General features: G+C 59.2%; 51 protein-coding genes, 1 other RNA gene and 1 pseudogene (2 of these 53 running past the window's edge). 25 read left to right on the forward strand and 28 right to left on the reverse strand.

Annotated elements, in window-relative coordinates; all coding sequences use genetic code 11:
* The 5 genes from AAIA72_RS03870 to ffs form a co-directional block, all read right to left on the reverse strand.
* A protein-coding gene (locus AAIA72_RS03870; protein ID WP_369602120.1) for a ribonuclease D crosses the window boundary here: on the reverse strand, nt 1–155 show its start. Its footprint begins 961 nt before the window's first position; 155 of the gene's 1116 nt are visible here — the first part of the coding sequence; it begins with the start codon at nt 153–155; its stop codon lies off the left edge, out of view.
* Entirely contained in the window at nt 152–760 is a 609-nt protein-coding gene (gene recR, locus AAIA72_RS03875) for a recombination mediator RecR (RefSeq protein ID WP_369602121.1), read from the reverse strand. The genes AAIA72_RS03870 and recR overlap by 4 nt, the downstream gene beginning before the upstream one ends.
* A 3-nt stretch (nt 761–763) precedes the next feature.
* Nucleotides 764–1087 (reverse strand): YbaB/EbfC family nucleoid-associated protein, encoded by a 324-nt coding sequence (locus AAIA72_RS03880; protein ID WP_369602122.1) that lies wholly within the window; start codon nt 1085–1087, stop codon nt 764–766.
* A complete protein-coding gene (gene dnaX / locus AAIA72_RS03885; RefSeq protein WP_369602123.1) occupies nt 1080–3134 on the reverse strand; it encodes a DNA polymerase III subunit gamma/tau in 2055 nt (684 codons plus the stop codon). The genes AAIA72_RS03880 and dnaX overlap by 8 nt, the downstream gene beginning before the upstream one ends.
* Before the next feature lie 94 nt (nt 3135–3228).
* Nucleotides 3229–3324: signal recognition particle sRNA small type (ffs, locus tag AAIA72_RS03890), an RNA gene on the reverse strand.
* 124 nt (nt 3325–3448) lie between these two features.
* Here ffs and AAIA72_RS03895 point away from each other — a divergent pair.
* Complete coding sequence (locus AAIA72_RS03895; RefSeq protein WP_369602124.1) at nt 3449–4207, forward strand: TlyA family RNA methyltransferase; 759 nt, start codon at nt 3449–3451, stop codon at nt 4205–4207.
* Nucleotides 4208–4211: 4 nt separating this feature from the next.
* Here AAIA72_RS03895 and AAIA72_RS03900 read toward each other — a convergent pair whose 3' ends face one another.
* A complete protein-coding gene (locus AAIA72_RS03900; protein ID WP_369602125.1) occupies nt 4212–4691 on the reverse strand; it encodes a YbjN domain-containing protein in 480 nt (159 codons plus the stop codon).
* Between the two features lie 179 nt (nt 4692–4870).
* Between AAIA72_RS03900 and AAIA72_RS03905 the strand changes: the two genes are divergently transcribed.
* Complete coding sequence (locus tag AAIA72_RS03905; RefSeq protein WP_369602126.1) at nt 4871–5188, forward strand: Mpo1-like protein; 318 nt, start codon at nt 4871–4873, stop codon at nt 5186–5188.
* A gap of 1 nt (nt 5189) precedes the next feature.
* On the forward strand, nt 5190–6605 hold the full coding sequence (locus AAIA72_RS03910) for an adenylate/guanylate cyclase domain-containing protein (RefSeq protein WP_369602127.1): 1416 nt from the start codon (nt 5190–5192) through the stop codon (nt 6603–6605).
* A 59-nt stretch (nt 6606–6664) separates the two neighbouring features.
* Here AAIA72_RS03910 and queF read toward each other — a convergent pair whose 3' ends face one another.
* Genes queF through AAIA72_RS03925 form a run of 3 tightly spaced genes read right to left on the reverse strand, consistent with a single transcriptional unit; the run spans nt 6665 to nt 9203 of the window.
* The gene (gene queF / locus AAIA72_RS03915; RefSeq protein ID WP_369602128.1) at nt 6665–7504 is read right to left on the reverse strand and encodes an NADPH-dependent 7-cyano-7-deazaguanine reductase QueF; all 840 of its coding nucleotides are present in this window, start codon (nt 7502–7504) and stop codon (nt 6665–6667) included.
* Nucleotides 7504–8277, reverse strand: a complete 774-nt coding sequence (locus AAIA72_RS03920) for an ABC transporter permease (protein WP_369602129.1) — start codon at nt 8275–8277, stop codon at nt 7504–7506. Before AAIA72_RS03920 ends, queF begins: the two co-directional genes overlap by 1 nt.
* Nucleotides 8274–9203 carry an ABC transporter ATP-binding protein gene (locus AAIA72_RS03925; protein WP_369602130.1) on the reverse strand — a complete coding sequence of 310 codons (930 nt, stop codon included), beginning with the start codon at nt 9201–9203 and terminating at the stop codon, nt 8274–8276. The genes AAIA72_RS03920 and AAIA72_RS03925 overlap by 4 nt, the downstream gene beginning before the upstream one ends.
* Before the next feature lie 170 nt (nt 9204–9373).
* On the opposite strand from AAIA72_RS03925, the gene AAIA72_RS03930 reads away from it, so the two are divergent.
* A complete protein-coding gene (locus AAIA72_RS03930) occupies nt 9374–10357 on the forward strand; it encodes a hypothetical protein (RefSeq protein ID WP_369602131.1) in 984 nt (327 codons plus the stop codon).
* Nucleotides 10358–10375: 18 nt separating this feature from the next.
* On the opposite strand, the gene AAIA72_RS03935 is transcribed toward AAIA72_RS03930, so the two are convergent.
* Both AAIA72_RS03935 and AAIA72_RS03940 read right to left on the reverse strand, forming a co-directional pair.
* Nucleotides 10376–11692, reverse strand: coding sequence for an HD-GYP domain-containing protein (locus AAIA72_RS03935; RefSeq protein ID WP_369602132.1), 1317 nt, complete (start codon nt 11690–11692; stop codon nt 10376–10378).
* 173 nt (nt 11693–11865) lie between these two features.
* Nucleotides 11866–12453 carry a hypothetical protein gene (locus AAIA72_RS03940; RefSeq protein WP_369602133.1) on the reverse strand — a complete coding sequence of 196 codons (588 nt, stop codon included), beginning with the start codon at nt 12451–12453 and terminating at the stop codon, nt 11866–11868.
* A gap of 158 nt (nt 12454–12611) precedes the next feature.
* Between AAIA72_RS03940 and AAIA72_RS03945 the strand changes: the two genes are divergently transcribed.
* Nucleotides 12612–13631, forward strand: a complete 1020-nt coding sequence (locus tag AAIA72_RS03945) for a Fe(3+) ABC transporter substrate-binding protein (protein ID WP_369602134.1) — start codon at nt 12612–12614, stop codon at nt 13629–13631.
* A gap of 18 nt (nt 13632–13649) precedes the next feature.
* Complete coding sequence (locus tag AAIA72_RS03950; protein WP_369602135.1) at nt 13650–15299, forward strand: ABC transporter permease; 1650 nt, start codon at nt 13650–13652, stop codon at nt 15297–15299.
* A 42-nt stretch (nt 15300–15341) separates the two neighbouring features.
* Here the strand turns inward: AAIA72_RS03950 and AAIA72_RS03955 are convergent, their stop codons facing one another.
* A complete protein-coding gene (locus tag AAIA72_RS03955) occupies nt 15342–17027 on the reverse strand; it encodes an AMP-binding protein (protein ID WP_369602136.1) in 1686 nt (561 codons plus the stop codon).
* Between the two features lie 182 nt (nt 17028–17209).
* Between AAIA72_RS03955 and AAIA72_RS03960 the strand changes: the two genes are divergently transcribed.
* The 4 genes from AAIA72_RS03960 (at nt 17210) to AAIA72_RS03975 (ending at nt 20321) form a co-directional block, all read left to right on the forward strand.
* A complete protein-coding gene (locus AAIA72_RS03960; protein ID WP_369602137.1) occupies nt 17210–17593 on the forward strand; it encodes a hypothetical protein in 384 nt (127 codons plus the stop codon).
* Nucleotides 17594–17667: 74 nt separating this feature from the next.
* Nucleotides 17668–18627, forward strand: a complete 960-nt coding sequence (locus AAIA72_RS03965; RefSeq protein WP_369602138.1) for an ABC transporter substrate-binding protein — start codon at nt 17668–17670, stop codon at nt 18625–18627.
* A gap of 3 nt (nt 18628–18630) precedes the next feature.
* The gene (locus tag AAIA72_RS03970; RefSeq protein ID WP_369602139.1) at nt 18631–19530 is read left to right on the forward strand and encodes an ABC transporter permease; all 900 of its coding nucleotides are present in this window, start codon (nt 18631–18633) and stop codon (nt 19528–19530) included.
* A complete protein-coding gene (locus tag AAIA72_RS03975; RefSeq protein WP_369602140.1) occupies nt 19527–20321 on the forward strand; it encodes an ABC transporter ATP-binding protein in 795 nt (264 codons plus the stop codon). The genes AAIA72_RS03970 and AAIA72_RS03975 overlap by 4 nt, the downstream gene beginning before the upstream one ends.
* A 5-nt stretch (nt 20322–20326) precedes the next feature.
* On the opposite strand, the gene AAIA72_RS03980 is transcribed toward AAIA72_RS03975, so the two are convergent.
* Nucleotides 20327–21019, reverse strand: coding sequence for a hypothetical protein (locus tag AAIA72_RS03980; RefSeq protein ID WP_369602141.1), 693 nt, complete (start codon nt 21017–21019; stop codon nt 20327–20329).
* 125 nt (nt 21020–21144) lie between these two features.
* On the opposite strand from AAIA72_RS03980, the gene AAIA72_RS03985 reads away from it, so the two are divergent.
* Both AAIA72_RS03985 and AAIA72_RS03990 read left to right on the forward strand, forming a co-directional pair.
* Nucleotides 21145–22287: an FIST signal transduction protein gene (locus tag AAIA72_RS03985; RefSeq protein WP_369602142.1), complete on the forward strand. Its 1143-nt coding sequence runs from the start codon at nt 21145–21147 to the stop codon at nt 22285–22287.
* Nucleotides 22284–24218, forward strand: a complete 1935-nt coding sequence (locus AAIA72_RS03990; RefSeq protein ID WP_369602143.1) for a putative bifunctional diguanylate cyclase/phosphodiesterase — start codon at nt 22284–22286, stop codon at nt 24216–24218. Before AAIA72_RS03985 ends, AAIA72_RS03990 begins: the two co-directional genes overlap by 4 nt.
* 7 nt (nt 24219–24225) lie before the next feature.
* On the opposite strand, the gene AAIA72_RS03995 is transcribed toward AAIA72_RS03990, so the two are convergent.
* Nucleotides 24226–25212 carry a PLP-dependent lyase/thiolase gene (locus AAIA72_RS03995; protein ID WP_369602144.1) on the reverse strand — a complete coding sequence of 329 codons (987 nt, stop codon included), beginning with the start codon at nt 25210–25212 and terminating at the stop codon, nt 24226–24228.
* A gap of 191 nt (nt 25213–25403) precedes the next feature.
* Here AAIA72_RS03995 and AAIA72_RS04000 point away from each other — a divergent pair, with 191 nt between their 5' ends.
* The 3 genes from AAIA72_RS04000 to AAIA72_RS04010 all read left to right on the forward strand — a co-directional run bounded on the left by AAIA72_RS04000 (nt 25404) and on the right by AAIA72_RS04010 (nt 27247).
* Nucleotides 25404–25916 (forward strand): DUF2505 domain-containing protein, encoded by a 513-nt coding sequence (locus AAIA72_RS04000; RefSeq protein WP_369602145.1) that lies wholly within the window; start codon nt 25404–25406, stop codon nt 25914–25916.
* A 77-nt stretch (nt 25917–25993) separates the two neighbouring features.
* The gene (locus AAIA72_RS04005) at nt 25994–26959 is read left to right on the forward strand and encodes an RsmB/NOP family class I SAM-dependent RNA methyltransferase (protein ID WP_369602146.1); all 966 of its coding nucleotides are present in this window, start codon (nt 25994–25996) and stop codon (nt 26957–26959) included.
* Between the two features lie 117 nt (nt 26960–27076).
* On the forward strand, nt 27077–27247 hold the full coding sequence (locus tag AAIA72_RS04010; RefSeq protein WP_369602147.1) for a hypothetical protein: 171 nt from the start codon (nt 27077–27079) through the stop codon (nt 27245–27247).
* 34 nt (nt 27248–27281) lie between these two features.
* Here the strand turns inward: AAIA72_RS04010 and AAIA72_RS04015 are convergent, their stop codons facing one another.
* The 5 genes from AAIA72_RS04015 to AAIA72_RS04035 form a co-directional block, all read right to left on the reverse strand.
* Entirely contained in the window at nt 27282–28163 is an 882-nt protein-coding gene (locus AAIA72_RS04015; protein ID WP_369602148.1) for a zinc metalloprotease HtpX, read from the reverse strand.
* 28 nt (nt 28164–28191) lie between these two features.
* The gene (locus AAIA72_RS04020; RefSeq protein ID WP_369602149.1) at nt 28192–28383 is read right to left on the reverse strand and encodes a zinc-ribbon domain-containing protein; all 192 of its coding nucleotides are present in this window, start codon (nt 28381–28383) and stop codon (nt 28192–28194) included.
* Nucleotides 28380–28814, reverse strand: coding sequence for a hypothetical protein (locus tag AAIA72_RS04025; protein ID WP_369602150.1), 435 nt, complete (start codon nt 28812–28814; stop codon nt 28380–28382). Before AAIA72_RS04025 ends, AAIA72_RS04020 begins: the two co-directional genes overlap by 4 nt.
* Nucleotides 28815–28875: 61 nt before the next feature.
* Nucleotides 28876–29445 carry a hypothetical protein gene (locus tag AAIA72_RS04030; protein ID WP_369602151.1) on the reverse strand — a complete coding sequence of 190 codons (570 nt, stop codon included), beginning with the start codon at nt 29443–29445 and terminating at the stop codon, nt 28876–28878.
* Nucleotides 29446–30019: 574 nt separating this feature from the next.
* Nucleotides 30020–31180, reverse strand: coding sequence for a hypothetical protein (locus AAIA72_RS04035; RefSeq protein WP_369600498.1), 1161 nt, complete (start codon nt 31178–31180; stop codon nt 30020–30022).
* A 301-nt stretch (nt 31181–31481) separates the two neighbouring features.
* Here AAIA72_RS04035 and AAIA72_RS04040 point away from each other — a divergent pair, with 301 nt between their 5' ends.
* The 5 genes and pseudogenes from AAIA72_RS04040 to AAIA72_RS04060 all read left to right on the forward strand — a co-directional run bounded on the left by AAIA72_RS04040 (nt 31482) and on the right by AAIA72_RS04060 (nt 37802).
* On the forward strand, nt 31482–32642 hold the full coding sequence (locus AAIA72_RS04040; protein ID WP_369601481.1) for a hypothetical protein: 1161 nt from the start codon (nt 31482–31484) through the stop codon (nt 32640–32642).
* A 62-nt stretch (nt 32643–32704) separates the two neighbouring features.
* Entirely contained in the window at nt 32705–33328 is a 624-nt protein-coding gene (gene imuA / locus AAIA72_RS04045) for a translesion DNA synthesis-associated protein ImuA (RefSeq protein WP_369602152.1), read from the forward strand.
* Entirely contained in the window at nt 33315–34730 is a 1416-nt protein-coding gene (locus tag AAIA72_RS04050) for a DNA polymerase Y family protein (protein WP_369602153.1), read from the forward strand. The genes imuA and AAIA72_RS04050 overlap by 14 nt, the downstream gene beginning before the upstream one ends.
* Nucleotides 34714–36755: pseudogene (locus AAIA72_RS04055) on the forward strand (error-prone DNA polymerase); the annotation flags it as partial. The gene AAIA72_RS04050 and the pseudogene AAIA72_RS04055, both read left to right, overlap by 17 nt.
* A gap of 228 nt (nt 36756–36983) precedes the next feature.
* On the forward strand, nt 36984–37802 hold the full coding sequence (locus AAIA72_RS04060) for an OB-fold nucleic acid binding domain-containing protein (protein WP_369602964.1): 819 nt from the start codon (nt 36984–36986) through the stop codon (nt 37800–37802).
* On the opposite strand, the gene yaaA is transcribed toward AAIA72_RS04060, so the two are convergent.
* The 3 genes from yaaA to acs all read right to left on the reverse strand — a co-directional run bounded on the left by yaaA (nt 37796) and on the right by acs (nt 40902).
* The gene (gene yaaA / locus AAIA72_RS04065) at nt 37796–38575 is read right to left on the reverse strand and encodes a peroxide stress protein YaaA (RefSeq protein ID WP_369602154.1); all 780 of its coding nucleotides are present in this window, start codon (nt 38573–38575) and stop codon (nt 37796–37798) included. The two genes, AAIA72_RS04060 and yaaA, sit on opposite strands and share 7 nt — an antisense overlap.
* Nucleotides 38572–38868 (reverse strand): glutaredoxin family protein, encoded by a 297-nt coding sequence (locus tag AAIA72_RS04070; RefSeq protein ID WP_369602155.1) that lies wholly within the window; start codon nt 38866–38868, stop codon nt 38572–38574. Before AAIA72_RS04070 ends, yaaA begins: the two co-directional genes overlap by 4 nt.
* Before the next feature lie 81 nt (nt 38869–38949).
* Entirely contained in the window at nt 38950–40902 is a 1953-nt protein-coding gene (gene acs, locus AAIA72_RS04075) for an acetate--CoA ligase (protein ID WP_369602156.1), read from the reverse strand.
* 193 nt (nt 40903–41095) lie between these two features.
* Here acs and AAIA72_RS04080 point away from each other — a divergent pair, with 193 nt between their 5' ends.
* Nucleotides 41096–42010: a recombination-associated protein RdgC gene (locus AAIA72_RS04080; protein ID WP_369602157.1), complete on the forward strand. Its 915-nt coding sequence runs from the start codon at nt 41096–41098 to the stop codon at nt 42008–42010.
* Here the strand turns inward: AAIA72_RS04080 and AAIA72_RS04085 are convergent.
* Nucleotides 42000–44747: a bifunctional acetate--CoA ligase family protein/GNAT family N-acetyltransferase gene (locus AAIA72_RS04085; protein ID WP_369602158.1), complete on the reverse strand. Its 2748-nt coding sequence runs from the start codon at nt 44745–44747 to the stop codon at nt 42000–42002. The two genes, AAIA72_RS04080 and AAIA72_RS04085, sit on opposite strands and share 11 nt — an antisense overlap.
* A gap of 127 nt (nt 44748–44874) precedes the next feature.
* Here AAIA72_RS04085 and AAIA72_RS04090 point away from each other — a divergent pair, with 127 nt between their 5' ends.
* Nucleotides 44875–45798 carry a histone deacetylase family protein gene (locus AAIA72_RS04090; protein WP_369602159.1) on the forward strand — a complete coding sequence of 308 codons (924 nt, stop codon included), beginning with the start codon at nt 44875–44877 and terminating at the stop codon, nt 45796–45798.
* 15 nt (nt 45799–45813) lie between these two features.
* Here the strand turns inward: AAIA72_RS04090 and fliS are convergent, their stop codons facing one another.
* The 4 genes from fliS to AAIA72_RS04110 form a co-directional block, all read right to left on the reverse strand.
* The gene (gene fliS / locus AAIA72_RS04095) at nt 45814–46212 is read right to left on the reverse strand and encodes a flagellar export chaperone FliS (protein ID WP_369602160.1); all 399 of its coding nucleotides are present in this window, start codon (nt 46210–46212) and stop codon (nt 45814–45816) included.
* A gap of 16 nt (nt 46213–46228) precedes the next feature.
* Nucleotides 46229–48202 (reverse strand): flagellar filament capping protein FliD, encoded by a 1974-nt coding sequence (gene fliD, locus AAIA72_RS04100; RefSeq protein WP_369602161.1) that lies wholly within the window; start codon nt 48200–48202, stop codon nt 46229–46231.
* Nucleotides 48203–48311: 109 nt separating this feature from the next.
* Nucleotides 48312–48746, reverse strand: a complete 435-nt coding sequence (locus tag AAIA72_RS04105; protein WP_369602162.1) for a flagellar protein FlaG — start codon at nt 48744–48746, stop codon at nt 48312–48314.
* An 83-nt stretch (nt 48747–48829) separates the two neighbouring features.
* Nucleotides 48830–50932, reverse strand: coding sequence for a flagellin (locus AAIA72_RS04110; protein ID WP_369602163.1), 2103 nt, complete (start codon nt 50930–50932; stop codon nt 48830–48832).
* Nucleotides 50933–51279: 347 nt separating this feature from the next.
* On the opposite strand from AAIA72_RS04110, the gene AAIA72_RS04115 reads away from it, so the two are divergent.
* From AAIA72_RS04115 to AAIA72_RS04125, 3 genes are read left to right on the forward strand one after another with little or no spacing between them, the layout of a single operon-like run.
* Complete coding sequence (locus AAIA72_RS04115; RefSeq protein WP_369602164.1) at nt 51280–53376, forward strand: flagellin; 2097 nt, start codon at nt 51280–51282, stop codon at nt 53374–53376.
* An 18-nt stretch (nt 53377–53394) separates the two neighbouring features.
* A complete protein-coding gene (locus tag AAIA72_RS04120; RefSeq protein WP_369602165.1) occupies nt 53395–55365 on the forward strand; it encodes a tetratricopeptide repeat protein in 1971 nt (656 codons plus the stop codon).
* A gap of 8 nt (nt 55366–55373) precedes the next feature.
* Entirely contained in the window at nt 55374–56972 is a 1599-nt protein-coding gene (locus tag AAIA72_RS04125; RefSeq protein WP_369602166.1) for a methyltransferase regulatory domain-containing protein, read from the forward strand.
* Here AAIA72_RS04125 and AAIA72_RS04130 read toward each other — a convergent pair.
* Nucleotides 56969–57091, reverse strand: partial view of a TIGR04282 family arsenosugar biosynthesis glycosyltransferase gene (locus AAIA72_RS04130; protein WP_369602167.1) — the end only. Its footprint extends 528 nt past the window's final position; only the last 123 of its 651 coding nucleotides appear in the window; the start codon falls outside the window, past its right edge; its stop codon occupies nt 56969–56971. The genes AAIA72_RS04125 and AAIA72_RS04130 overlap by 4 nt on opposite strands.

Genomic DNA, 57091 nt, shown 5'->3' on the forward strand with positions numbered 1-57091 from the left:
ATCTGAACCAGGGCCGGAATCGGATGATAGGTGTTCGTCCGCATGAACTCCGTATCGAGAGCCACAACAGGCTCCTGCTCCAGACGCATGGCAAGTGTCTCGAGTTCATCCGGACGAGTGACCCAGGTGATTGGCCAGGTCGTTTTCAATGTCATGAATCGGTATACCTTTTTCTGTCTCTGAGCGCATAGCCCAGTGTTCCCGGATCCGTGTACCCCAGCTCCCCACCCATGGGCACACCCTGGGCGATACGCGTCACCGGAATATTCCGGGCGGCCGCACACTCGGCTATGTAATGTGCCGTGGCCTCCCCTTCCACAGTGGGGTTCGTGGCCAGAATCACTTCTTGCGGCCTGAGGGCGTCCATGCGCGCTTCCAGACGTTCGATGCCGATATCCTCCGGTCCGATACCATCCAGCGGCGACAAATGTCCGCCCAGCACAAAGTAGCGTCCCCGGTAGGCACCGCTCTGCTCTATCGCCACCACGTCCAGGGGAGATTCCACCACACAGATGACTCCGTCATCCCTGAGGCTGTCCCGGCACAGGGCACAGACCGGCTCGTCAGAGTAGTTGTTGCACTGCTCACAGTGACCGATGCGCTCCAGCGCAGCCGTGATGGCCGAGGCAATATGCGCCCCCGCATCCCGGCCCCGGTCCACAATGAAGAATGCCAGGCGCTGGGCCGTCTTGGGGCCCACGCCGGGCAATTGCGCCAGCGCTTCGGCCAGCATCATCAGGGAGGGCGGCAATACACTCATGGATCAGAACGGCATCTTGAATCCGGGCGGAAAACCGATGCCTTGTGTCAGCTCTGCCATCTTTTCCTTCTGCGTTTTCTCGACACGACGCACCGCGTCATTGACCGCGGCCGCAATCAGATCTTCGAGGATTTCGCGCTCCTCGCTCATCAATGAAGGATCAATGCTAACTTTCTTCACGTCGTGACGTCCGTCCATGGTCACCCTGACCAGCCCTGCACCGGCTTCACCGGTGACTTCAAGGCTGGCAATCTTTTCCTGCGCTTCCTTCATCTGTTCCTGAATTTTCTGGGCCTGTTTCATCAGTTCGCCCATATTCTCAAACATGCGAAGTCTCTCCTGTAGCGGTATCGGGTCGGATGCTACCCGGAATCAGGGTACCATCAAAGGTTTCAATGAGGGTGCGGACACAGGGATCCTGGAGAATGATACGCTCCGCCTCGGCCTGGCGTTCGGCGGCCCGGATATCCTCATGCGCTTGAGGTGTCATCAGGTTGTGGGTTTCAACGGCCACGTCCACCTGGCAGGACGATCCGGTCACCTCCGACAGCGCGCCAGCCAGACGCTCACGATGCAAGGCGGTAAAAAAGTCACCATGCTCGGGGTCAATGAGGAAGTACCAGGTATCCCCCTCCTTCCGCACCAGCGCCAGTCGTTTGCACAGACTTGCCAGCATGCCTTTGAGAGGCAGCCTGCCGTAAAGGTCCAGCCAGAACCGCGTCAGGTCATCCATCTCCTGAGCGGCAGGCATAGTAGCCGCCGGCTGGCAGACAGTATCAGATTGCACCGCCCCCCCGGAGGGCGTGGACGTGGCCGCGGACATGGACATGGCCGCGACAGTCGGTTCAGAAGGCTCGACAACGGTTTCTGCCGTGGTTCCATCATCCTGACTGACTTCATTGCGCCAGGCATCAGGGTCAGCCGGGTCCGCAACAGCAGGCGCGGGCTCCGGAATCGCAGGGGCGCTCATGTCCAATGAAGCATCCGGCGAAGCAGCCGTATCCTCAGCGGCATCTTCCACCGCTTCCGGGACCGTGTCACGCTGTGGTGAAGCGGCCTGAGAGGATACCGGGGATTCGTCGTTTGTCCGTTCAGCCGTCGCGGGTGCGCGGCTTGTGTCGGGAGTTCCGGCATCCGGACTGAATTCTTCCCGGGATACCGAGGCCATCTGTGAGACGGCTTCCGTGTCACCGGGTGCGGCCGGCTGACCGGAAACCGCCGGCTCACTGCCTGTGCCGGAGTCATTGGAAGCCGCTTCTGAACCCTCGCCACCGATAATCCCGGTCGGACACAAGGGCGTAAACGCGAGCATGCGAATCAGTGACATTTCAAAACCGATCCGCGGCGTGGGTGCGTAGGGCATGTCCCGCAGACCGGCCAGCGCAATCTGGTAAATCAGCTGGATGTGTTCGGGTGAAGCATTGCGGGCCATTTCCCGGACAAAGTCCTGATCCCCCAAGGCATCATCGACAATACCGCTCACCGTCTGCTCCATGGCAATACGGTGCGCCAGCTCGGCCATGCCCTCCAGCAGGTGGGACCAGTCCGGTGACCGTTGTGCGATCTCATGACACAGTTTCAGGGCGTCTTCACGACGCCTCCCGATAACGGACGCCAGCAGCTTGCGGCCCACCTGCCGGTCAACCGTGCCCAGCATGTCAATCACGTCGGCAGTGCGCACCTCGCCCTGGCCGAAGGCAATGGCCTGATCCGTGAGACTCAGCGCATCGCGCATGCTGCCATCCGCACTCCGGGCAATTTCCCAAAGTGCCTCCGTTTCATGAGGAATGCCTTCTGCGTCCAGCACGTGGGCCAGATGACTCACAATGCGCTTTTCCGGCAGATTCTTGAGATTGAACTGAAGGCACCGGGACAGAACGGTGATCGGCAGCTTCTGGGGATCCGTCGTGGCCAGCAGAAACTTGATGTGCGGAGGCGGCTCCTCCAGAGTCTTGAGCAACGCATTGAACGACGAGTTGGACAGCATGTGTACCTCGTCGATCAGATAAATCTTGAAGCGCCCGCGTGTGGGTGCGTATTGCACATTGTCAAGAATCTCGCGGATCTCGGAGACGCCAGTATGGGACGCTGCGTCTATTTCGATCAGATCCACAAAGCGTCCGGAGGCAATCTCCTCACAGGTCTGGCAGGTGCCGCAGGGGGTTGCCGAAATGCCCGTTTCGCAGTTGACGCACTTGGCAAAAATACGGGCGAGCGTGGTCTTGCCCACTCCCCGGGTGCCGGTAAACAGGTATGCGTGGTGAAGCCTGTTCTGGTCCAGTGCATTGGCCAGCGCACGCAACACGTGCTCCTGCCCCACCATTTCTTCGAATTTTCCGGGACGCCACTTTCTGGCAAGAACCTGATAGCTCATTTCAACCTGACTGTGTGTACTGTAGGATCGTTGCCTACCTTACCAGAGTGGCAGGCGGGGTGCCATGCGTTCGAGGGGGAGGAAATGGAGGCGGACCCGCCAGCCACACCCCGGCGCACACTCCACCGCTATGGCTGCTCCCTTCCGGGCCTGACCAGGTTTACGGTTTCATGTCGCGAGGGGACCGACAGGCCCACCATCAAGCGCTCCGAAAAGCGGACGCAATACTAACAAAGGCCGGGCATGGCATCAAGCAGATTATCCCACTGAGTCAAATGCGCTATCATACGCAGCCGACCATATGTGAGACGACCATGCAGCGTATCGACAAATTGCTCGTTCAGAAGGGCCTGATTGCTTCCCGCTCCCTTGCTCAGCAACTCATTCGCGCCCATGCCGTGGAAGTCCGCACCGGCACGGGCTGGCAGACTGTGACACGGCCCGCTGCTGCCTTTCCCGAAGACACCCCCCTCAGGATACTGGATCACGATCTGCTGCGATATGTCAGCCGGGGCGGCATCAAGCTGGAAGGCGCACTGCGCCACACCGGACTGGATGTGCACGACACGCTGTGCCTGGACGTGGGCCAATCCACCGGCGGCTTTACAGATTGCCTGCTGCAGCACGGTGCGGCAAAGGTGGTCGGCGTGGAGGTCGGGCACGATCAGCTTCATGACTCTCTGAAAGCGGATCCGCGCATTGTGACTCTGGAAGGCATCAACGCCCGGGACATGATTGACACCGTTCGCCCATATCTCGGTGATCAGGGTGCCGATCTGGCCGTCATGGATGTCAGTTTCATTTCGCAGAGGCTGGTGGTGCCCGAAGTCGTAGAATGCCTGAGACCCGCAGGGCACTTTCTGGCCTTGGTCAAGCCACAGTTCGAACTGGGCCCGGAAGCCCTGAACGACAAGGGAATCGTCCGCGATCCGTCTCGCTATGCCGAACTCGAGACAACCACGAAGACCTTGTATGCGGAAGCCGGAATGACTGTTCTGGACTGGTTCGACAGCCCGATTGCAGGCGGCGATGGCAACCGGGAATTCTTCATCCTGGCACGCCGCCCGGAATGATCAGTCAGTGCAGGCGGGCGTCCGGGATACCGGCCACACCCTCGGGTGCCTCACCCTCGATCATGAGATAGCCGATTTCAGTCAGATCCTGTACCAGTTTTCTGGCCAGATCCTGACAGGTGCCCATGAACACACCAAACTGTTCATAGGTCAGGCCTGCGCCGGTCAGCAGGGAGGCGCAGGCAATCAGTCGCGGATACTGGTCATCCGTCACATCAGGGAACACCTTGATATGCGGATACATGGCATTGATCCTGACCACATCCGAAACCAATGGAATCAGTGCCGAGGGTTTGATTTCAAGCTCCGTGGTAAACAGGATGCTGTCCTCTTCCACAAACAGACGGCTCTCGACCACGCCCGGGACACCCTGCAACTCCGACAGGTGAATACCCTGACACTGGCCGCACAGATAAACCTTGATTCCGGCTCGCTCAAGCCAACGATGGAGCACATCACCATCAATGAGTGACACGAAGGACATGCATTACACCCGGTTTGTTTTTTCGAAGGTCGGCCATTATACGCAAACCCGTCGTGAAGTGATACGCCCGCCCGTCCAAATTGCAGATTGTGAGGTCACGAAATTGCTGATACTCTTTGATGAAACACGTTTCACGATAATAAAAGCAGACTTTCAGCGTTAAGACACGAGGATATGGCATGGGCACCGGTGTTCGCACCCAGTTCAGATCGTTTGCGGAGTTCTATCCGTATTACCTCTCGGAACACCAGCATCCCGTGTGCCGGCGCCTGCATTTTGCGGGCTCGCTGATCGTGCTGGCGCTGCTGATCGCATCGTTTGTTCTCGCCAGGCCAATGCTGATCCTGTGGACTCCCGTTGCCGGTTACGGTCTGGCGTGGATCGGCCACTTTGCCTTCGAACACAACCGTCCGGCAACCTTCCGCCATCCGTTGTACAGTTTCATGGGAGACTGGGTAATGTTCAGGGACATGCTGCTTGGAAAGATACCGCTCTGACATGACTGCCGCACCCAAACCACCTCTGCCGGAAAAGACGCGCGCGCGCTCAGCATCACAGAACAAACCGGTGGCGATTCCGCCCATGCCGGATTACAACGCGCGCGTTCTAGGCTATCTGAGCAGTGCCGCCACCCTGGTTGCCGGCATCCTTGAGGGCCACTTTGACGAGAACCTGATCTGGCTGGTACCTGCTGCCATGATCTGGCCGCATCTGATCTACTTCATTCTGCGTGCCTTCAACAAGCAGAAGAACCCCGGTGTCCGGCAGAAACTGCTTCTGGTGGACGCCGTGCTGTGCGGCATGATTCTTGTCCTCATCGGATTCTCCCTCGGCCCCACCCTGTTCTGGTTGCTGATGCTCAATTTCAGCTTCATCAATGTGGGGGGCATGCAGAGCTGGGCCCAGGGCAATATCGCCCTGCTGGCGGGCATGACGATTGCGTCGCTCACCTACAACTTCAACATCAACCTGGACACACCCGTTTCGGTCAATGTGGTCGCCGGTCTCGGCACCATGTTCTATGTCTGCGTCACGGCCTTCTACACACACCAGCAGGCACGTGCACTGGTGCTGGCCAAAACCCAGATCCAGCAGCAGCGGGAGCAATCCATTGCCCTGTCCCACAAGCTGGCCAAATATCTGTCACCACAGGTCTGGCAGTCCATCTTTACCGGCGAAAGGGATGTCCGGCTGGAAACCCAGCGCAAGAAACTTGCGGTGTTCTTCTCCGACATCAAGGGCTTTACCGATCTGAGCGAGGAAATCGAACCGGAAAGCCTCACCGAACTGCTGAACCATTACTTCAACGAAATGAGCCAGATCGCGCTCAAGTATGGTGGCACCATCGACAAGTTTGTCGGTGACAGCATCATGATCTTCTTTGGCGACCCCACCAGCCGCGGCGCCAAGGAAGACACGCTGGCGTGCGTGGCCATGGCCATCGAAATGCGCAAGCACATGAAGATCCTGCGCCAGAAATGGCGGAGCCAGGGTGTCAGAACACCACTGGAAATCCGCATGGGCATCAACACGGGTTATGTGACGGTGGGCAACTTCGGCGCGGAAAACCGGATGGATTACACCATCATCGGCAAGGAAGTGAACCTGGCCAGCCGCCTGGAATCCATGGCCGAGCCGGGTGAAATCCTGGTCAGTTATGAAACCTTCGCCCTGATCAAGGACACCATCATGTGCCGGGACAAAGGTCAGATCACGGTCAAGGGCTTCTCCAAGCCGATTCCGATCTACTCGGTGATCGACTTCCGCCGGGATATCGGCGACAACAAGAGCTTCATCGAACACGAAACGGAAGGTTTCGCCATGTATCTGGATACTGGCAAGATTTCGGACACCGCACGGGAGCGCATTCTGAAGGCCCTGGAAAGCGCGGCGGAGAAACTTCGCAACGGCTGAGCAGTCTTTCCATGATCAGCCCGCCACCGATCGGACGGGCTCATGCCTTCCGCCGTCGGCTACTGGCGGTTCAGCCTGCCCCACCGCGCCGCCAGCTCCAGCAGATCCGGGCTGCTGGCCCGCACAGGATTGATATCCAGCCCGCCCCGCCGCGTATACCGGGCCATGACGAGCAACGCCTCCGGCTCATACACCTCAAGCAGATCCACGTACATGGATTCAATGCAATGCTCGTGAAACCCCTGGTGCGTGCGATAGGAGACAATGTATCTGAGCAGGCTTTCCGGATCCGGGCTGGCACCCTCCATGTGGATCAGTACCGAACCCCAGTCCGGCTGACCGGTGACCGGGCAGTTGGATCGCAGCAGGTGGGATACCCAGGTTCCGCGCTGTACTGCCCCGTCGGAGGCTTTCTCAAGCAGCGACCGGTCAGGCGTGTAGCAATCGATGGCAATATCCAGCTCATCCAGCAAATGGATATCCGGGAGCGGACCGGCTTCATCCCCGGCCGCCAGAGGTGCAACCGGAAACATCTCAATTTCAACCGGCGCACCGCTGGCCTTTGAGAGATCTGCCTCCAGTGTGGCCAGCACAGCATGCCCGGACTCGAAAACAGTCTGATTGAAGCTGTTGAGGTAGAGCTTGAATGACTTGGACTCGATCAATGCCGGGCTGCCGGCATCAAAACGAAAACGCGCCAGACGTACTTCCGGCTTGCCCCGGGCGTTGAGCCAGGAGAGTTCAAACCCCCACCATTCATCATACCCGAACCAGTCGGGCACTTGGGTCAGCCGGGCCCGGGACAGGCTTCGGGGCACCGGACAGAGCAAATCCGGCGCGTACTGGTCCACATAGGGCGTATCCTGCCCCAGCCGTGTCAGTTTTCTGAGTTCATCCATTATTTACGAATCCCCACTCCCCGGTTCAGCAACCACAGCGAGTAGCTGAACAACACCACAATGAAAAACAGGATCATCACATAAGCGACCCGGATATCAATGTCACTGACGCCAAGCAACCCATAGCGAAAGGCATTGATCATGTACAGTATGGGGTTGGCCTTCGAAATGGCCTGCCAGAACGCCGGCAGCATCGAAATGGAATAGAACACCCCGCCCAGATAGGTCAGCGGCGTCAGGACAAAGGTCGGCACAATGGAAATGTCGTCAAATTTGGTCGCAAACACCGCATTGATGAAGCCTCCCAGGGAAAACAGTATTGCCGTAAGCAACACCACACTGATCACCACGCCCAGATGATGCACTTCCAGATCCGTGAAGAAGAGGGACAGCAGTGTGACAATCAGTCCCACGCACAGGCCTCTGGCCACCCCTCCGGCCACATACCCGGTCAGCACCACCCAGTTCGGCATGGGAGACACCAGAATCTCCTCGATGCTGTGCTGGAATTTCATGCTGAAGAAGCTCGACACTACATTGGCGTAGGCGTTGGTGATCACCGCCATCATGATCAGGCCCGGCACAATGAAGTCCATGTAATCCAGCCCTTCCATCTTGCCGATGCGCGGGCCGATGAGATTGCCGAAGATGACAAAATACAGCGTGATCGTAATGGCCGGCGGCAACAGCGTTTGTGGCCAGATACGGGTAAACCGGCGTACTTCCTTGATCACGATGGTAATGAATGCCACCCAGATTTCTGCCGCGGTCATGCGCCCTCCTCCTTGTTCTGCATGACCAGATCCAGGAACAGTTCCTCGAGCCGGTTGGCTTTCGTCCGCATGCTGTACACCTTCACGTTCAGGGCATTGAGCCGTTCGAACAGCGTATTGAGCGTCACGTCGCGCTCCAGGGTGACTTCCATCAGACCGTCCTCGTTGATACGACATGGAATATCCCCGAGATCCAGCGCCACGTCAGGCTTGCGCCCGAGATCCAGAACATAGCTCTCGCGCTTGAGCTTGCGCAGCAGTTCCACCTTGGAGGTGTTTTCAAGAATGCGTCCACGGTCGATGATGGCGATATTGCGGCACAGCGCTTCCGCTTCCTCCAGATAGTGAGTCGTCAGAATGATGGTCTTGCCTTCCCGGTTGATCTGCTGGAGAAAGGTCCACAGGGAGCGACGCAGCTCGATGTCCACGCCAGCCGTCGGTTCATCCAGTATCAGCAGTCCGGGCTCGTGCACCAGTGCCCTGGCGATCATCAGGCGGCGCTTCATTCCACCCGAAAGCATCCGGGCCTGCTCGTTGCGCTTGTCCCAGAGCCCCAGCTCGCGCAGATACCGTTCTGCATTTTCCCTTGCCTTTTTCAGAGGCATTCCGTAGTAGCCCCCCTGAGTCACCACGATATCAAAAACTTTCTCGAACTGGTTGAAGTTGAATTCCTGCGGCACCACACCCAGACTTTTCTTGGCCGACACCACGTCCGAATCCAGGTCATGGCCGAAGATACGTACCTGGCCCGACGTCTTGTTGATCAGCGAGGAGACGATACCCAGTGTGGTGGACTTCCCGGCGCCATTCGGACCGAGCAGCGCGAAGAAATCACCCTGCCTCACCTGCAAGGTGATGCCCTTCAGGGCTTCAAAACCGTTGTCATAGATCTTTCTCAGATCCTGGATATCCAGAGCAGGGGTCATGGGATGAATACTCTCATGTTCGGAGGCTGGCCATGATGGTCATTCTTGAATGAAAATTCAAGTTGAGTTTACACCTATTCCGAGGAGAGGTTCCCATTTTACCTCAATCCGCATCGCTATAATCGGTTCAAAACCGACAACAACGACCTCACAAAGGAATGCAGTCTTACATGAAGCAGGTACTGATTGCGCTGACACTGACCTTCGCACTGGGCGCGTGCAGCAACAATGACGGCAGCAATGACTCCGACGGCTCCCGCATCGGCCATGTGCTCTTTACCGGTGTGGAGGGCCTCCGCTACCAGACCGCAAGCCAGAGCGGCAGCACCGGAAGCCGGGGTGAGTTCAGATACTACCCGGGCGAGACGGTCACCTTTTCCGTGGGCTCACTGATCCTGGCTCAGGATATTCCGGCAAAGGACTGGATCACGCCCATTGATTTCGAGCCGGATGAAGTGGCAAAGATTGATGCCGGCGAACAGGTGGACGGATTGACAACGCATGCGTTCCTGGAATCTGCTGCAGCTGGCGAGAAACGCATTATCAACAAGATGCGCTTCCTGCTCACCATTGATGATGACCGGGATCCGGAGAATGGCATCCAGATCAAATCCTATGTGGTGGACGCCATCAATGCCTTCGACTTTGCCACGGAAGGCGAGATTGACTGGAGTGCCAACGCGGAAGACACGTTCGGCAAGGATACGCTGACCGATCGGGTTGAAAACAAGCTGATCAACAGCATCTGTTTCCCCGAACTGCCCCAGACCACCTGTGATGATCCTGAAGCGGGCCGGATCTATACGGGAGCTGTCTCGGCCAGTCGCCTCCTCAAGGAGCAACTGCAGAACATCACCCGATCCATTGGTGAAGACATCTTTGTGGACAATGAATTTTACGAGATTCCGGAAGGTGATCACGACCTGAGAACTGTCAGGCTGGTCATGATCCGGGAGCACAGAGATCTGGATGACATGGAAGTGATCAGCACGGATAATAGCGTCGTGACCGTCCAGAACTGGGACAAGAACAGCCAGGAAGCCACATTCTTCGCGACCGGTCAGAAAGGGCAGGAAGCTACGGTGATTCTGAACCTGAAGCTCGCCAACGACTATCGGTGGATCAAGAAGAACGTCAGAATCACGATCCGGTGATGCCAGGGTGTCGCCGGGTTAGCCGACCCAGCGGCGCAACCCCCACCCCGTGGGAATCCGGCAGTCTTCGAGATCAATGTCATAGGCATCCTGGGGCAGTGTACGTGCAATTTTAAGCACGACCTGCCCTGCGTCATTCAGCTTCCTGAGGTCCACGAGCTCCTGCTTCCGGAGGGGCTGTTTTTCAGCGTCCAGCACCCGCAGAACCTGAGGAAAGAGCTTGCGCTCGGCGTTCTGTCCCACGACTACCCCGACACTGCCATCGGAAAGTTCAACCAGGGTGCCCGCCGGGTAGACCCCGATGGCCTGAATGAAGCGTTCGACCAGATCTTCCTGAAACTCGATATTGCGCTGCTCGTAGAGGCGCGCAATGGCCTGGCTGGGTGACAAGGGGGTCACGCCGGGCCTCGGCTCGATCAACGCCTGAAAGTGCTCGACGATACCGGCAATCTTGCCCAGCATCGGAATACGGTCTCCGGTCACCCCCTTGGGGAACCCGCTGCCATTGTGACGTTCCCGGTGGTATTCGACCACCTTGACGACCGGCCCGGAAATGCCGGGCGTCTGACTGAGGATGGCCACGCCCTCCTCCACATAGCGCTGCCAGGCACGATACTCCGTCGCGTCCAGAAATCCCGGTTTGGTCAGCAGACGGTCATCAAGACGTGTCTTGCCCACTTGGCTCAGAAGCAGTCCCTGCGCCAGCGTCTGCATCACGTCCGGCGCCAGTCCCAGGTGGCGGGCAAACACCAGGCCCCAGATACTGGACGCCACCGCATGCGCATACACATGGTCACTTTTCTGTTTGACACGCGCCATCCATACCAGAGCATCCGGATTCTCGATGACTGACTGTGTCATCTGCTTCGCGGCCATCGCCGTCTCGGCCATGGCATCCGCCTTGCCTTCGGCCAGCCGCTCATAGAGCCGGCAAACGGACTCATCCACCTGCCTGAGCAGCCGCTCGGCATGGCCGATGGATTTCTTCAGCGGCCTGACCACCGGGTAATGGTGTGCATCACGGATTTTTATCGGCGGTACCTTGACTCGCTCCGCCTTGTCCTGCCCGGACCGGGCCGCACGACGGAACTGAACCACCCGGACGCTGTCATCGTCAGGTATCTCCGCATGCCGGACACTCACATCTCCAACCTCCACCGGCACGTCAACAAAAACGAACTTGCAGTAGGTTTCCAGTGCCTTGATGTCTGCCACGGAGCGAATGTAGAAACCCTGAATCGGGAACGGCGTCTCGAACCACGGCCGGTCCAGATCGGATACGAACATGCCCAGCTCCAGGTCCGATACGGCAATCTTGACTTTGCGGGTGGCCACGGCAACTCTCCGGTTCACTCAGGATTCTCTTACGATCTCATTTTCCACGTTCCGGGCATACAGTACAGGGCAATAGGGTAATGATTCGTTACACGGCCATGACAAACCGTTGCCAATTGTAGAAACATCGACACCTTCACACTTTGGTTGTCAACCGGCTCCCACCTTATCCGTTACTTGCATCCCTTTTCGGACAGTTCCGGCATGCGATCCTCTGCGGAGCCCATCTCCACTTTCTTGACCCGGATACGATAAGGCACAGACGACGCACGAATGTAATCAAAATTCAGCGTCTCTTCCCCCTGCTGGACAACCGGAGTCGCCGGATAGCACTGTATGGTCAGCTCGATCGTGGTCCCGAGATCGGCCACCCCGGAACCGGTGTTGCGCGCCCCTGCGGAGCGGATTTCTCCGCAAACCTGATCTTGTGTGGTGATGGGCCGGCCTTTCCAGTCCAGATCCTTGCCCGGCTCCCCGCACCAGACGATCTTGCTCTTGTCACTGCTGCACAGCGCATTGGGCGCAAACCGCAGGGTGCGCTGACTGCACTGCGTCTGCAGCGTGATCGCCGTGCCTTCCGAGTCCAGCAAGGACCAGTCACCCCGCTCGTTGGTGTACCAGGCGATGACCGCATCCCGCATGTGCCCCTGGGATGTTTCCGCCTGAAAGCGCCCGTAATAGGCATAATAAGATGAACAACCGCTCAGCACGCCCACTGACCCGACCAGCACTGCCCAACGTACAAACTGCTGCGAACGCATTGACGTCAACTCTCCTTTCCGATCCGAAACTGTTCCGGCACGCATCATGCCCGAATCCATGCTTATATGATACCAGCATCCTGCACGCCGGAGGTTGACTGCCGACACCTTTTTAATGATAATCCTTATCGTTCTCACAATTAACAGCAGGTAGAAACATGAAACGATCTCTGAAGCGCCTCCTTACCCTTTCGGTTGCTGCACTGTCCCTGCAAGGCCTGAACGTGCAGGCAGCGGAAACCGTCAACATTTACTCCAACCGCCAGCCTTATCTCATCCAACCCATTCTCAGTGCCTTCACACGCGAAACAGGCATCGAAACACAGGTCGTCTACGCAAAGAAAGGCATCGCGGAACGTCTCAAACGGGAGGGACGGAACAGCCCGGCAGATGTGGTGCTGACCGTCGATATCGGCCGCTTGCAGGAGCTGGTTGACAGCGATGTGGTTCAGCCGGTGAAAAGCGCCACGCTCGAAAAGAACATTCCCGCCCAGTACCGCGACCCCGAAGGCCGCTGGTTCGGACTGACCGTCCGTGCACGGGCCATTTATGCCTCAAAAGAGCGAGTCAAGACCACTCAACTGGATTACGAAGACCTGGCCAAACCTGAATTCAAGGGCAAGGTCTGCACACGCAGCGGCAAGCATCCTTACAACCTGGCCTTGATCGCTTCGTTTATCGCCCACAAGGGTGAGGCCGCCACCGAAGAATGGCTCAAGGGCGTCAAGGCCAACCTGGCCCGCAAGCCTCAGGGCAACGACAGGGCCCAGGTCAAGGCCATCTATGAGGGCATCTGTGACGTTTCACTGGGCAACAGCTATTATCTGGGCAAAATGCTGACCGACGAGAAGCAAAGCAAATGGGCCAACGCCGTCAACATCATTTTCCCGAATCAGGATGACCGGGGTGCCCATGTCAACATTTCCGGCGCGGCACTCACCAAGGCAGCGCCGCACAAGGAAGCGGCCATCCGGCTGATCGAATTCCTGTCGGATCGTCTCGCTCAGAAGATGTATGCCGAACAGAACTTCGAGTACCCGGTCAACCCTGCCGTTGAACCCTCTGGTCTGGTAGAATCCTGGGGCAAATTCAAGGCCGACACACTGCCGCTGTCCGAAGTCGCCAAACATCGCAAGGCCGCGGCAATGCTCGTCGACAAGATCAATTTTGACGGTTAAGGAAGCCCATCACCTGTCATGACGCATCAGGTCAAGGCTCTGGCCGCCGGTCCCGTATGGGGCTGGCGGCTTCTCTCGTTTATTGCGGCGCTGTTTGTGTGTCTGCCACTCGTTTCTGCAATCTGGCTGGCAACGACTTCCGATGGCGCTTTCTGGGGACATCTGGGCTCGACCGTTCTGCCCCGCTATATCAGCACCACGCTCAAGCTGATGGCCGGCACCGGTCTGCTGACGGCCCTTTTCGGTCTCGTCAGTGCCTGGCTGATCGTCTGGTTCGACTTCCCCGGCCGCCGTCATTTCAGCTGGGCGCTGATGCTGCCATTTGCCTTTCCGGCCTATGTGATCGCCTTCGTCTATACCGATTTTCTGGAGTACGCGGGTGCCCTGCAGGCAGGTCTGCGTGCTCTGTTCGGCTGGTCATCACCCAATGACTACTGGTTTCCGGAAATCCGCTCACTCGGGGGTGCGGTGGCCATGTTCTCCTTGGTACTCTACCCCTACGTCTATCTGACCAGCCGCGCGGCCATGATGGATCTTTCGGCCAACCTCTTTCTCGCCAGCCGGAGTCTGGGCCGGGGCTTTTTCGGTACGCTCTGGCATGTCCTGCTGCCCGCCGTCAGGCCAGGGCTGGCTGTCGGCCTTGCATTGGTGCTGATGGAGACATTGAACGACTTCGGTACCGTGGACTTTTTTGCCGTACAGACCCTGACCGCCGGCCTGTTCGACACCTGGCTCAATCTGGGCGACGTGGGCGGTGCTGCCCAGATCGCAGTGAGCATGGTCACCTTTGCCTTGCTCCTGATCTGGCTCGAACAGTTTTCCCGGCGCAAGGTGCGTGTCTGGCAATCCCGTACCCCGGTCTCCCACAAGCGCGTCGTGCTGCGCGGGGCACCAGCCTGGCTGGCATGCCTGTTCTGCACACTGCTCGTGGTGCTCGGTTTTCTGCTCCCCGGCGGCATTCTGCTGGTCTATGCCGTGCAATACGCGGCGGAAAGCTGGACCCCCGAGTTCCTCGTCTACGCACGCAACTCCATACTGCTTTCCGCCACATCGGGGCTCATGCTGGTGTTTACCGGGCTGCTTCTGGCCTATACCCAGAGACTGACACGTGACCGGCTGACACTGACACTCAACAAGGTCGCCACTGTGGGCTATGCCATGCCCGGCGCGGTGCTGGCCGTCGGCGTCATCATCCCCCTTGCCGCCTTCGACAACTGGCTGAGCGACCTGGCGGAATCCTGGTGGGGCCTGTCCACCGGCCTCTTGCTCAGCGGCAGCATGTTCGCCATTCTGTATGCCTACAACGCGCGCTTCATGGCCGTTGCCGTCGGTTCGGCCGAAGCGGGACTCAACCGCATCACCCCGTCAATGGACCAGGCAGCCCGCACTCTGGGCCATCGCCCGGCCGCCATACTGCGTCGGGTTCACCTGCCCATTCTGAAAAAGAGTTTGTTTACGGCGGGACTCATCGTTTTCGTGGACTGCATGAAGGAACTGCCTGCCACCCTCATCCTGCGGCCCTTCAATTTCGAGACCCTGGCCACGTATGTGTACCAGTTTGCCTCGGACGAACAACTGGAACAAAGCGCTCTGGCCGCCCTGATCATTGTTGCGGCCGGCCTGATCCCCGTTCTGATCCTCAACCGGGCCAGCATGCAGAGGGCATGAAAAAGGCCACCCGCAGGTGGCCTCATGAGACAATCGCCAGGCTTACTGCCAGATGATGGTCTGCCGTTTCGCGTACCAGTCGTCCGTAAAGGGTTTGTACGCCTCCTCGATGACATTTCGCTTCATCTTCATGGTCGGCGTGAGGAAGTTGTTTTCAATCAGCCACTGATCCTTGACCACGACGGCAAACGCCAGCCGCTCATGCGGATCGACCCGCTGATTGACCTCCTTGAGCAACTTGCCAAAGCTTTCCTCGAATTCCTTGCGGAACTGCGGGTCATCACGGCGTGCAAAGGCATCATCTGCCAGCATGACCAGACAGTGAGGCTGCGGATAGTCCGCACCGGCAACACACACCATTTCCACCGCCGGATGGGAGACCAACTGGTTCTCGATGGGGGCCGGCGCCACATACTTGCCCTTGCTCGTCTTGAACAGCTCCTTCTTGCGGCCGGTCAGCTTCAGGCGGCCCATTTCGTCGATTTCACCCAGGTCCCCCGTCTTCAGGAAGCCATCCTCCGTAAAGGACTCGGCCGTCAGCTCAGGCGCCTTGTAGTAGCCCATCATGCTCGCAGGACTCTTGACCAGCACCTCGCCATCCGGTGCGATCTTGCATTCGACCCCGGGCAAGGGCTCGCCCACATAACCCACGCGTGTACGACCGGGCTTGGTCATGTGCGAATAGGCAAAGTTCTCGGACATGCCGTAGCCTTCCAGAAGCTCGAGCCCCAGCTTGCGGTACCACTGGAGGATGTCCTGGGACAGCGGCGCTGAACCGCTGCCGGCAAACTTCACGTGCTGCAGGCCCAGCTTGGTAAGAATCTTCTTGCGTACGAGACGGTTGACCAGCGGGATTTTCAGCAGTCGATCCAGCTTCTCCGCCGGCATCTTGTCCAGAACGCCTGCCTGGAACTTGGTCCAGATCCGCGGCACGGACAGGAACAGCGTCGGCCGGGCGCGCTGGAGATCCTGAACGAAGGTATCCAGGGATTCTGCAAAAAACAGGTGGAAGCCCTTGGCCAGGGACCCCATTTCAACGACGAAGCGCTCGAAGACATGAGACAGCGGCAGATAAGACAGCATGCGCTCGTCTTCGGTAATATTGAGTTCATGCACCACGCCCTGGGCGGCATAGGACATGGCGTAGAAGGATAGCATGACGCCCTTGGGCGCACCGGTTGAACCGGAGGTGTAAACGATAGTGGCCAGCTCGTCCAGCTTGCGCGAGGGGCTGTCCTGAATCGGTTGATGCTCGCGGATCAGGTCGTTCCAGGTCGGAAAATCATTGGGCGGGCTGAGCGGGTAACTGATACAGTGCACATCCGATGGTACGCCATCCTTCATGTTGTCCCAGTCATCCAGCTTGCCGACAAACAGCACTTTGGATTCACTGTGTTCCATGATCTGACGTACGGTTTCCGCACTCAGGGTCGGATAAAGCGGCACGGAGATATGCCCCGCCATCCAGATGGCCAGATCCGACATGATCCAGTGTGCGCAGTTCTTGGATACGATTCCGATGCGAGAGCCTTCCGGCAGATTCAGCGAGCGCAGGTACGCCGCCATCCGGCGCGCTTCATCGCCAACCCGCTTCCAGCTGTATTCTTCAACCTGGCCATTGCCGACCGGCTGAGTGAAGTAGGTTTTGTCCCCTTTCTGCTTTTCCCAGTGGTAGAACATCTGGAGTGGCGTTTTCAGTGCCACCTGAGGGTGTGCTTGTGCGTTCATGGGAGTCCTTTTCTTTTTTTATGTTGTTGATGTGATGGATTGAGTGATCAACACTACTGTAATCTTTTGTAATTCTATAGAATCATGCACGCTTAAACTGTGACGAATATTGAAATTCAATGCCGGAGATGACCGGTTTAACCATCTAAAAAATCGAACCTTCGGGGGAAACGGACAACATCATGGACCAGCTACTCTGCCGACGCTGCAAGGAAGGCCTCATGGTTCAGCAGGCCACCGCTCCGGACGAAATGGAATCTTCCGATACGTACGTGTGTGAACATTGCGGCCATTCGGTGACCCTGCCCTCGACCCTCATGCTCGTCAGCCAGTTTGTGTCCGGTACGGCCAGTGCGCTGTTTGCCGCCTACCTGTTCATTGTCAAGTTGTCATTGGTGATGACGGCCATGCAGTTTGGCAAACCGGTTACCTTTGGCCAGGAAACTACTCTGCTTCTGGTGGCCACCCTGTTTCTGATCGGCGGTGGATTTATTCTCTATCAGGCCATCACGGGCTGGAGCCTGCGCAGGAAGTATGTCACCAGCAAACCATCACCCCGGCAGTGATACACCTGACCGTCGGGCTGTGCTAAAATCCGCCGACTTTTTCCTCCAATAACATCCTACAAGAGGGCGACACCATGAAAGTAGTTGCACGGTTCTGTGCACTGGCGCTGGCCGGTATTCTGTCTGCAGGCGTACAGGCGGAAACACGCACCGTGGCCATCACTCAGATTGTGGAACATCCTGCACTGGATGCGTGCCGTACAGGTGTCAGGGACGAGCTGGCTGCACAGGGATACAAGGAGGGCGAGAATCTCCGCTGGATCTACGAAAATGCTCAGGGCAATCCTGCCACAGCCGCACAGATCGCCAAGAAGTTTGCCGGTGAACAACCCGACGTCATCGTGGCAATCACCACACCTTCCGCACAAACCGTTGCAGCCTCGGTTCGCGGCATTCCTGTTGTCTTTGCCGCGGTGACAGACCCTGTCGGTGCCAAACTGGTGGAGTCACTGGACAAGCCCGGAAAGCTCATTACCGGCACCACGGACATGCTGCCCCTGGAACGGCATCTTGAACTCGTGAAGCGCGTCGTGCCTGGCGTGAAGCGCATCGGTACCCTCTACAACCCGGGAGAAGCCAACTCCGTTTCACTGGTGAAGCGCCTGAAATCCGTTGCCAGTGCCCAGGAACTGGAAGTGGTCGAAGCCGTTGCCACCAAAACTTCCGAAATTCTCAATGCTGCAAAATCCCTGGTCGGCAAGGTGGACGCCATCTATCTCCTGACGGACAACACTGTGATTTCTGCAGTGGAAGCAGTCATTCAGGTCGGCGAACGCAACAAGCTGCCCGTCATTGCTGCGGACACGGATACGGTCAAACGTGGTGCAGTGGCGGCCTACGGTTTCAACTACTACGACGTGGGCCGTCAGACCGGCAAGATCGTGGCCCGGATCCTCAAGGGTGAGTCACCCGCAAACATTCCGGTGCAGGGTGTCGAGAAACTGGAACTGTACGTCAATCCCAAGGCTGCAGAGCGCATGGGCATTACACTGGATGAATCCCTCATCAAGGAAGCCAAGGCGGTTGTCGAGTAACCCATGCTGAGCAGCATTGCATTCTGGGGGGCGATGGAAACGGGGCTGCTGTTTGCCCTCGTCGCCCTCGGCGTCTATATCTCGTTCCGGATCCTCGACTTCCCGGATCTGACCGTGGACGGCTCCTTCCCGCTGGGTGCAGCCGTCTGTGCAACTCTGATCGTGGCCGGCTGGAACCCGTGGCTGGCCACACTCGCCGCCATGGGTGCCGGTGCAGCGGCGGGCATGCTGACAGCGTGGATGAATGTGCGACTCAATATCCTGCACCTGCTGGCCTCCATTCTGACCATGATTTCCTTGTATTCCATCAATCTGCGCATCATGGGCAAGCCGAATGTTGCGCTGCTGACGGAAGAAACCGTACTGACCCCCTTCAGGGATGCGCTGGAAGCCTGGTATCTGGTGCCCGTGATCTTCTTCAGCATCGTGGTGCTGGTGGCCCTCACTGCCCTGCACATTTTCCTGACGTCGGAAGCCGGTCTGGCCATGCGTGCAACAGGGGCGAACCCGACGATGGCCCGCGCCCAGGGCATCAATACCGGCCGAATGGTGCTGACGGGCGTGGCACTATCCAACGCGTTGGTCGCTCTGGCCGGCGCACTCTTTGCCCAGTCTCAGGGGGCTGCGGATGTCACCATGGGTGTGGGTGTCATTGTCGTGGGGTTGGCTTCGGTTATCGGGGGTGAAGCCATTCTCGGCTCCAGGACGCTGCTGATCAGTCTCTTTGCCTGCATTGCCGGCTCGCTGCTGTACCGGCTTGCTGTCGCCTTCGCACTCAATGCCGACTTCATCGGTCTCAAGGCACAGGATCTCAATCTCATTACGGCCGTGCTGGTGGCGGTGGCCATCGTTCTGCCCGGTGTCAGACGCAACATGAAAAGCGTGGGAGTCCGTTCGGCATGATTGAAGTGGAAAATCTGCATGTGCGCTTCGGTGCCGGAACGCCCCTGGAAGTTCACGCCCTGCGGGGTATCAGCCTTGTCATTCCACGGCATCAGTTTGTCACGGTCATCGGCAGCAACGGCGCCGGCAAAAGCACCCTGCTCAATGCGCTGTCCGGCGACGCACCGGTTGAACAGGGCAGGATCCGGATGGGCAACCATGACGTGACCCATCTGCCCTCCTTCAGGCGTACCGGACAGGTGGCCCGCGTGTTTCAGGATCCCAAGGCCGGCACCTGCGAAAACCTCACCATCGAGGAGAATCTGGCACTCGCTGCAAGGCGCGGTCAGAAACGGGGGCTGTCCCGTGCCGTCAGGTCGGAACTGACCGAACAGTTCCGCGAGTCTCTCGCAAGATTGGGCCTCGGGCTCGAAAAGCGGCTGGGCGAAAAGATGGGCCAGCTTTCCGGGGGACAGCGTCAGGCTGTATCTCTCGTGATGGCCACCTTGCGACCTCTGGATATCCTGCTGCTTGACGAACATACCGCCGCACTCGACCCCAGGACGGCAGCCTTCGTGCTGGAACTGACCGATCGCATCGTCGAGGAAAAGAAGCTGACCGTGCTGATGGTCACACACAGCATGAAGCAGGCGCTGGAGCATGGGGACCGGACGCTGATGCTCCACGAAGGCCGGATTGCCTTTGACATCAGCGGGGAGGCACGCAAGCAGCTGACCGTCAAGGACCTGCTGGATCAGTTTGAGCGTCAGCGCGGCCAGCAGATCGAGGATGACAGCCTGCTGCTGGGCTGACGGCCTCAGGCATTCAGAAATCCCTCAAACAGGTGCCGGATTTCGGAAAGCTGGTCGTCGATGGCCCAGGGCATGGTCTTGGTGAACAGATCCAGCAACACCACCGCATTCACGGCACTATCCCCCTTGGCAATTGCGCGAAGCCGCTTCGAAAAGTCGATATTGAGCATGTGAATCGATTGATAGGCCTCGCGCAACCCTTTCAGATCCAGTTCTGCCGGCAACCCGGCCTGTGCCCTGAAATACTGGGCCAGCAGATACATGGACGCCGCCCTGTAAATCGTTTCTTCCTCATCCGAAAACGGCAGATGAAACCGGGCCATGGGCTTGAAGAATGCAGCGACCGGGCAACCACAGGTGGGCATGATGAGCCCGAGCAGAGAGCGGTACGCATGCTGCAGGGAGGTTTCATTGGAAATGGTCCGCCCGGGCGCGCTCACGGTGACCCGGACAGGCGTGTGCGAGAGTTTGTGCCCGCCTCCGATATCATACACGTTCAGCGCAACGGCCAGCGGGCACCAGGGATGCTCATCCGGGTTCAGCGGGCAGTTCCGGCACTTGTCCTGCTCCAGACGGGCCCAATCCGGTGGCGCCGGCGTGGAGATCACCAGATTGAACGCCTCGTCCATGTCCAGTGTGTAGTGCTCGGTTTCACCTGTATCCAGATGCTCCAGCCCGTAGGTAATCCGATAAGTCATCGCGCCTCTCCTGTCTCCGTCAGCATAGCCCATCGACCGGCGGATTTACAAAATCTCTACACCACAGGACGGTTTCTCTATCTATACTGAAACACAAACAAGAACAAGGCGGGGAGAGATTGAGGATGTACGCCACGCAAGGTCTCTGGCAGCATGGTGGGTGGATCCACGCACCGGATACATTGCCGGCCGGGACAAAGCAGTCATTGGTGCTCTGTTTCGGGGCCGTGGACGACATCAGGCCAGCACTGCATGAGGAACTCAGGTCCCGATACCCCGGTGCCATTCTGGCTGGCTGCACAACCGCCGGCGAAATATACGATACCCAGGTTTATGACAATGCCGTATCCGTGCTGGTACTGGGCATGACCCGCACCCGGCTTCGCGGTGTCACGGTTGAAGTGGCCAACGCCACGGAAACGCCCCGTGCCGCAGAACATCTGGCTCGCGAGCTCGCCGGTGAAGACCTGCAACATGTTCTGGTGCTTTCGGATGGTTTGCATGTCAATGGTACGGAACTGACCCGGGCGCTGGCTGCTACCCTGCCTGAGCACACCACCGCGTCCGGCGGACTGGCCGGTGACGGTGACCGTTTCGGGAACACCTGCGCGTGGCTGGAAAAGCCGGATACCGGATACCGGATCGTCGGCATCGGCTTTTACGGGACCGCGCTGCGCGTGGGTTTCGGTTCTCTTGGCGGCTGGGACCCCTTTGGGCCCGTCCGTGTGGTGACGCGTGCCGAACACAATGTGCTCTACGAACTGGATGGCCAGTCTGCGCTGGCACTCTACAAGCGATATCTGGGCGATTATGCAAAGGATCTTCCGGGGTCGGCCTTGCTGTTCCCCCTCACCCTGATCAACGAGCGGGAGAAGGACGTGGTACGTACGGTGCTGTCCGTGGACGAAGCAAGTCAAAGCATGACCTTTGCCGGCGACATTCCGGAAGGCGCCAGGGTACGTTTCATGAAGGCCAATTTTGACCGGCTCGTAGAGGGGGCTCAGGGGGCAGCGGAGCAATGCGTACAGACACAGCCTGATCTGCCACCGGCGGCAGCACTGCTGATTTCCTGTGTCGGCAGAAAGATGGTGCTCAGACAGCGCATCGAGGAAGAAACCGAAGCGGTACGCGACATCCTGCCTGCGCCCACCTGTCTTGCCGGTTTCTATTCCTACGGCGAAATCAGCCCGTTACGTCATGAATCCGGCTGCAACTTCCACAACCAGACCATGACCATCACAACATTCTCGGAAGCCGACGCCTCATGACGGATTGGCACAGCCTGCTCAAACGACAGATGATGCGGCACCTGGGCCAAGGCTCCATTCGCCCGGAGCTGGCGCCCTTTCTGAATGCGGTCAATCAGGCTTATCATCAGTTCGACGAAGACCGACTGCTCCTCGAACGGGCACTTGAGCTGTCTTCGGAAGAGCTGAGCAGCCGATATGAAGAGCTGAACAAACACGTCAGCGAGCTGGAACGGACCAAACGGCATCTGGAGCAATCGCTGTCGCTGCTCAACGCGACCCTGGATGCCACCTGTGACGCCATTGTCGTGATTGACAACGACCAGCGCATCCTGGTCTATAACCAGACTTTCCTGACGATGTTCGACCTTGGCCGTGATGATCTTCGTGACCGCAGCGCCCGGCGGCTCTACAGCATTCTCGCGGCCATGATCCGGAACCGGGATGAGTTCGAGCGTTACTGGGCGCTCACAAGGACAGCACCCGAAGGTGCCCACGAGTGTCTCGTCGAACTCAATGATGGCCGCTTTGTGGCCTGTTATTCCCAGCCACGCTGGCATCAGGGCGTGATCCGGGGACGGGTCTGGAGCCTTTCCGACATCACCGAACTCAAGCGCAACGAACAGCAGGCCCTGTTCCATTCCTATTATGATGCGCTGACCGAACTGCCCAACCGTACCGCGTTCACGGAGCGCCTGTCACTGGCGATCGAACGGGCAAGACGTGCCCGCACCGAACTGGCCGTGGTCTTCCTGGATCTGGACGGTTTCAAATACATCAATGATACGCTGGGACTTGAATACGGTGACGAACTCCTCCGGCTGGCCGCCCGCAGAATTGTGGGTCGCGTGGGCAAGGATGTGACCGTTGCGCGGTATGGCGGCGACGAGTTCATTCTTCTGGTCGAAAATCTGAACAACTCCTTTGATGTCTCCCTCCTTGCCGAGCGGTTGCGCAACGCACTCCAGCAACCGTTCCGCCTCGGCCAGCAGGACGTGCATCTGACCACCAGCATCGGCATATCACTCTATCCCACGGACAGTGATCAGGCAGAGGCCCTGATCCGCAAGGCCGATATGGCCATGTATCATGCCAAGTCCCGGGGACGCAACAACTGCCAGTTCTTTGCCACCGAACTGGAAAAGCTGTCAGCTCACCGCATGCAGATCCGGCACAGCCTCCGCAAGGCACTGGAGGATGAGGCGTTTGAACTGTTCTACCAGCCCAAGATTGATCTGGCATCCGGCATGGCAGTGGGAGTGGAAGCCCTCATTCGCTGGCGGAAACCGGAAGGTGGCTGGATACCGCCTGCCGAGTTCATTCCTGCCGCAGAGGAATACGGTCTGATCGTGGACATCGGAGAGTGGGTGCTGGAAGCCGCTTGCCGCCAGATTCAGGCCTGGGAAGGCACCCCGCTTGAAAACCTGTCGGTCGCGGTCAATATCAGTGCCCGCCACTTCAGGGAGGCTCATCTGGTCGAGCACGTGCGCAGCCGCCTGGAACGCTATGCCATAGCGCCGCAGCAGCTGGAAATCGAGATCACGGAAAGCGCCGTCATGGAGAATCTGAACAATACCGTACAGATCCTCAATCAGCTGCGTGACATGGGGGTCAGAACCGCCATTGATGATTTCGGCACCGGGTATTCGTCACTGAACTATCTGAAATCCCTGCCCTTCGACACCCTGAAAATCGACAAGAGTTTCATTGATGACCTGCTTACGGACACGCGCAACCTGACGCTGGTGGAAGCCATCATCAACATTGCCCATTCCTTTGGCATGAAAGTGGTTGCGGAAGGCGTTGAAACGCTTGAAACCATCGGCACGTTGTCCGCCTACCAGTGCGACATCGCTCAGGGATATTATTACAGCCGCCCCGTGCCGGCGGAAGAGCTCGAAATCTTTGTCAGCGGCGCCCCCTGCCCGCTGCCACGCAGAGGGCACCGCTGAGGGGATTTTACCCCTGTACGGACAGGTCGCCGGTTGTCACCTCTTCCTTCAGCGTGATTTCCATCAGCGTGGACAGGGCCATGTTGGAAGTCGGCATCAGCAAGGCCACACTCCGGCCCTGCAGGACATCACGGCGGGCACAGGCCGCGGCCAGCACGCCTGCCGAAGCAGGGTCAACCACCATGCGCGTATGGTGAAGCATGACGGCAGCTGCCTTGAAAAAGGCGGCATCCGGTAACTGGACAAAGTCCTGCAGGCCTTCGGCATAGTAGGAAAACGGCACCGGCTTGACGTGATCATAGTTCAGCCATTCAACCCGGGATTCTGCCGGAATCTTCCGTGGCATCTTCATGCGCCAGCTTCGATACACGGCCTCCTCCCCCTGCGGGCAGACACCAATAATCGTGGTGCGGGGTGACAGGGCGCGAACGGCAATGGCTGCCGCCGCGGCCAGCATCCCGGAACCCACCGGGACAAAGAGCACATCCACATCCGGCTGCGCTTCAAACAGCTCCAGATAAACGGTTCCCATCCCGCAAATCAGCAACGGTTCCTCAAACGGATCCACGAAGTAGGCACTGGCGTCCGAAGCGAAACGGGCGGCCGCGTTGGAAGCGCCGCCTTCCACCTCCATCACTTCCGCATTCTGATCGGCCAGCCAGCCCTCCCGCTGCGGATCCAGCCGGCTGTCCACAAACAACGTGATTTTCATGGAGAACATCCGGCAGGCGGTTGCCAGCGCATGCATGAAACTGAACGGCCCGCTGGAGACCACGTGCTGGATGCCGTTTTTCTTCAGCTCAAAGGCCAGGGCGACCGCTCCCCGCACCCAGGAGGTTGCCGAAGGGAGGACGTGATCATGCTTGACGAACACGTCCGCCCCGACCATTCGGGAAAGACTCTCGTATCTTCGAAGCGGCGTAGGTTCAAGATTGCGGCGCACCACGTGGTAGGCGCGCAGGATATCCGTGATTTGCAGTGCTTGACTTCGCATTCCTGTGCATTCCGGGTTGTCTGTCAGACTTTTAGATTAGAACATACTTACCAGAATGTCTGTGACGCAGCTCCATGGACTACATAATTTTACATGGCCCATTGACCTGGCAGACGCGGGCAGGTGTCACGTCAGCCAACCTCACAGACACAAACCACCGTATACTGCCTCAAAAAACACAAGGACTTGTCATGACTGAACTGCAACGCATTCACCCCTATTCATGCCAGGCATACCGGCTGATCCGCTGGTTTTTCGACCAGGACATTCTCGGACAGCGCACCGCACATCTCGGCGCACGGGAGCTGACTCTGGTCCGGCATCAGTTCGACGGAGAAAGTGGCATTCTGGAATTCTCACGCGACGTTCCGGCACCACAAAATGTACCCAAGACCATCAAGCGCTTCCAGCAGGAATGGAACCGGGTGCACTACAAGGAAACCTGGCAGCGCCAGAGCAACGGTCATTTTCGCGGGGAGGTACAGGCGCGCATCAGCGGCGTGCCGGTAGAGGTCGTGACCCACCTTCATCTGAAACCCGCTGCTCAGGGCGAAGGTTGCGAAAACCACATCCGGGTTCAGATCACCAGTCAGGTTCCCCTGCTCGGCCGAGTGATCGAATCGGTGGTTTGCGGCGACGTGGACCGGCAGCTGGAAACGGAGTATCGCTTCTTTCAGACGCTTCTGGAAACCGAACCGGCCTGACGGGCACCCCGCCCGGCGGTTGCACACACCGCCGGGATTGTCTAGGATGGCGCGGATTCACTGACCAGGCCGTATCCGTGAGCCATCCCGTTACGCCCCGACTGCCGGAAGACTTCATCGCCAGCCTCCATGCCATGCTGCCCGAGGCGGACGTCGACCATGTTGTCGCGCATCTCCGCGACGACAAGCCGCTGTGCGTGCGCGTCAATCACCTTAAATGGCAGGACGGAGAATGGCTGGACTGGTGCCGGCAGCACGGGATTGCGCCGGAACCGCTGGACTGGTACCCCGGTGCCTGGATCGTGCCGGCGGACTGCCGCAGCGATCTGACCCACAGTGCTCCCTTCAGCGACGGTCTGTTCTACATTCAGAATCCTTCCAGCCTCGTTCCCGTTTTCCTGCTCGACCCTCAGCCGGGTCAAACCATTCTGGATCTGGCCGCAGCGCCCGGTGGCAAAACGCTGGCCATCGTCGATCGCATGCGCAACGAGGGCACCGTCTCGGCCGTGGAAGCAGTCAAGGGGCGCTTTTTCAAGCTGCGCGAGCAACTGGAACGACATGGAGCCACCTGTGTCAGGACCTACCTGATGGACGGGCGTGAGGCCGGACGCAAGGTGCCCGGGCGCTTTGACCGGGTACTTCTGGACGCACCCTGTTCAAGCGAGGCACGCTTTGTTGCCGGTCAGCCCGAGACCTGGTCGCACTGGTCCCTGCGCAAGGTCCGGGAATGCCAGCGCAAGCAAGTGGGGCTGCTGAAATCGGCCCTGCAAACACTGCGCCCCGGTGGCCGGCTGGTGTACTCCACCTGTTCATTCGCGGCGGAAGAGAATGAGCTGGTCATTCACAAGGTACTGAAACGGTTCAAGGGCGCAGTACGGGTTGTACCGGTCGGATTGCCCCTGGCCAACATCCGTCCCGGCCTCACGGCGTGGCAGACTCAGACACTTGATCCGCAGCTGGTTCATGCACGGCGCATCCTTCCGGACAAGGTGATGGATGGCTTTTTCGTCTGCGTTCTGGAAAGGCAGGCACACCCGGAATAAAGACGACACGCTGTCCCGCTCGACAGAGGTCGTATTTTGTTTGTCACAAAACCCTGATAAGGTGAGATCTGCCCAGGTTGATGTCGGGTATGGACAACAACCTCAGGAGAACACACCATGAAAACACCCGCTACCACCGAACAGCTCTCCGAACTGGAAATCCTGCTGATCGAAGAGCTCACCCTGCGGCGCTACTGTCCCGAATGCGAAGTGACGCACGAGGAAGTCCGGATACACCTGGAATGGCTGGATTCGGCACCCCCGAAGCAGGACAGTATCGCAGCCTGATTCCGAAGGCCGCCCGACGTCTGTGGTGGGCGGCCTAAAGCGGATAGCGCTGAACGAAACCGGCCTGATCCTGAAGGGCTCTGAGGCGAGCAATCCGCTCTCCTGTCGGTGGATGCGTGCGCAGCACCGACGGTTCGTTCAGACGCCGTCGTGACATCCACAGGCGCTCCCAGAACAAGCCGGAGTGCGCTTCCAGTGCCTGCAAGGCCCGGATCAGCGGGACAGGCGTGCCCAGCAGCCAGGCGGCTACCGCATCCGCCTGAAATTCCCGGGTGCGCGACAGGGCCAGCTGGGCAAGATCGACGGCGGTCGGCCCCAGAGTCAGGAACAGGACGGCCAGCCAAGGCAAGTGCGCCATGCCCAGCGCATAGAGCGGCAGGTTGATGAACAGAGCCAGGACGCCCATGGCACTGAGGACATGGGTCATGCGTGACAGGACGTCCGCAAAACCCATCAGGCGCGTATCCCGGTTGCGGACATGAGCCAGCTCATGGGCCAGCACCCCCGCAAGCTGCTCCTGATCCAGGGTGTGCAACAGCCCGGCGGACAGCACGATGGCCGACTTGCGCCCTTCCCCCACGGCAAAGGCATTCAGGATCGTGGCCGGCATGACATAAAGTGTGGGCGGCTGTGGCAAGCCGGCTCGTGATGCGAGCGCAGCCAGCGTACGATACAACTGAGGCGCCTCGTCAGGATACAGGGGCTGTGCCCGGAACATGCGCAGAACCAATGCAGGAGAAACCCAGGGGGCCAGAAACCAGGAGAGCACGGCACCCCAGAGCGCACCCCAGGCCACATCTTCACCGCCGATCAGGTAGCCCGCTGCAGCCATGAACGCCGCCAGCATGACGAGCAACAGAGCGGATTGCAGGCGGTTGTACCAGACAAAAACGGTCACCTGTTCGGGATTGATCATGGGTAATCCTTGTTTCTTGCCAGCTGTGTCAGCCGGGGATAGTCCGCGGCAGCCAGACAATCATGATGGCACAGAAGATGGCAATCAAGATCACCCAGACCGGAAATGTGATCCGTACGCCCATGACAGACCACTCTCTGGAACGGTCAACGGGCATGCCGCAGCGTGCACAGAATGCGGCATCATCACTGAGTTCGGCCTTGCAGTTGCGGCATTTCATCGCGAGGACTCCAGAAATATGTCGGAAGGCATCCACCTGCACAGCGTGCCGGCATCACACACCAGCTGAAGGGTGTTTCCTGATGACGATACCAGGCGCAACACCGCATCCACCTCTTCCGGAGGCGGCATTTCGCTCTGGTGGCCTGCCAGGGCGTCCGGAGCGACAGCGTGCGGGTACAGACGTATGGCCCGGAAGGTGAGCCGGCTTTCTCCCCCTCGGTTGCAGTCCACAGGACGCTCGTCGGAAGACGCCATGAAGCGGTAGAGACGGCCGCCGCGCGCAATCTGTCCCTGCAGGAGCCAGCCACCCGCTGTACACAACAGACGCCAGCTGCCATCGGATGTGGCCCGGGCGGTCACATCCGCACGGGCCGGACCGCCGGCAATCAGAGACAGGACAACGATAACGGTCAGACATCGGATCTTCATGCGCCTATCCTGACCGCTGCAGCCAACTCAGACCTTGATCTGAGTCAGCCCCGCCAGGCAGTTACTGACCACCCTGGGCAGCTGCCATCATGGCGCGCAGTGCGTCCATGTGCGGGCGAAGCGCAGCCTTGTCAGCTTCAGGAGCCTTGGCCATGCTGGCCATCATAGCATAGCTTTGCTGCAGATTCTGCTTGATCATCTGCTTCTGTTCCGCGCTCAGGCCAGCCTGCCGGTCCACTTCCTGAAGCTGGGCATCCAGCCCGCCCCGCTCGGCTTCCATCTTCTCGAACTCCAGCGCCATGGCCGCACGGGCAATGCGCATGGAAATGTCTGACCATTGCTCCGGCGAACTGAAACCGGCCTTGCCAAGCACACCCTTCAGGTCATCGTACAGACCTGCCGCATGCACGGGTGCCAGCATCTGTTCGGCCGTCATGTCCAGCGGATTGCGCGCCTCCTGACTGTCATATTTGGAGAGTTCCGCTTCATGCCTGGCACTCCAGGCCATGACGGATTCCTGGGAGTCCATCCAGCGGGTGATGATGTCTCCTGTGAGCGGTTCGGCCCGGACCAGTCCTGCCAGCAAAAGCAGTTGGATAAAGATCAGAATGTGTCGTACAGGTGTGTGCATGATGGGCTCCCGTTCCCTGTTGTTGTAAGTGATTCGGTCTGTCCGCCGACTGTACTGTATCCCCTGCCCGGCCTCAACTTTTTTTGATGTCCATAGCCGGCATGTCTATCCGCATTCCCGGTTAATCACAATCCGTCTAAGACCACCTTCGGAGCTGTACTATGCTTTTCATGTGATCAGGGCTCAGACCTTTTCACTCGTCTTCCGTGACGCTTCAAGCCAGGCTGATTGTGCGCCGATTCCGTCGGCGCTTTTTTATGGTTCCCGCCCACCACATGCGTGACGAAATCAGCTCGCGGACAGCGCCCCACCGTCAACAGGCAGGCATCAAGACGCCTCATTTATCCCTGACTCAACTGCGAAGTTCTGACGTCTCCCCATTTTTTCAGAAGGTGCCATTCAACCTTTTGACTTTAAGGGGAAAAACGTGATGTGGTAACGGAATCGGGGTTTCCCTCCAGGTACAATGTGATTGCCTATAAGTCACTGAACCCAAAGGAAAACCCCGATGCCTTACCATGCCACAGATCGGACAAAATGGAAAGCCCGCCTCTGCCTGGCGTCTCCCCATTTTTTACCCCGGCCCCGTGGCGAGAGAACCATTTCGGGCAAACAAGTCATCAATCAGACTTCGTGGTTTTCGTTTGCGCCAAAGTGGCCAGAACAGCACCCGTGCACCTCTGAACAGGTTCTGCCATCCCTTGAGCAGGCTGTAGAACGGGAACTTAAGCGCCTTGTCTGGCTTTTGACGGCGTGAACTTCTGATCAGACAGCTATCCCGGTCCTGCCAGACGGCAAGCAGTCCCCAGGCCAGACTCGCCAGCGCAACCAGATTCTGAAGTGTGGTGAAGCGCCGTGCCGGCACAGACTCCAGCGCAAAGCCCTGCTTGGTAAAGCGGTAGCCTTCCTCGCAGGCCCAGCGGTCCATGTAGGCATGGATCATGCGTTCTCCCTGTCGCCTTCCGCGCACCGGACGCGTGGTAACCAGCACCAGAGGTTCCGGCCGGTCATGGCGGACGACAATCATCCACAAGGGGCTGTCCGGATGCTCTCGCAGCATCACCCGGGTGATACCGAACCTGACGCGGGGGCCTCCCCGTCTGAGCTGCCCTTGGTGCTTCAGCGGCAGTTCACGGGCAATCTGCTGCGCTGTTTTATGACGGTCCCGCCAGCACCAGTAGCGCTGATTGGCCGCTCTGACCAGCACCTGTCGCTCACACCGGATCCAGGCATCCCACAGGATGCCCCGGTCGCCTCCCCGGTCTATCACCCAGAGCAGATCCTTCCGGATATGCCGGCTCACTTCATCCATCACCGAGAGAATGTCATGGTTCTCGCTTCTGAATGCCGTGCGCTGCGGGGTGTTCAGGCGGGTCAGCAACGGCAGCGTCTTCCCGCGCCGGACATCCCGTGCCACCACAGTCATCAGCGGATATCCGCCGACAATTTCTCCGGTATCGCCGTCCCTGACGCGGCCCCGCCATTCACTTTTCGGTGCGCCGTCACGGTTCAGATCGCCCGGATCAATGGCCAGGATCATGTCCTGCGTGACGTGCCGGCTGACGTGCGCAAGCTGCACCTGCTCTGCGGCCCAGGCCACTTCACTGTGTCCGGCCAGCATGCGGGAGATGCGCTTCTGGGTATGGTGCAGTCTGCATGGCTCATTGAGTGTGCGGGCAATCTCTGCCTGCGTGAGGGAACCGGAAGTGAGGATGCCGAAAGTGACCTCTGCCATGAGTTTTCTCACAGGCCGTGTGATCTGTTCAGGTGCCTGGTCAATCAGGCTGCAGAGGCGGGCTTTCCATTTTGTCCGATCTGTGGCATGGTAAGGCATCGGGGTTTTCCTTTGGGTTCAGTGACTTATAGGCAATCACATTGTACCTGGAGGGAAACCCCGATTCCGTTACCACATCACGTTTTTCCCTTTAAAGTCAAAAGGTTGAATGGCGCCTTCTGAAAAAATGGGGAGACGCCAGCGCCTCTGCAGCCTGATTGACCAGGCACCTGAACAGATCACACGGCCTGTGAGAAAACTCATGGCAGAGGTCACTTTCGGCATCCTCACTTCCGGTTCCCTCACGCAGGCAGAGATTGCCCGCACACTCAATGAGCCATGCAGACTGCACCATACCCAGAAGCGCATCTCCCGCATGCTGGCCGGACACAGTGAAGTGGCCTGGGCCGCAGAGCAGGTGCAGCTTGCGCACGTCAGCCGGCACGTCACGCAGGACATGATCCTGGCCATTGATCCGGGCGATCTGAACCGTGACGGCGCACCGAAAAGTGAATGGCGGGGCCGCGTCAGGGACGGCGATACCGGAGAAATTGTCGGCGGATATCCGCTGATGACCGTGGTGGCACGGGATGTCCGGCGCGGGAAGACGCTGCCGTTGCTGACCCGCCTGAATACCCCGCGGCGCACGGCATTCAGAAGCGAGAACCATGACATTCTCTCGGTGATGGATGAAGTGAGCCGGCATATCCGGAAGGATCTGCTCTGGGTGATAGACCGGGGAGGCGACCGGGGCATCCTGTGGGATGCCTGGATCCGGTGTGAGCGCCAGGTGCTGGTCAGAGCGGCCAATCAGCGCTACTGGTGCTGGCGGGACCGCCATAAAACAGCGCAGCAGATTGCCCGTGAACTGCCGCTGAAGCATCAGGGGCAGCTCAGACGGGGAGGCCCCCGCGTCAGGTTTGGTATCACCCGGGTGATGCTGCGAGAGCATCCGGACAGCCCCTTGTGGATGATTGTCGTCCGCCATGACCGCCCGGAGCCTCTGGTGCTGGTTACCACGCGTCCGGTGCGCGGAAGGCGACAGGGAGAGCGCATGATACATGCCTACATGGACCGCTGGGCCTGCGAGGAAGGCTACCGCTTTACCAAGCAGGGCTTTGCGCTGGAGTCTGTACCGGCACGGCGCTTCACCACACTTCAGAATCTGGTTGCGCTGGCGAGTCTGGCCTGGGGACTGCTTGCCGTCTGGCAGGACCGGGATAGCTGTCTGATCAGAAGTTCACGCCGGCAAAAGCCGGACAAGGCGCTTAAGTTCCCGTTCTACAGCCTGCTCAAGGGATGGCAGAACCTGTTCAGAGGTGCACGGGTGCTGTTCTGGCCACTTTGGCGCAAACGAAAAACACGAAGTCTGATTGATGACTTGTTTGCCCGAAATGGTTCTCTCGCCACGGGGCCGGGGTAAAAAATGGGGAGACGCCAGCTGCGAAGTTGACTCGCAATACTGTTTGTTTGTACAGTATCTTCATGCGAGCTGACCTGTCTTTCCTGATGGCACGGCATCCTGTCTGGTATGCCCGTCATTCACATTCACCGAGATCCGGTATCTCTACCGGTTGGCCTGCACTGGATGCACATCTGGTCTGGCGCGGATGGCCGGAGCAGGGGCTCATCGAGGTGGCTTCGGAACCCGGGCACGGCGAGGTCAGTCTCTTTGTGCCGGCATTCAGGCGCCTGGAATCCGGAAGTCCGGGTATCAGTCTCTGGGTCACTCCGCCCTTCCGCCCGTTCTCACCGGCATTGCAGCAGGCCGGTCTGGATCTGGCACGTCAGTGGGTGCTGCCCGAAGCCCGGTCTGCCGATGCCCTGTGGGTGGTGGAACAGGGGCTGCGCTCGGGCCTGTGCACACTCATTCTCGCCTGGTTGCCGGGACTGGATGGCACCGGGCTGCGACGCCTGCAACTGGCCGCGGAACAGGGCCACGCGCTGACGATTCTTTTCCGGCCGGAACAGCATCTCGCTCAACCCTCTCCGGCGCAGCTGCGCCTGATTGTCAGGCGCAGGGAGGGCAGACTGAGGATTCAGGTAACCCGGCAGCGTGGCGGATTGCCATTTGAGGTAACGCTTGAAGAAAATCATGCAACCCGATGAACTTTATATGGCACTGCATTTCGAAGAGCCGGTGCTGGACACCTGGCGGCATGGCATGCCGGAACTTCGCACGCGCCCCTGTGTGCTGGCCGATACCGTGCAGCGACGCGTTGTGGCCGCCTGCCCCAACAGTGAGGCGCTGGGTATCCGGCCCGGCCTGTCGCTGGTCAGCGCACGCAGTCTGGCCGATGCGCTGGTCGTCCTGACCGCATCACCGCAGCAACGGCAGCAGGTCATGGAGACACTGGCAGAGCATGCGCTGCAGTTCAGTGACCAGGTCTGCGTGCCCGAAGGCACGACCTTGGTGATGGAGTGTGCCAGCCTGCTCCGGCTGTTCGGCGGTCTGGACAGCTACTGGCAGCAGGTCGCCGGCTATTTCCGCGACATGGGCTATCGCCTTCACCCTGCCACCGGTACCACGCCTGCCCAGGCACAAGTGCTGGCGCAACAGGGCATGGGACTGGCCACCACCTCCGCGCCGGCACTGCAGCAGCAGGCAAGGCGATTGCCGGTGACCGCCCTGCCGCTGCCGGACCGTACCGTGGAAAACCTGCTGCGTACCGGTCTGGATACCCTTGAACAACTCTGCGCCATTCCTGAACGCGAGCTGGGGCGGCGTTTCGGTCCGGAACTGCTGACCCTGCTGCGCCGGCTGATGGCACGTGAACGGGAACCGCTGAACGTGTTCGAACCGCCACCTCACTTTGATCAGTATCTGGAGCTGCCGGAAGACATCGAGCATGCTCAGGCGCTGCTGTTTCCGCTGCGGCGTCTGCTGGCAGGTCTGGAACAGTGTCTGCACCTGCGGGCCTGTCAGGTCAGCCGCATAACCCTTACCCTGACCCTGCGTCGTGGTTCGCCGATGACACTCACACTGGAACGTCCGTTCGGCACGCATCGCGCCGAGCACTGGCTGTCACTGTGCCAGCTGCGCTTCGAACGCCTGGTGCTGCCGGCGCCGGTCCGGACAGTCCGTCTGAGTACCGGCGATTTCCAGCCCCGGACAGCGCAGACCGATGATCTGTTTGGCCCGACGTCCTCCCCGCTGACCCGGATTCATCAGCTCATCGCACGGCTGCACACGCGGCTTGGCAATCAGCGACTGCACAGGCTGGGCCGCCATGCGGATCACCGGCCCGAACGGGCAGGCACCCTGGATGGTCAGCTTGCCAAGCTACCGCCTGACGACAGTCCGCGACCGCTGGCCCTGCTGCCCCACCCCATGCCGGTTCCGCACACGCGTCTCCAGCGTCTGGAGGGCCCGGAGCGGCTGGTGTGCGGCTGGTGGGATCACGCACCGGTGCAACGCGATTATTATCTGGCCCGGCTGGATGATGGCCGCCTGTGCTGGGCCTTTCACACGCCGTCCGGACACTGGTTCATCCATGGCTGGTTCAGCTGAATCACAGCCCGGCTACGCCGAGTTGCATTGTGTCAGCAACTTCACCTTCCAGCGCGGCGCCTCCCATCCGGAAGAGCTGGTGGAGCGAGCCCATTCACTGGGCTATGCGGCGCTGGCCATCACCGACGAGGCCAGCGTATCCGGCCTCGTCCGGGCCCATGTTGCTGCCCGGGAGCTGGGCTTCCACCTCATCTGCGGTGCAGAATTCCACCATGCGGGGCACTGTTTTGTGGTGCTGGTACAGGACCGTACCGGCTGGGCTCAGCTCTGCACGCTCATTACCCATTGTCGCCGCCGGGCTGACAAGGGGAACTATGCCTTTGCCCCGGAGGATCTGCTGGAGATGCCGCTCACCCATTGCCAGCTGCTCTGGCGTCCGACACCCGATGCCCTGACGGCACCGCCCGACTGGACCGAAGCCCTGTGCCTGGCCTTTCCCCGGCGTCTGCATCTGCTCCATGAGCGGTTGCTGCTGGCCGGAGATTCCGGGCGTCTGGCCGCGCAGATCCGGTTTGCCGAACAGGTGGGACTGCCGCTTGTAGCTGCAGGGGATGTTCACATGCATGACCGGGAACGCCTGCCCCTGCAGCATGTGCTGACTGCCATTCGTCTGGGCTGCAGTGTCAGTGAAGCCGGGCTGGCCCTGCACCCCAATGACGAGCGTCACTTGCGCCCACGCAGCAAGCTGGCCCGCCTGTACCCGGCCGCGCTGCTGACCCGCACCCTCGACATTGCCCGCACCTGCACCTTCTCGCTGGATGAACTGAGCTACGCCTATCCGGAGGAAGTCGTGCCGGCGGGCTACACGGCAGATGCCTGGCTGCGCCACGAAGTCCGCAAGGGCGCGGCACGGCGCTACCCGCAGGGCGTGCCCGAGGCGGTTGAGCGCCAGATCGAACACGAGCTGAGCCTGATCCGGGAGCTGCGCTACGCCCATTACTTCCTGACGCTTTACGACATTGTCTGCTTTGCCCGCAAACGGGGCATCCTCTGCCAGGGCCGCGGATCGGCAGCCAACTCTGCCGTGTGCTTCTGCCTAGGCATCACGGAAGTGGACCCGACCCGGGTCTCTCTCCTGTTCGAGCGCTTCATTTCCAAGGAACGCAACGAGCCCCCGGACATTGACGTGGATTTCGAACATGAACGGCGCGAGGAAGTGATTCAGTACATCTATGCCCGATACGGACGCGAGCGGGCTGCGCTGACCGCCACGGTCATCACCTGGCGGGCCAAGAGCGCCATCCGGGACGTTACTCGGGCACTGGGGCTGGACCCCCTTCTGGCGGAGCAACTGCTCAGTCAGCTGGACCGGCGGGACACGGAAGATCCCTGGACCGCACAACTGAGCCGGATGACCGCCCCGCTGGGACAGACCGGCCAGCAGTTCACGGCGCTGGTCTGCACCCTGATCGGGTTTCCGCGCCACCTGTCCCAGCATGTGGGCGGCTTCATCATTGCCCGGGACCGTCTCAGTGATCTGGTGCCGATAGAAAACGCGGCCATGCCCGACCGCACCGTCATTCAATGGGACAAGGACGACATCGAGGCACTGCGTCTGATGAAGGTGGACATTCTGGCCCTGGGCATGCTGACCGCCATCCGCAAGGCGCTGGATCTGATCAACCGCAACCGGCATACGCCACTCTCGCCGGCCACCATTCCGGCAGAAGACCCGGAAGTCTATGCCATGCTCTCGCGGGGGACAGCATGGGTGTCTTTCAGGTGGAGTCCCGCGCCCAGACCAGCATGCTGCCGCGCCTGCGTCCTGCCTGCTACTATGATCTGGTCATTCAGGTCGCCATTGTCCGGCCGGGACCCATACAGGGCAACATGGTGCACCCGTACCTGCGACGCCGTCAGGGTCTGGAGCCGGTAACCTATCCCAATGAGGCGGTCAGGCGCGTGCTGGAACGTACCCTGGGCGTCCCCATCTTTCAGGAGCAGGTCATCCAGCTGGCCATGGTGGCGGCCGGTTTCAGTGCTGGCGAAGCGGATCAGCTGCGCCGGGCCATGGCCTCATGGAAGCGACACGGCAATCTGGAGCAACACCAGCGCAAGCTGATTGATGGCATGCTGGCCAATGGCTACAGCACCACCTTTGCAGAGCAGTTATGCCGGCAGATCGCCGGATTCGGGGAATACGGTTTCCCGGAATCTCATGCCGCCAGCTTTGCCCTGCTGGTGTACGTCTCCGCCTGGCTCAAGCGTCATCACCCGGCGGCATTCTGCTGCGCTCTGCTCAACAGCCAGCCCATGGGCTTCTATGCCCCGGCCCAGCTGGTTCAGGATGCCCGGCGCCATGGCGTGACGGTGCTGCCCGTGGATGTCCGTGTCAGCCACTGGGATCATACCCTGGAAGAGACACCGGAAGGACCGGCCCTGCGCCTGGGCCTGAGGCTGATCAAGGGGCTGGGGCGGGACGCGGCAGAGCGACTGCAGACAGCCCGCAGCCGCGCTCCTTTCAACACCCTGGCCGACGTCACCCGGACCGTCCGGCTCAACGCCCGGGAATGGGAAGCACTGGCCTCGGCAGGTGCCCTGGACAGCCTCACCGGGCATCGCTATCAGGCCCGCTGGGAAGTGCTGGGGCTCGAATCACCCAGACCGCTGGCACCTGCGACAGAAGGATCCACCTGGCAGCTTCCGCAACCGGATACGGGCCGCGAACTGGTGGAAGACTACGCCAGTCTCGGCCTCTCCCTGCGCCCCCATCCACTGGCCTGGCTGAGACAACAGGGCAAGTTGCATCGCTGCCTGAAGGCCAGTGAGTTGAGTGAAAAGTCACACGGCAGCTGGGTTCGGGTAGCCGGACTGGTGATCGGACGCCAACGTCCGGGCACGGCTTCCGGGGTCACCTTTGTCACCCTGGAAGACGAAACCGGATTCGTGAACGTGGTGGTCTGGCTGAATACCGCCCGGGCACAGCGCAAACCCCTGCTGACCGCCCGGCTGCTGGAAGTGAACGGCATCGTGGAAAAGGAAGGTGAAGTGATTCACGTGATTGCCGGGCGGCTGGTGGACCGCAGCGCATGGCTGGCCGACCTGCACACCCGGTCACGGGACTTTCACTGATCCGGATGGTCGCGCGTGAACGTCAGCGTGGTGTCATCACTCATGGCCGGATTGAAGACATAGCCGCCCACATTGAAGTCGCGCAGCCCGTCCACATCGTCAATACCATTGTCCAGAATGAAGCGGGTCATCATGCCCCGGGCCTTCTTGGCCCAGAAGCTCACAATCTTGTAGTCCCGCCCCTTGAGGTCCTTGAAGACGGGAGTGATCACCGGTACGCCAAGCTGCTTCGGCTTCAGCGCCTTGAAGTACTCGTTGGACGCCAGGTTGACCAATGCCTTGTCACCGTCCGCCGCCATGTCCGACTTCAGCAGTTGCGTGATCCGGTCACCCCAGAACGCGTACAGCGTCTTGCCGCGCGGGGTTTCAAGACGGGTACCCATTTCCAGGCGATACGGCAGCATCAGATCCAGCGGCCGCAACAACCCGTACAGGCCGGAGAGAATCCGCAGGGATTTCTGAGCCTCCAGCAGCCCTTCTTCCGACAGCGTCTCCGCTTCCAGTCCGGTATAGACATCCCCCTTGAAGGCGAAGATGGCGGGCCGGGCCTCCCCTTCGGGGAAAGGCCACTGCCAGCGCTGGAAGCGCTCTGCATTCAGTTCACCCAGTTTGTCACTGATTCCCATCAGGGCACTGATTTCAAAAGGAGCGAGCTTGCGCAGCACATCGACCAGTTCTGCGCTGTCCTCCGGCAATCTGGGCAAGGTGGTCTGTGGCGCATGCCACGGGGATTCATAGTCCAGAGTCTTGGCAGGTGAAATGACAATTTTCATGAAGTTTCCGACGCAAGGTATTGTTGCAGAAAGTGATAAACATCCGCCTGATCAAACGGCCAGCCCAGCTCCTGAGTACCGGATGGCGAAGGCCAGCGGCTGCACAGTACGGGAATCCGGGTTCCGTAGGTGGCCACCCAGTCATCGTGATCGGCAATATCCACACCAACCAGCTGAACAGGCACACCATGGCGGGTGAAATGTTCAGCCACTTCACGCACCACGTCTCCTGCCTGCTCACACAGGTGACAGCCCTGGGTTCCCAGGAGAAAAAGAGTCAGGGTTCCGGTCATGGCGCGATTATAGGGAGCCCCCGCCGCAAACGCAAAAGCCCCGGCACCGGCCGGGGCTCAAGGGGTTGGAACGATCCGTGGTCAGCTGTTCGCCCGGTGGGCAATCAGTTCGTCCACGACACTGGGATCCGCCAGCGTGGATGTGTCACCCAGAGCGTCTGTTTCGTTGGAGGCAATCTTGCGCAGGATACGGCGCATGATCTTGCCGGAACGGGTCTTGGGCAGACCGGACGCAAACTGGATGATATCCGGTGTGGCAATGGGGCCGATTTCCTTGCGGACAAATTGCCTGAGCTCTTCCACCAGTGCCTCGGAAGGCTCGAAGCCGACGGTCAGAGTCACATAACAGTAGATGCCCTGCCCCTTGATGTCATGGGGATAGCCCACGACTGCCGCTTCCGCAACCGCCTCATGCTCCACCAGTGCGCTCTCGATCTCGGCCGTACCCAGACGGTGCCCGGAGACGTTCAGCACGTCATCCACACGCCCGGTGATCCAGTAGTAACCGTCCTCGTCACGCCGCGCCCCGTCACCGGTGAAGTAGCGTCCCGGGTAGGTGGAGAAATAGGTCTGCTTGAAGCGCTCATGGTCACCGTACACGGTACGCATCTGTCCCGGCCAGCTGTCCAGCAGCACCAGGTTGCCGGACGTGGCACCCTCCAGAATGTTGCCATCATTGTCCACCAGTGCCGGCTGCACACCAAAGAACGGACGCGTGGCCGAACCGGGCTTGAGATCCGTGGCGCCGGGCAGCGGCGTGATCAGAATCCCGCCGGTCTCGGTCTGCCACCAGGTATCCACAATCGGACAGCGCTTTTCACCCACCACGTTGTAATACCACTCCCAGGCCTCGGGGTTGATGGGCTCACCCACCGAGCCGAGCAGTTTCAGCGAGGCACGGCTGGTCTTCTTCACCGGCTCGTCGCCCAGACGCATGAGGGCACGGATGGCCGTGGGCGCCGTGTAGAAGATGTTGACATTGTGCTTGTCCACCACCTGCCAGAAGCGGGACGCATCCGGATAGTTGGGCACGCCTTCGAACATCAGCGTGATGGCACCGTTGGCCAGCGGGCCATAGACGATATAGGAGTGACCGGTAATCCAGCCCACGTCCGCCGTACACCAGTACACATCACCGTCGTGATAGTCGAAGACGTACTGGTGCGTCATGGAGGCATAGACCATGTAACCACCGGTGGTGTGCAGCACGCCCTTGGGTTTTCCGGTGGAACCGGACGTGTACAGAATGAACAGAGGGTCTTCGGCACTCATCTCTTCCGGCGGGCACTCCACAGCGGCCTCGGCCACCGCGTCGTGATACCAGACATCCCGGCCATCCACCCAGTTGATGTCTGCCCCGGTGCGCCGGACCACCAGAACCTTGTCCACCTTCTGGCCCATGCCTTCGGCAATTTCGCAGGCTGCATCGGTGTTTTTCTTGAGCGGAATGGTACGACCGCCGCGCACGCCCTCATCGGCCGTGATCACGAACCGTGCCTTGCCATCCTCGATCCGTCCGGCCAGCGCCTCCGGCGAGAAGCCGCCGAACACCACCGAGTGCACGGCGCCGATGCGGGCACAGGCCAGCATGGCATAGGCCGCCTCGGGAATCATGGGCATGTAGATGGTCACCACATCGCCCTTCTTCACGCCCATGGCCTTCATGGCATTGGCGAGCTTGCCCACCTTCTCGTACAGCTCCTGGTAGGTGATGTGCGCGTCATCGTTGGGATCGTCGCCTTCCCAGATAATGGCCGTCTGGTTGGCACGCTGGGGCAGATGCCGGTCAATGCAGTTGTAGCAGGCGTTCAGAGTACCGTCTTCATACCAGCGGATGTGGAGGTCGTCCAGCGCGTAGCTGACGTCCTTGACCCTGGTATAGGGCTTGATCCAGTCGATGCGGGTGCCATGCTCTCCCCAGAAGCCTTCCGGATCCCGGATGGACTGCTCGTACATGCGCGCATAGGTTTCTTTGTTGATCCAGGCCTTCTCGGCCCACTCTGCAGGAACGGGATAGATTGAATGGTCGCTCATGGACTCCCTCTCGTGTTTGTTTTATTTATTGTGCATTCCCATCGGAACTCACTATAGCCTCACGCCCCCGAGAATACCATTGTGTGGCCCGTCCGTGTTGCCCCTTACAACCAATGTCTAAACGCCTGTCAAGATGGTATCTGCCTGCGCTTTTGCGCATAATCGGTGCCCCGAAGAGGAGATAGCCAAGACCATGTGGTTCAAGAACGCCTGCATTTACAGTTTCACCAAACCCGTCCAGTGGGATACCGACCTTCTGGAATCTCAGCTTGCCGAAGCCGCCTTTCAGCCCTGCGGCAAGACCCAGCCGTTTTCCATGGGCTGGACCTCCCCCGCGCCCGGCGCGGATGGTCCGCTCGTCTATCAGCAGGGACCGCACATTTTCATTGCCCTGCGTAAGGAAGAGCGCCTGCTGCCCGCATCCGTCGTCAAGGACGAGCTGGCCGAACGGGTCGCCATGATTGAAGACAAGGAAGGACGGAAACTGCGCAAGAAGGAAAAGGATGCGCTCAAGGAAGAACTGATGATCGAACTGTACCCGCGTGCCTTCACCCGTCAGAAGGTCACCCGTGCCTGGATCGATACCTCAGCCAACCGTCTGGTACTCGACACTGCCACACCAGGCCGTGCCGATGAGTTCACCAGCTACCTGCGCCAGACCCTGGGCAGTCTGCCGGTTCGCCTCCTGGCCACCCGGGAATCCCCGACGGCCCTGTTCACCGGCTGGCTCAAGGAAGGGACTGCGCCCTCACCCCTGACCTGGCTGGATCAGGCTGAACTGCGTGCCGAATCCGATGACACGGTGATCCGGGTGAAAGGCGCAGGCCAGCTGGCGGATGCCATTCAGGCCCACCTGGACGACGACATGCTGGTCACCCGCCTTGCCCTGTCCTGTGATGACCGCATCGCCTGCGTGGCCGGCGACGACCTGAAACTGCGCGCCATCCGGCCGCTGGATCAGGACGACAAGGCTGACCGTCATGCGGACGAAGATCCGATGGTGCGCTTTGACGCCGACGTGGCACTGATGACCGCAGAGCTGAGCCATCTGATCGATTCACTGGTCAACGCCCTGGGCGGCGAAGACCAGACCGACATCATTCGCTGATTGTCTCGCCATGGAGCGCCGCCAGGCGCTCCTTCTGCCAGCCCTCCGGCTCATTGAGCGGCAGACGCAGGGCCATGACTTCTTCCTCAGGATCATAGCAGATCTCGAACCCGAGCTTTTCCGCCAGGCGCAGCATGGGCTTGTTGTCCGGCAGTACCGTTCCCACCATTTCTATGGTGCCCCGTTCCGTACAGTACTCGATCATCTTGCGCATCAGCACCCAGCCCAGGTTTTCGCCACGCATGTCATCCCGCACGATCACGGCAAATTCGCACTGAATATTGTCCGGATCCGTCCAGGTGCGCACCACACCCAGCGTTTCCTCCGTACCATCGCCCCGATCCGCCACGGCAATGAATGCCATTTCCCGGTCGTAGTCGATGTGCAGCATGCGCACCAGATCATCATGACTCAGATGCTTGCGGTAATGGAAAAACCGGTAGCGGATGGATTCCGGTGAGAGCTTCGAATGGAACTCGATATGCGCCGGTTCATCCTCGGGGCGAACCGGCCGGATTTCCACCTTGCGCCGGGAGCGCGGCAAAATGATCCACTCCCGCAGCTCCTCCGGATAGGGCTCGATGGCCGGTCGCATTGGCGGTCCGAGATCAATGGCCATGTCCACGGCCACCACGCCCTCCTGATCAAACAGCAGGGGCTCGATTTCCACGCCACGGATAACGGGCAGATCCACCACCAGCTGGGACAATGCGATGAGCGCCTCGCAGAGCGCATGGCTGTCCTGCTCCGGCCGGTAGGAATAGGTTTTCAACAGCCTGTACATGTGCGAGCGCGAGACCAGATCCTCGGCCAGCGTCAGATTGAGCGGCGGCAGCGCCACCTGCCGGTCGGCCAGCACGTTCACGCGCACGCCCCCCGCGCCACAGAGGATCAGCGGCCCGAAACATTCATCACGGGTCACCCCGATGTTGAAGGCAATCCCCCCTGCATCCTTGATGGCATCCTGCACCGAATACCCCACGAACGCCTCGGGCGAAAAGACCCGGTCGCCATCCGCACGCAGCTGCTCGCAGGCCTTGCGGACCGCGTCCGGATCGCTGACGCGCCGGACCGTGGAATTGAACAGTCGCCGGGGCCTGTCTTCACCCAGAAACGGCTCCTGCAAGGGGGTGTAGTGAATCTTGATATTGACCGGCCCCTTCTTCTCCCGCACCACTTCGGACACATCATCCGGTGTCTGACAATAACGGGTTTCCAGCGCTCGGATACCATAGTTGGCAACCACCGCCCTCGCCTCTTCATTGGTCAGGCTCGTACGGCCGGCGTCAAAGGCGGCCATGACAATCTTGCGCGCCCGGGAACGGTCCACCCAGGGGTTCACATAGGAACGCGGGGTCTGGCGCAGCAGCTCCTGACTTTTCTGATGGTTGACCAGATGCATGAAGGCCTTGATGGCCTTGTCCGGTGTGAAGAACGTGGGAATACCCGCCTCCCAGAACGCCTGGCGGGCATCCTGCACGGTCGCGTAGCCCATCCAGCAGGTGAAGATGTTCATGTAACTGCGCTTCGCAGCCTGAATGACCGCATCGGCCACCTGCAGGGAGTCCTCGGTCAGACTCGGACTGAACATCACCAGCACGTTCGAGACGTTCGGGTCCTTCTCCAGAATCTCGATTGCCCGGGCGTAGGTGGACGGCCCGGCATCGTAATTGAGATCCACCGGATTGCGCCGTGTCCAGTAAGGCGGGAGAATGTCCGCCAGCGCTTCGATGGTTTCGGGGGCCAGTTCCGCCAGTTCCCCCTTCAGGCTCGCCAGGCGATCCACCGCCAGCACCCCGGGGCCAAAGCCATTGGTCAACACCGCCAGAGAATGCTTGCGTACCGGCTTCATCCGCGACAGGGTTTCCAGGGCATCGAACATCTCGTCCATGCCGTTTACCCGCAGAATCCCCGCACGGCGCAGCACCGCATCATAAATGATGTCCACCTGGGTCAGCCCCGGCGGCGGCGCATGCACCTTCCACTGGCTCTCGGGCACCCTGCCGCTCTTGATGGCAATGACCGGCTTGCCGCGACTGACCGAACGCACCGCCGAAATGAAGCGCCTTGGATTGGGAATGTTCTCGATATGCAGCAGCAGTGCCTGGGTCTTTCGGTCCTGGGCCAGATAATCCACGAGATCATCCAGATCCACGTCAATGCCATCCCCCAGGGTCACCAGATGGGAGAAGCCCACCTCCCGGTGCAGGGCCCAGTCCACCACCGCACCCGCCACCGTACCGGACTGGCCGATATAGGAAATCTTGCCCGGCAGCACCCCCATGTGCAGGTAGGTGGCATTGATGTGCCGGTGCGCGCTCATGTAGCCCACCGTATTGGGGCCCAGCACCCGCATCCGGTAGCGCGCTGCAATGTCCCGGACGGAGTACATCAGTGGCCGGCCGCTGCGGCTGTGCGTCCGGGACAGCCCTCCGGTAAGAATCATGCAGGCCCGCACCTTGTGCTTGCCCAGCTTGTCCACCATCTTGGGCACCGTCTCCGGCGGCGTACAGATAATGGCCAGATCCGGCACAAACGGCAAATGATGTACCCGTGCATAACAGGGGATGCCGTGCACCTCATCGTATTTCTCGTTCACCACCGCCAGGCGCCCCTTGTAATCCGAGGCCATCAGGTTGCGAAGAACCATCCCGCCAAGGTTAGAGGCCCTTTCGGATGCCCCGAGAATCACGATGGATTGGGGATTGAAGAGGCGGTCCAGATGTCGCGTGCTCACAATCGGGTACCCTGGTCAGATGAGGTCAGACCAGCTTATCCTACTCAGGTCGAAGGTCAAAGACCTTGACCCCTGTCAGCTTCGCCGGGTAATTTACAGGACAACGACAACAACAAGGACACCGGGCATGACCACAGCGCTGTTCCATCATCAGGACTGTGAAAAACACAACATGGGGCCCGAACATCCGGAAAGTCCCCTCCGTATTGCCGCCATACTCAATCAGCTGCAGGACAGCGCACTGCTGGACGAACTGGTCATTGTCCGCCCGGACGAAGCCCAGCGCGAACTGATCGCCCAGGTTCACCCGGACAGCCACATTACCCAGCTCGAGCTGATCCAGCCGCCACAGGGTCGGGTCTTCGTGGATCCGGACACCGCCATCATGCCCGACACCCTCCGTGCGGCCTTCCTGGCTGCCGGTGCGGCAGTGGAAGCCACGGACGCCATCCTGTCCGGCGAATTCGATACCGCCTTCTGCGCCACCCGCCCGCCCGGCCACCATGCCGAACGCAACCGCGCCATGGGATTCTGCTTCTTCAACAATGTCGCCATCGCCGCCATGCGTGCACTCAACTATCACGCACTGGAGCGGGTTGCCATCATTGACTTCGATGTCCACCAGGGCAACGGCACCATGGATATTTTCAAGGACGATCCGCGGGTACTGGTCTGTTCCTCATTCCAGCATCCCCACTACCCCAACAGCCACTATTTCATGGAGCAGGAACACATCGTCAACACGCCGCTGGAGGCAGGAACGGACGGTCGCGGTTTCCGGCGCGCGGTGGAACGGGACTGGCTGCACCGGCTGCAGGACCACAAACCCCAGATGATCTTTGTCTCGGCGGGATTTGATGCCCACGAGCTGGATCCGCTCGGAGACCTGCGCCTCACGGCCAGGGACTATGCCTGGGTCACGCGTCTCATCATGGATGTGGCAAAAAGCAGCGCACGCGGGCGCGTGCTGTCCATACTGGAAGGGGGTTACAACCTCAAGGCGCTGGCCGAGAGCGTGGACCAGCACCTGCAGGTACTGGCCGGTCACTGAAGCAATGCAGGGGCCTCAGACCAGCCCCTGCTCAAGCGCCTCTTCACGGATGGCTGCCCAGGCATCACGAATCTGACGCAGGTGCCCGGCCACTTCTTCGAGAATGGCCACATCATTTTTCAGATTGGCCTCGAACAGGCGCCGCTCCATGTAGTCATAGAGCGCATCCAGATTGTCGGCCAGTTCGCCGCCCTTCTCCTTGTCCAGAAAGCCGCGCAGACCACCAATGATTTCAATGGCCTTGTTGATCAGGCGGTTCTTGCCCTCGTAATTCTTCGCCGTAATCTGTGCCCGGGCCATGGAAATGCGCTCCAGTGCACCGTCATACAGCAGCTGAATCAGCTTGTGACGGTCAGCATCCACGATACTGGTCTGACTGTTGACCGCCTGATACTGGGATACTGCATTCATCATATCTGCTCCACCTCTTTTAATCTTTCGACGACCCGGTCAGGGCATCCAGCTGCGCACTGATAAACTGTTCCGTACTTTTCAGGTTGGAAATCACAATGTCCGCTGCCGTAAACTGTTTAGCCAACCGTGTGGTCAGCGCCTCGATACGGGCCTCCATTTTTGAACGCTCTTCCGCAATCAGAGACAACTGCTTGTTGAAGGTCTCCATCGCTGCGGTCAGCGTACCGTCCACGGTCAGCATGCCGTTGATCCCGTCAATCAGCTGCTCGGCAACCCCTTCAATATAGGTCACTTTTCCGCGCGGGCCGGTCGTTCCACCAACAATGTCCACGGCAATGCCATCGGAAGGATCGCCTTCTGCGGCAATCAGCCGCTGTCCCTGCCCGGTGGCCGCCTTGCCATTGATGGTGCCGGCCACATCGACCCCATCCGTGCCGGTGCCCACGGCAATTCCCAGGGTGGAGGCGGTATTGGTATCCACCGCAGTGATTTCCACCTTGGAACTGCTACCGTAAGTTCCGGAGGTAAACACCAGCTGATTGCTGGAATCCAGAGACACCTTCACGGTCTTTCCGGCCGCCTTGAGGGAAGAATCCGCATCCAGCTGCTTCTGAATCTCCGTCACCAGCGCCGCATTGGAATAGGTATTCTGGGTCAGCGTAATGGTACCGGACTCGGTGCCATCCACCTTGATTCTGAACGTATCGTTGCTGGCATCAATCACCGTCGAGCCGGAGAGGGCCACACTGCCGGCCAGACTGCCCTGGGTGGCCATCTGGGTCACCTCGATGGCATAGCTGCCCGGTACCGTCTTGGACGTGGCACGCACGAACTTCACCTGGGGATCATCCGTGCGCCCCTGATCGGCAAAGAGGGCCGTCACGTCATCCGGCGCCTGTGCCAGCTTGGCCTTGAGTACCGAGCTGTCCAGCTCCAGCTTGCCCGTATCCTTGTTACTGGTGATACCCAGCTCGCTCAGTGCCCGCACCTGGGCACTTTCCAGGCCCTTCACCGGGCTGGACAGGGTGCTGCGAATCTGGTTCTCGATGGTACGCACGGCAGAGTTGCCCAGCAGGTTGCCCGCTTCCCCGCTCGTGGTATTGAAATCCGTCACCTCGTTGAGGATATCCTTCAGGGCATTGTATTTGTCCACAAAGTCCTGAACCCGCTCCACGACCTTGTCCGTATCCTGGCTCACCTGAACGGTTGCCGGTGAGGTGGTTTCTCCGGTGAAGGTAAAGCTCAGACCCTCCAGCAGATCGTCCACCGTATTGCTGCTGCGGCTGATGGCGATACCGTTGAGCGTAAAGTTGAGATCCTTTGCCGCAACCATTTCCGTCATGTTCTTCTGGGTCGCGTCAAAACTGAAGCGGGACAGGCCGGATGTATCCGTGTTATTGCCGTCGTTGTCCGTCACGGAAATGCTGATGGCATTGGACGCTCCGGAATTTTCCGAGGTCAGCAAAAGCTGATAGCCACTGCCCGTATTCACAACACTCGCACTGACGCCGAGCCCGTCTTCACCATTGATGGCGTTGGCAATGCCCTGCAGGGTGTTGTTGGAATTGTCGATGGTGATGTTCCTGGTGGTACCGTTAACCGTAATGGCCAGCGTACCGGTGCCGAGGGTCGTGGTGTTGGCGTCTGCCACCACCTCACTGGCGATGGAATGGTTGGTTGCCAGCTGGGAAACACCAATGCTGTAACTGCCCAATGCCGCACTTTCCGATGCCGTCACACTGATGGCCGAAGAACCGCTGGTTGCGATGCGGCTGTTGACCGCCTCCGGCTGCGCCAGCACCCGTGAAGAAATGCGAAGATCCGTCAGCGCACTCTGAATGCGCCCCAGATCCGAAAGTTTGGCATTGATGCTTTCTTCCTTCGCATCAAGCCGCTTTTCGGTGGGTTCGCGCTCGGCAGCCGCCAGCTTGTCGATCAGATCACTGGTCAACACGCCCGAACCGATGCCGATGGAAGAAATGTTCGCCATACCGAACCCCCAAAAACGAAAACAGGATGAACCCTGGTAAATATCTTATCGGCAAGAGGGGGCAAAACTTTGCCCCGTTTTGTAAAAATGTGTTTCGGCTTGCCGCGATCTACACCGAAGTGCTGATCAGATTTACCGGTTGTTCATCCTGCAAGTTACGCGCCAACCTGAGCGCTACCTCATCGGGTATCTGCCGTATGACTTCCTGCGTCTGGCGATCCACCACCGTCACCACCGTCTTGCCGGATGCATCATCCAGCTCGAACTTCAGGTCCCGCTGCACGGTCTGCACATACTCGTTGAGATGACTGACCGCCTCTTTCAGGGCCTGCCGTTCATCCTCGATCTGCGCTTTCTCCCGTGCCACGGCACTCTGTGAAGCATCCGGTGAGTCCGGTTTTGCTGATGGTGCAGGTACGTCTTGCGCCCGGGCCGGTGACGTTTGATCCGGAGGCTGCGCAACGGCCGACGGGGCAGGAGCGCTCAGACGCCCCCGCCCTGCCAGAGTCATGTTGCCCAGATCCGTGTACTTCAGATCATTCATAAATCACCTCGCTGCGCCCGTTGTGCCTTCAGCCGGCCAGGTTACCCTGACCGGCTTCCGGGAGCGAGCTGCCCGTCAACTCCTTACTGGAGCAGCGACAGCACCTGCTGCGGCCGTGCATTCGCCTGCGCCAGCACGGAGATACCAGCCTGCTGCAGTACCTGCGCCTTGGACAGCTTGGCGGTTTCCGCCGCGAAGTCCGCATCACGGATCCGGCTGTTCGCAGCCTGCAGGTTCTCACTCAGGGCCTCCAGGTTGGAAATGGTGTTCTGGAAGCGGTTCTGAATGGCACCCAGTTCCGCCTGCTTGGACGTAATGGTCTTCAGGGCGTTGTCCACCGCCTGGACGGCCTTGTTGGCACCATCGACTGTCGAGATGTCGATGTCAGACAGTTTCTGGCCAAATTCGCCGCCACCATAAGTGCCAACCCTCAAGCCAGATTTTTCAATATCTCCTGTCTTGGTGCCCAGAGTGAACTGACCGGCGGACTCCAGAGTTACAGAACCCACAGTCGTATCTGTAGATAACCCGGTGTCACCCGGGGTGCCTGCCACTATATCAATATTACGGCCGTCGTCTGCGACCAACTTATATTGGTCCGAACCGAGCGCTTCGGCTCGTACTCCTGTTTGTCCTGCTTTCGCGTTTATTGCGTCGATAATGGTTGCTTGGTTTGCAGCCACATCATTTGTGGTAGTGCCTGAAATCTGTACCCCATTGATTTGAATAGAAAAGGCTGTTGAAGCTCCTACCGCTGTCACCTTACCAGAATAAACTGTAGTCGCATTTACCTTGGCCGTGACACCTGTCTGATCAGATACACGATTTATTGCAGCAGCCAGCGCAATAGCTGAAGTCGCATTTTCTGTGGAAGAAGCAGTGTCGTCTGTCGCCAAAGTCGCACCAACATCCACACCATTTATCGTAAGATCACCTGCGACAAGCGCTGCCCTTGGGCCAGCGTTGCTAGCCGATGTTGCCGTATTTGAAGCATCACCGACCACACCACCGTTCACGCCGGAATAGGTACCTTCTTCAAAACCAACCGAGTCGATATTCCCGGTATTGGATGACAAAGTAATATCGGACCCATCTTCACTAACGAGCGTAATATTTCCCAGATAAGTCGTATCTACACCGTTCGCACCTGCAGCCAGACCATAAGTCGTCGCATTGTTGGTCGCCGGGTTGATCGTGATATTACGACCATCTTCTGCCGTAAGGTCGACCCTGAAACCGGTGTCTGTCGCAACAACACTGGCGGAAACACCGGTCAGGTCCTTTTTGCTGTTAATCTGGTCAGCCACGCCCTGCAGCTCGGTCTTGACACCCTCGAGCGTCGAAGCTGCACTGACAGACAGCGTAATGCTCACGTCATTTATCTTGACGGTCTCTGATGCCGCAGTACCAATGTTAGTAACATTAGTGCCTTCGACAGTGTTCGCATTGACAACTGCAGTAACGCCGGTTTGGTCACTCACCTTGTTAATGGCAGCCGCCTTGGCAATGGCAGACGACGACTTCAGGTAAGCCGAGGCGGTATCATCCGTACCTGCCGAGGACCCCACGGCAACACCGTTGATGACAAGATCACCGGAAGAGAGGGCGAGGCTCGCACTCGATGCATCCAAACCAGTCCCACTCACATTGGAAGATATACCCGCTGCCTCTGCAGAACCCAGAGTGGTCGTATCCAGCTTGCCCACGCTGACCTTGATCGTATCCCCCACGTTGGCACCGGTCTGGAAAACGGCATTCTGGAAGGAACCATCCAGCAATTTCTTGCCGTTGAAGTTGGTTTTTTCAGCAATATTCTTGACCTCGTCCACCAACTGGCTGACTTCCTGCTGCAGCGCCTGCCGGTCAAGACCAGTGTTGGTGTCGTTGGCTGATTGCAGCGCCAGTTCACGAATCCGCTGCAGGTTGGTCACCATGGAGTTCAGCGCAGACTCCGCGGTTTGCGCCAGGGAAATACCGTCACCGGCATTCCGGATCGCCACTGAGGTGCCTCGCGTCTGCGCTTCAAAACGTGTGGAGATGGCGAGACCTGCGGCGTCGTCCTTGGCTGAATTGATTCGCAAACCGGAGGACAGACGCTGCAGTGCGCTGTCGCCCAGCCGTTGAGAGTTGCTCAGATTCCGCTGCGCGTTCAGGGACGCGATATTGGTATTGATGACTTGGGGCATGATTGCTTCTCCTGGTTCACCCGTTGTTGTTGGGTCATTTGGGAGACACGCCTGCGTCCGGAAAGGACTTTACGCGCATCACCTGTTGCCCCTATTAGCGGCCACCTTTTGCCGGACTTTAGGCCTTTCGGCCGGTTTTATGTAACAGATTGTGAACCTTCGGGGCGGCAATCCCCTGCCTGAATCCCGTCACTCGGGCGGCAAAGCGGGGTTGTATCGCCCCACACCCTGAATCTTGAGACCTTTTAAAAACAGCGCATTAGGTCATTCCAATCAAAATTGGCACGGCTTTGGCTTTGGTTTTGGCAAACCGCCTTCGGGTTCAAGATAACGTAAGGAGGAACATCATGCCTCAGATCATCAACACCAACATCGCCTCGGTGAATGCCCAGCGCAACCTCGATCGGTCGCAGGCCGCCAACCAGATTGCTCTGCAGCGGTTGTCCTCCGGTTTGCGAATCAATTCAGCCAAGGACGACGCCGCAGGCCTCGCCATTTCAACCCGCTTCACCTCACAGGTACGCGGCCTCAATGTCGCCATCCGAAATGCCAATGATGGCGTATCACTGGCACAGACGGCCGAAGGGGCGCTGGGTGCCATGACCGAAAACCTGCTCCGCATCCGGGATCTGGCCCTGCAGTCCGCCAACGCCACGAATAGCGCCATTGACAGAGAGGCACTGAACCAAGAGGTTCAGCAGCTCAAGGAAGAAATCCAGCGCATCGCTGACCAGACCAACTTCAACGGCACCAAACTGCTGGATGGCACCTTTACCGATGTCACCTTCCAGATTGGCCCGAATGAAGGCGAATCCGTCACCTTCGGCATCAACGGCGCTACCACCGATCAACTGGGGACCGCACTCAACGACGGTATCAGCTCCGACCCGGTTTCCTTTACAACCGGCACCCCCACTGCACCAACCTACGCCCTGGGTGCAGGCGACCTCGTCATCAATGGGATCGCAGTACCCGCTTCAACGGGCGTGGACGACAGCTTTTCCAACCTGGACAATGAGCGCAGTGCCATCGCCAAAGCGGCAGCCATTAATAAGGTCACCGAGCAGACCGGTGTTAAGGCAATTGTGAACCAGAACTCTGTTGGGGGAACAAAATTCTCTACTCCGGCATCAGATATCAGCGGGAATATCAAGATAAACGGGATCAGTATCTCTGTAAGCGTGTCAAAGTTACTGTCCGACCAAGTGAACCTGGAAAATGTAGCCTCCGCAATCAATGAAAAATCCGGTCAAACCGGCGTAACCGCAATCTTCGATGGCAACCCCACGAAGGGCATTCAGCTGGTTGCCGCAGATGGCCGCAATATTATCCTGACAGGAGATGGTACCAACGACACCAGTGCCTATGGACTGGCAACCAGTGGCGGCGCATCCGCAAGCCAGACTTATGCCGGAACATTCACTCTCGTTTCGACAGACGGGTCCGACATCCAGCTCGACACCACAACCGGCACAATCAAGAACGCAGGACTGCAGGTCGGCACGTTCAGTGGCAGTAACAGTGGCCTGGTGAGCCAGGAACAACCTGCGGCAGCCATGGCCACCGGCGATCTCGTCATCAATGGCGTGCCGGTCGGACCAAGCCTGGCCTCGGATGACAGCGCCTCACCGACTGCTACCAGTCCGGCACAGAGCGCCATTGCCAAGGCTGCAGCCATCAATAAAGTTGCAGATCAGACGGGCGTGACCGCCGTCGTAAACGCCTCCATTCTCAATGGCGATGCCTCCATCGGGGGTGTTGGCTCGGCAATCGGCGGATCGTTTGACGTCAATGGTGTCACCATTAATGTGGCCTGGTCGGCTGCTGACAGCACCGCAGATGTTCAACGTACCATTGTCACTGCCGTCAACAACAAATCCGGCCAGTCGGGTGTACGGGCCGAAGCCTTTGGCAACAGCTTCCGCCTGATCGCTGACGATGGCCGCAATGTACTGGTCAACAACTTTACGGGCCTGACCGCTGCAAATGTGGGGCTCAGCGGGGGAACCTCTGCCCGGGGTTCAGTCACACTGCTTTCAGCCGGCAAGATCCAGCTTGACACCCTGACCGGCAATATCAGCAATGCCGGATTTGAAGTGGGCGCTTACGGCTCCGCCACAGACGGCCAGTTGATCCGGGATGTGGACATTTCCACCGTGGATGGAGCCATCAAGGCGCTTGCGGCAGTGGACAACGCCCTGCAGAAGATCAACTTCCAGCGCGCCCAGCTCGGTGCCATCCAGAACCGCTTTGAATCCACCGTGGCCAACCAGGCCATTGTGGCGGAAAACCTTCAGGCAGCAAACAGCCGCATCCGGGATGCGGACTTCGCAGCCGAAACGGCCGAACTGAGCCGGACTCAGGTACTGCAACAGGCCGGCCTGTCCATTCTCGCTCAGGCCAACGGTCAGCCGCAGCAGGTCTTGCAGCTGCTCCAGGGTTAACAGAAAGAGGATCAGACCATGAACGCCAGGCAGTCTCAGGCTATCGCCAGCCATCCTGAAGCCATTGATGCCCTGCTCGCGGCAGCGGTTCAGCAGGTGCGCGCTCTGGGCGGCAACTCAACGCCGCTCGGCACGTTGCTCAGCACTGCGCTGAAGGAATCTTCCCTGCCGGAAGAAACCCAGGCACTGCTGACCATTGCCGCCACCGCAGAGGGCCGACTTGAACAGGCTGAAACACTGGTCAGGACTGCCATAGAGCGTTCACCGGGAAATGCGGACCTGCATACCCAGATGGGCTACATTCAGCTTCAGTATGGCAAGCTGAGCCAGGCGCGTACCAGTTTTGAACGCGCACTGTCTCTTCAGCCCAATCACGCCCAGGCATTCCGCGGCATTGCAGACACCCTGCTCCGTCAGGAAAACTGGGCAGGCGCCTTTCTTCATTACCGCTCCCTTTACGAAAAGGGCCTTGAGGATGCGGCGCTCATCGACGCACTGGAAACCTGTGCAGCCCACCTCCAGGCAGACCACTGGGATCCGCAACTGGCCAACACGGTGCTCAGCCTGATCGAACACCCGGGCAGCCGGCCGCGGGCCTGGGCACCGCTCGCCAACACGCTGCTCATCCGTCACTACCGGCTGGACATCCCGGACGCTCAGATAGACCTCAATACGCTGGCCTCGGACATGCTGTTCCTCCAGGTGCTGGCGAAGGGACTGATCCTGAGCCCCGAAGTGGAACAAACCGCCACTGCCGTGCGCACCGCCATCCTGGCTGAAGCCGCCGAGACAAGAACCCTTCGTGAAAGCCTACAGGCACTCGCCTTTGCACTGGGCATGGCCGCCGCACAAAGTGGCTATGTCTGGCCGGTCGCACAGGAGGAGCAACAGGTTCTGAACCTGCTGGATGAGCAGATCCGCCAGGCATTGTTTACCCGTGAGCCCATTGAAACTGTTGTTGGTGCGACCCTGATCCTGGCCATGTATCAGTCACTCTACAGCAGCATGAGTGCCCCGGCGCTGCTGGGCACCGAACCGAACCACTGGCCGGACCTTCTCGAACCACTGATGGACAAGGCGCTGTGGCAACCTGCGAACATCCATGCCCGCTGTGTGGATCTGCGGCAGCACATGCTCAAGCCCAGAACCGTGACGGAGGCCATGAGCCATGAAGACCGCCTCCCCTGGCCCACCATTGCAGCGGTCCGGATCAAGGGCCCGCGCCAGTCACTGCACGATTTGCTCTGTGCACAACTGGGTACTCAGGTTCTCAACTTCGAAAAACGCCCGCTCAATGTCCTCGTGACGGAGTGCCAGACCGGGCAGCGGCCAGCCCAGCTTGCCAGTCAGTTTTCCGATGTTCATGTCACCGGTGTCGACCCGGTTCTGGTCAACATTGCCGCAGCCCAGTCACGCCCTGAAGCCGGCCGATTCAATATCCGGTTTCTGCCGCTTGACCTGCAACAACTCGGCGCCCTCAACGCCCGGCCCGACGTGCTCGAATGCGCCCGCCCGTTAAACCAGCTGGACAGCCCATTGGAAGCCGTGCGTGCCATGGCACGTGTCGTGAATCCCCAAGGGCTGGTGAAGTTCAAGGTCACCCTGTTCGATCAGGATGACCCGGAACGTATCGTCCAGACGCTGGTCCGGGAACAGTTTGATCAGCGCCATATTGAGGGCGTCAGGGCGTTACGCCACGCCATCATGCAGGATGCTCACCGTGCAGACTGGCTCCCGATTCTCTCGGATCCGGCCTTCTACAGTCTGGAAGGCGTGCGTGACCGGTTTTTCCGGGGTGTATGGCATTACCTCGAGCCCCACCACCTGGACGAACTGATCAAAAGCACGGGCTTGAAGCTCATCGGCCTGATCCATGCCGGAGCGCACAGCAGCTTGTACCGGCAACCCGAATCCGTACAGGATTGGTACGCCAAACGCGCCTATAATCTCAAAAAGCCCATTGATCTGGTGATTTACGCGCAACCCTGAGAGGCCGAATGGACAGTCAAACCCTCATCGCCAAGGCTTATGATGAAACGCACTACGAAAGCAGTGCGTTTCTGCAAACGCATCCGGAAACGCTGGCGGCCATCGGCCTGCTTTTCGGACTCCAGCCGGTTCACCCGGCTCATGGCCGGGTTCTGGAGATTGGTTGTGCGTTGGGGGACAACCTCATCCCCATGGCACTCAATGCACCCGACAGCCAGTTTGTCGGTGTCGATATCAGCTCGAGTCAGATTGACGTTGCCGCAGAACGTGCCGCCCGCCTCGGACTCCGTAACATCAAGTTTTACAGCGGATCCATAGAACACCTCCCGGACAATGCCGGTCCCTTTGATTACATCATCTGTCACGGTGTCTTTTCCTGGGTACCGGAAAGTGTTCAATCGGCCATTCTTGAGCGTATCCGGAATCTGCTTTCCCCTCAGGGTATCGCTTATATCAGCTACAACACCTACCCCGGCTGGCATTTCCGGGATGTGCTCAAGCACGCCATTCGCTTTCATGGTCGCCATGCGAAAGGTCTTGATGAACAACATGAAGCACTGAAGGAGATCGCAGACCTGCTGGCCGAACAGGGCAGTTCAAGAGAAGACACACCTACCGCCAGGATTGCCAGAGTATTCAGAAAACAGCTGGATGCCCTGCCTCCTAGTTACCTGGTTCACGAGTACTACGAACCCTTCAACATCCCGCTGTACTTCAGTCAGTTCGCAGACATGCTGGCGACTCATCAGCTGAAGTTCGTGGGCGAAGCACACATGATGGATAACTTTCCCCTGCTGCACAATCCGGAGCTTCAGGAGAAACTGCTGGCATTCTCCGGTGCGCGTGAAGAGTTCGAACAATATGCAGACCTGATGCTGTCACGCAGTTTCCGCAGTTCGCTGGTAACGCACTCGACCAACGCAGTGAATCCGAATATTCACCCCGACCGTATCCGGCCGTTCTATTTCATTTCAGACTTCAAGCCTGCACGCGAAGACACAGCGTCGCTGGCCCCCGACAAGAAGCTGAAATTTCATTCGCGCGGTACCGGGCAGGAAATCAAGGCCAGCACCCCCATAACAAAGGCCGCCTTGACTTGTCTCTGGCATGCCTGGCCGCTCGGTTTCAACTTCAATGATCTGGTTCATCATGCCTACAAGGTGCTGAGCCGGGATATCAATTCCACTCCGCTGGAAGAGGTCAAAAAAGAAGCCCTGCAGCTCTGTCAGGATCTGCTGGAGCTCTACGCTGGTGGCCATCTCCGTTTTCCGCGTGTATCACCGCCCCTGTGCACCAATCAGGTTTCGTCCGCACCGCTACTGAGCCCGGTCGCACGCCAACAGCTTCAGAACAGTGAATCCGGACAGGTCACCAACCAGCTGCACTGTACTGTACGACTGGAACCCCTGGTCAGAGAAGTCGCACTGCTCTGTAATGGCCAGCGCAGCCAGACCGAAATCGAGGTGGCCCTGACCGGCATTTTGAGGTCACGAGGTACTGAACTCGGAATCAAACCGGAACTTCTGGTCAGGCCGGAAGGCGCTGCGAAAGACGCCGTGAGACTGGGGCTCGCTGTCTTGCGTGATCATGCGTTGCTCGTGGGCTAATCCCCTTCGGAGGCGGACGGACAGGTACGCTGCCACCTCTCCCAATCCCCCCAGGTATCCACATCCCACAGCTCGGGCAGGTATCCGATGGACAGCCCTGCATTGCTGAGTGCCTGGAC

Source organism: Thermohahella caldifontis (genome assembly GCF_041153465.1).
Classification (GTDB): Bacteria; Pseudomonadota; Gammaproteobacteria; order Pseudomonadales; family Oleiphilaceae; genus Thermohahella; species Thermohahella caldifontis.

Bases quoted from the DNA above. Each gene is read 5' to 3' on its own strand.
- acs (WP_369602156.1), bottom strand. From the start codon at position 40,902: ATGAGCGACCATTCAATCTATCCCGTTCCTGCAGAGTGGGCCGAGAAG.
- AAIA72_RS03880 (WP_369602122.1), bottom strand. From the start codon at position 1,087: ATGTTTGAGAATATGGGCGAACTGATGAAACAGGCCCAGAAAATTCAG.
- AAIA72_RS03980 (WP_369602141.1), bottom strand. From the start codon at position 21,019: ATGACTTATCGGATTACCTACGGGCTGGAGCATCTGGATACAGGTGAA.
- AAIA72_RS04050 (WP_369602153.1), top strand. From the start codon at position 33,315: ATGCAACCCGATGAACTTTATATGGCACTGCATTTCGAAGAGCCGGTG.
- AAIA72_RS03985 (WP_369602142.1), top strand. From the start codon at position 21,145: ATGTACGCCACGCAAGGTCTCTGGCAGCATGGTGGGTGGATCCACGCA.
- AAIA72_RS04025 (WP_369602150.1), bottom strand. From the start codon at position 28,814: ATGAAGATCCGATGTCTGACCGTTATCGTTGTCCTGTCTCTGATTGCC.
- fliD (WP_369602161.1), bottom strand. From the start codon at position 48,202: ATGGCGAACATTTCTTCCATCGGCATCGGTTCGGGCGTGTTGACCAGT.
- AAIA72_RS04000 (WP_369602145.1), top strand. From the start codon at position 25,404: ATGACTGAACTGCAACGCATTCACCCCTATTCATGCCAGGCATACCGG.
- AAIA72_RS03950 (WP_369602135.1), top strand. From the start codon at position 13,650: ATGACGCATCAGGTCAAGGCTCTGGCCGCCGGTCCCGTATGGGGCTGG.
- AAIA72_RS04010 (WP_369602147.1), top strand. From the start codon at position 27,077: ATGAAAACACCCGCTACCACCGAACAGCTCTCCGAACTGGAAATCCTG.
- dnaX (WP_369602123.1), bottom strand. From the start codon at position 3,134: ATGAGCTATCAGGTTCTTGCCAGAAAGTGGCGTCCCGGAAAATTCGAA.
- AAIA72_RS04090 (WP_369602159.1), top strand. From the start codon at position 44,875: ATGACCACAGCGCTGTTCCATCATCAGGACTGTGAAAAACACAACATG.
- AAIA72_RS04030 (WP_369602151.1), bottom strand. From the start codon at position 29,445: ATGCACACACCTGTACGACACATTCTGATCTTTATCCAACTGCTTTTG.
- AAIA72_RS04070 (WP_369602155.1), bottom strand. From the start codon at position 38,868: ATGACCGGAACCCTGACTCTTTTTCTCCTGGGAACCCAGGGCTGTCAC.
- AAIA72_RS03940 (WP_369602133.1), bottom strand. From the start codon at position 12,453: ATGCGTTCGCAGCAGTTTGTACGTTGGGCAGTGCTGGTCGGGTCAGTG.
- AAIA72_RS04015 (WP_369602148.1), bottom strand. From the start codon at position 28,163: ATGATCAATCCCGAACAGGTGACCGTTTTTGTCTGGTACAACCGCCTG.
- AAIA72_RS04105 (WP_369602162.1), bottom strand. From the start codon at position 48,746: ATGAATGATCTGAAGTACACGGATCTGGGCAACATGACTCTGGCAGGG.
- AAIA72_RS03965 (WP_369602138.1), top strand. From the start codon at position 17,668: ATGAAAGTAGTTGCACGGTTCTGTGCACTGGCGCTGGCCGGTATTCTG.
- AAIA72_RS04115 (WP_369602164.1), top strand. From the start codon at position 51,280: ATGCCTCAGATCATCAACACCAACATCGCCTCGGTGAATGCCCAGCGC.
- yaaA (WP_369602154.1), bottom strand. From the start codon at position 38,575: ATGAAAATTGTCATTTCACCTGCCAAGACTCTGGACTATGAATCCCCG.
- AAIA72_RS04110 (WP_369602163.1), bottom strand. From the start codon at position 50,932: ATGCCCCAAGTCATCAATACCAATATCGCGTCCCTGAACGCGCAGCGG.
- AAIA72_RS03900 (WP_369602125.1), bottom strand. From the start codon at position 4,691: ATGTCCTTCGTGTCACTCATTGATGGTGATGTGCTCCATCGTTGGCTT.
- AAIA72_RS03995 (WP_369602144.1), bottom strand. From the start codon at position 25,212: ATGCGAAGTCAAGCACTGCAAATCACGGATATCCTGCGCGCCTACCAC.
- AAIA72_RS04060 (WP_369602964.1), top strand. From the start codon at position 36,984: ATGGGCTTCTATGCCCCGGCCCAGCTGGTTCAGGATGCCCGGCGCCAT.
- AAIA72_RS03920 (WP_369602129.1), bottom strand. From the start codon at position 8,277: ATGACCGCGGCAGAAATCTGGGTGGCATTCATTACCATCGTGATCAAG.
- AAIA72_RS03925 (WP_369602130.1), bottom strand. From the start codon at position 9,203: ATGACCCCTGCTCTGGATATCCAGGATCTGAGAAAGATCTATGACAAC.
- AAIA72_RS04020 (WP_369602149.1), bottom strand. From the start codon at position 28,383: ATGAAATGCCGCAACTGCAAGGCCGAACTCAGTGATGATGCCGCATTC.
- AAIA72_RS04120 (WP_369602165.1), top strand. From the start codon at position 53,395: ATGAACGCCAGGCAGTCTCAGGCTATCGCCAGCCATCCTGAAGCCATT.
- AAIA72_RS03945 (WP_369602134.1), top strand. From the start codon at position 12,612: ATGAAACGATCTCTGAAGCGCCTCCTTACCCTTTCGGTTGCTGCACTG.
- queF (WP_369602128.1), bottom strand. From the start codon at position 7,504: ATGGATGAACTCAGAAAACTGACACGGCTGGGGCAGGATACGCCCTAT.
- AAIA72_RS03895 (WP_369602124.1), top strand. From the start codon at position 3,449: ATGCAGCGTATCGACAAATTGCTCGTTCAGAAGGGCCTGATTGCTTCC.
- AAIA72_RS04035 (WP_369600498.1), bottom strand. From the start codon at position 31,180: ATGGCAGAGGTCACTTTCGGCATCCTCACTTCCGGTTCCCTCACGCAG.
- AAIA72_RS04040 (WP_369601481.1), top strand. From the start codon at position 31,482: ATGGCAGAGGTCACTTTCGGCATCCTCACTTCCGGTTCCCTCACGCAG.
- AAIA72_RS03960 (WP_369602137.1), top strand. From the start codon at position 17,210: ATGGACCAGCTACTCTGCCGACGCTGCAAGGAAGGCCTCATGGTTCAG.
- imuA (WP_369602152.1), top strand. From the start codon at position 32,705: ATGCGAGCTGACCTGTCTTTCCTGATGGCACGGCATCCTGTCTGGTAT.
- recR (WP_369602121.1), bottom strand. From the start codon at position 760: ATGAGTGTATTGCCGCCCTCCCTGATGATGCTGGCCGAAGCGCTGGCG.
- AAIA72_RS04125 (WP_369602166.1), top strand. From the start codon at position 55,374: ATGGACAGTCAAACCCTCATCGCCAAGGCTTATGATGAAACGCACTAC.
- AAIA72_RS03905 (WP_369602126.1), top strand. From the start codon at position 4,871: ATGGGCACCGGTGTTCGCACCCAGTTCAGATCGTTTGCGGAGTTCTAT.
- AAIA72_RS03955 (WP_369602136.1), bottom strand. From the start codon at position 17,027: ATGAACGCACAAGCACACCCTCAGGTGGCACTGAAAACGCCACTCCAG.
- AAIA72_RS03910 (WP_369602127.1), top strand. From the start codon at position 5,190: ATGACTGCCGCACCCAAACCACCTCTGCCGGAAAAGACGCGCGCGCGC.
- AAIA72_RS03970 (WP_369602139.1), top strand. From the start codon at position 18,631: ATGCTGAGCAGCATTGCATTCTGGGGGGCGATGGAAACGGGGCTGCTG.
- fliS (WP_369602160.1), bottom strand. From the start codon at position 46,212: ATGATGAATGCAGTATCCCAGTATCAGGCGGTCAACAGTCAGACCAGT.
- AAIA72_RS03975 (WP_369602140.1), top strand. From the start codon at position 19,527: ATGATTGAAGTGGAAAATCTGCATGTGCGCTTCGGTGCCGGAACGCCC.
- AAIA72_RS03930 (WP_369602131.1), top strand. From the start codon at position 9,374: ATGAAGCAGGTACTGATTGCGCTGACACTGACCTTCGCACTGGGCGCG.
- AAIA72_RS04080 (WP_369602157.1), top strand. From the start codon at position 41,096: ATGTGGTTCAAGAACGCCTGCATTTACAGTTTCACCAAACCCGTCCAG.
- AAIA72_RS03990 (WP_369602143.1), top strand. From the start codon at position 22,284: ATGACGGATTGGCACAGCCTGCTCAAACGACAGATGATGCGGCACCTG.